The organism is Scytonema millei VB511283 (assembly GCF_000817735.3).
Taxonomy (GTDB): domain Bacteria; phylum Cyanobacteriota; class Cyanobacteriia; order Cyanobacteriales; family Chroococcidiopsidaceae; genus Chroococcidiopsis; species Chroococcidiopsis millei_B.
Genome location: NZ_JTJC03000007.1, coordinates 115,343 through 173,013 on the forward strand (window position 1 = coordinate 115,343; position 57,671 = coordinate 173,013).

Here is a 57,671-nt window from a genome sequence, read left to right on the forward strand (position 1 = left end):
AGTTTGGTTAATCTCTTCAAATGGGCTTTCTTGCTTTGGAGCTTGAGCCAGTAGTTGAGGATATTTTGCTTCTAAATCTTTAATTTTTGCCGCTGCTCCCCACCGTAGATAACCGTAGTAAGCCTCGACTAAGTAAACTTGCGCAATTTTATCTTTGCCTTGTAAAAAATAAAATTTGGCTGCTAATTCATTTGCTAATGCTTCTTCTTGAATGTATCCATGCTCTCTCGCCCCAGCGATCGCGCGATCGTAAAACTCCATTGCTTGCCAATATTGACCTAATATCCGCGCTTGCTCTGCCTCTACCAATTCGTACTTATGCTGAAAATTCATCGGGGCATAACCCGCCCATTTCCGCATCTTTTTCTGGTTATTGAGTACTCTGTCTAAAAGTTGTTCTTGTTGCGATCGCGATGCTGATGGATAAATTACTAGTTGTGCCAAAGAATCGTAGAAATGAAAGACCGGCACAACTAGAAATGCTTTGACTCCATCTAAATACTGTGCGGCTCGATCTGCATTTTCTAATGCTCGCTCGGACTCGCCAAATAAATAACAAAGAATCAGTTTGTTGATATAAAGGTAGTGCAATCCAGTGCGATCGTTGGCTTTCTCTAACAGCGGTAGCGATCGCTCTTCGTTGTATGCTTGACCTAACAAACAGCACCGATTTTGAGCTGGTTCGAGTAAGTTAGAGACTGACTGCTGAAAGATTTGATTCCAACTTAAGGCATTTTCTTGCTTTAACTGAAGCAGAGCATCGCTGAGGTTTGCCATGTCGCGCTCCAGATTTGCCAGTTCTTGACCAGTAAAATAGGAATATTGGCATCTTTGCATGGCAGCATAGCCACCATATTCAAAATGTCCGTTTTCCAATCCATTCCGATATCCATTCAGTAGCAGTGGTAAAGTTTCTCTAGCGTCTACTTTTCCATGCATGGTACACGATCCGGCGACAAAAAATACACTTGTCTTGAGTTCTACGGTGTTGAATCGCTCCACTAAGTTTAAAGCCAACTTGCCAAATTGATAAGCCGACTCAACATCCTCAACTATGCCGTTTAAAATCACGCCGTAACAAACATAACCGTAAGCTGAAAAAGGTGCGTTGCCAAATTCAAGCGATAAATTTACCTGTTCGCAGACAACCAGGGGAAAGAGCATCGGTGCAGCTTGATAGGTAGGAGAACCTAAACTAGTTAGCATTCGGATAGCTGCTAGTTTATCTACCTCTGTCATTAACGGTAAATTAATCAACTCTGCTATATTTTTCCCAGCCAAATTTGTTGCTGTGCGACTGAGTGCTTGTTGCAAATCTAAGGAACTAGGCGACTGGGGTAATTTTACACCTAGCAGTTCCAGTGCTTGTAATCCAATGGCGATCGCTTCAAGTTGTTTGACTTGCGCCATGCAAGTTTGAATTTTGACTTCATAAACTTTCATTTTGTCAATTGGCGTTTTTGCCTGTTTTAAGACAATCGTTGCCCATTGTTCCATTTGCTCGAAGTCGCCATTCAGGTAAGCTGTTTCTACTGCTGACTCGTAGAGTGCCTGTGTTAGCTCGTACTGATTTTGCCAGCTATTTGCTGTTAATAATCCCAAACCCAATTTAAAGTAGCGCATAGCAGACTCGTACGCCATTGCTGCTTTCGCTTTCTGACCAGCTAAGAGATTAAGTTCGGCTAGCTCGTATTTTTCCGCATCTAAAGTGAGTAAGTCAGAGCCATAATTTAGGTGATTAACTAAAGCAAAAATATTTTCTTTCTGTTCTTCGATCGCGGTATTTTTGAGTAGTAGCTGACCGATTTTTAGATGAGTTGCTTGTTTTTGTGGATCTGGAATCAGAGAATAAGCTGCTTGCTGGACGCGATCGTGCAAAAACTTATAGCTAACTTTTAATGGTTTAACTAATAATATTCTTGAGGTATCTGGCTCGATCGCTAGCGGAATTTTATATGCTTCAGAAAGGGGTAAAATTAGATTTGCTTGTAAGGCTTCCCATAAATCCTTTGCTGTTTCTAACAAAGATTTCTCATTGACAATAGCTAAAACATCCAATGTGAATTTATCTCCGATACAGGCAGCAAACTTAAGAACGTTCTGCGTCTTTGGTGATAATTTTTGAATTTGACCAACCATTAATTCAATAACATTGTCAGTAATCTCAATTTCCTGAAGCACCTGAATATCCCACTGCCAGCCAGCGCGATCGAAATCAAATGTCAACAGTTTTTCTTGATATAGAGATTTTAGTAGCTGAGTTAAGAAAAAAGGATTACCTTGAGTTTTCTTAAACACTAACTCAGCCAGCGACTTGGTTGTAGTAGTGTTCGTGCGGAGAGTATCGGCAACTAATTGGTTAGTGTGGGTAATTTGTAAAGGTTGAAGGACAATATCATTCGTTACGACATGAGTTTGTTGAATCTCAGCCAAAGTCACCATTAGAGGATGAGAGCCATTAACTTCATTATCGCGATAAGCTCCGATTAATAATAAATATTGACTATTCGAGTCACATACAAGCAACTGAATCAGTTTTAAAGAAGCTAGATCGACCCACTGTAAGTCATCTAAAAAAATAACTAGCGGATGTTCTGGTTGAGTAAATACGTGAATAAATTGTCGAAATACTCGATTAAATCGATTTTGAGACTCAGTTATTCCTAAACTAGGAACTACTGGCTGCACGCCAATAATGCGTTCGACTTCGGGAATAACGTCAATAATTATCTGACCGTTAGAACCTAAAGCCGCCAAAAGTTTGGCTTGCCAAATTGCAATGCGATCGCGACTTTCGGTCAGTAATTGCCGGATTAATTCTTGAAATGCTTGAATTAAAGAAGCATAAGGAATATTGCGCTTAAATTGGTCGAATTTACCCGAAATAAAATATCCCCGCGCTCCCACAATTGGTTTATGAACTTCATTGACTAAAGAAGATTTACCGACCCCAGAATAACCGCTAACTAACATCATCTCGGTCGCGCCTCGACTGACGCGATCGAAAGCATCTATAAGAGTTGTAACTTCTCGTTCGCGACCGTAAAGTTTTTGAGGAATTGAAAATTGACTGGATAAATCGAGCTGTCCTACACGGAAGGAAGAAATTTTTTGAGTCGTCTGTAACATGCTCAGACAAGTTTCTAAGTCAGCCTTCAAACCCAACGCACTTTGATAGCGGTCTTCTGCCGTTTTTGCTAGTAATTTCATCACAATTTCCGCGATCGCTGGCGGAATTTCTGGCTGATATTCTCTAGGCGATACAGCGGCTTTAGCAATATGCGAGTGAATGAGTTCTAGTGGATTGTTTGCCTGAAATGGTAGCTGTCCTGTCAGCATTTCATAGAAAGTCACGCCTAACGAATAAAAGTCAGTTCGATAATCGAGCGCCCGGTTCATCCTACCTGTTTGCTCAGGTGACATATAGGCAAGATTGCCTTCTAATAGATCGGGATGACGAACGATTTGATTCTCTATAGGCAAGCGTGAAGCAAGGCTGAGATCGATAAACAGCGCTTGACCTGTTTCGGGATTCGCTAGGATATTGCAGGGCTGAATATCTTTATGAATAATGTTGTGTTGATGCAGCTGAGCGATGGTTGAAACTAATTGAGTTGCAATTGATAAAAAGCTATTCAATTCAAATCGTTTTTGCGATTCGAGCAGTTTTTTTAAAGATATTCCTGAAAAGTCTGCATAGATCAGCGCTAACCCATTTCGATAACTTTCTAAAGTTAATGGTTGAAGGAACCCTGCTATTTTCAGATCGTGAAGAATGTTATACTCGTGTTTTAAGTAAGTCAGCTCTTCTATAGATGTACGCTCGGCTTTCGGAGTTTTAATAATAACTGAGGTTTTGTCTGTATCTCTATAAGCACGATAAACAGTCGTGCTAGTGCATTCAGTCATAACTTCTAGTAGCGTATAACCCGCGATCGCCATGCTCATTTTCTGATTGCACTGATGGAGTAAAAAATTTTAATAGCTGTCAGTTCTTCGACACGGTTTTAATCATAGCCAAATACTAATCTTAGCAAACGTCACAGCTTTCAAGCTTTTTGTCAGGAAAAACTTAAACCCTTATCCGAGCGAATTTACGCGATCGCACTCACCCGCTCATCCAGCCTAGAGAGATCGCTACAGCTCTTTCTATTTGATAAAACTTGCACTGTCTTTCTTAAGGAAGATGTCATTAATTAAACAGTAGTATAAATTTTCTGTGTAAAAAATACTCATTTAACTGTATCAAACGATCGCCTAATAAATCGCTCAGTATGGGTAGGGTGCGTTAGCCTTTAGCGTTACGCACCCTACGTAGATTTCTAAATTACTCTATAGAGATTTGCATGGTTCGTTCTCGCCGTTTTCGACTCGTATCTAACCTAATAAGCGCAATTTTTACTATAGTCCTAGCTGTGGGCTTGTGGCTGCCCGCGATCGCCCAGACACCTGCAAAAGTCCCTGTCGTGCTAGACGGACAGCCCATCTTTCAAGTCAGCAATTCAGGACAGTACGGCGCTCGGGAACGAGCGGAAGCGATCGCTAAACAACTACAAAATGCAGTTCGAGCCGATCGACCAATTCAGGTAGAAATCGAACAGCGCAACCAGTTACCGACAATTTTATTAAACGATCGCTACCTGCTGACAGTTACAGAACGAGATGCAATTCCAGGTAGCACGCCACAAGAACAAGCAAGTCAGTGGGTACAGCAAATTCAGGAGGCATTAGAGCGAGCAAAAACCGAGAGAACGACAGCCTATCTTTGGCAAACTAGTCTTTTAGCAGCAGGAATTGTCCTGATAGCTGCTGCTTTAACGTGGGGATTGGGATGGATTAAGCATCGTTTCTTTCAAGCGGCTCAAGAGCAATTAACTGCTAGTACGGAAGCTGATGCCGATCGCCAACCGCTACGCATATTAGAATTTTTGTTCAAACTCGTGTTAGCGATCGCGCGAATTGGACTTTGGGTAGGCGTTGTCCTTTACATCACGAACTTGTTTCCCTTTACGCGGCAGTGGAGTTACCAAATTGCTAGCGTGCTTGCGACTAGCCTTGCCTCACCCATCCTGACGTTGAGCAATAACTCTTATTCTGTCATCGACTTGGTAGTCTTAGCCGGATTGCTGTTTGGCTTAGTCATCTGTGCTGGAATTGTCACCAATCTGTTTCGCTCTCGCGTGCTGCGGTATGCTGGCATCAATCGCGGCGCTCAGGAAGCGATCGCTATTCTTGCCAAATACGGTTTGATCTTTGTTGGCTCGCTGGTATTGCTGCAAGTCTGGGGACTGGATATTAGCTCTTTGGCGATCGTTGCTAGTGCCTTAAGTGTAGGAATTGGTTTCGGCTTGCAAGATATTGCCAAAAATTTCGGTAGCGGGATCGTATTGGTGTTCGAGCGCCCGATTCAGGTAGGAGATTTTGTCGAAGTGGGAGACTATAAAGGAACTGTCGAGCGGATCGGAGCCAGAAGCACTGAAATTCGCACCCTCGATCGCGTTTCGATCATCGTGCCGAATTCTCGCTTTCTCGAAAATGAAGTGATTAACTGGAGCCACCATAACCCGATCTCGCGCCTCCATCTCCCCGTTGGCGTTGCCTATGGTTGCGATGCCAAAGCTGTAGAAGCCGCTTTACTAGAAGCCGCTCGCAACCATCCCAAGGTGTTAAAGTCTCCCCCGCCGCAAGTGCTGTTTAAAAGCTTTGGTGACAGCGCCCTAGATTTTGAATTATTGGTTTGGACTAAGGAACCGGAACGGCAATTTTTACTCACCAGCGATCTGTACTATCAAATCTACGACGTGCTGAACCAGAAAGAAATCGAGATTCCTTTTCCGCAGCACGATCTCCACCTGCGTTCTGGAACGGTGGGACTTTCACCACAAGTCGAGTCAGCTTTAACTCAAATGCTGGCACGTTGGCAGAATAACGGCGATCGCCATTCCCATACTTCAGGTGACGGCAAATCGTAATCGCGAGGTTATATATCTACTCCCAACTCCCGACTCCCTTGTCTCCCCCCTCTCCCTACTCCCTGCTCCCTGCTCCCTACTAAAGTGATGCTGGTAATCGAACGGTGAAGGTACTACCTTTGCCCACCTCGCTGTGTACCTCCAAGCTTCCCTTGTGTGCTTGAACGATCGCCATCGCGATCGCTAATCCCAAACCAGAACCGCCAGTCATTCTGGAGCGATCGCTATTCACGCGATAAAAGCGATCGAAAATCCGCTGCTGATGTTCTGGTGCAATCCCGATACCTGTATCTGCAACTCGAATGACGGCGCGATCGTCCTCTTTGTCTAAAATCGCTCTCACACAACCGCCGGAAGGAGTGTACTGAATGGCATTAACCATCAAGTTAGTCACCAGACGATACATCTGTTCTTCATCCCCAACGATCTGTAATGGCTTACAGACTTTAATTTCAGCTTTCAGCGCGACTGCTGCGGCAAGCGCTAAAGATTCCAGTTCTTCTACCAAATCGCTAATAATATCGTCAAGACAACAAAGTTGGTGTCGCACTGGTAAAGATTGACGTTCCATACGCGATAGGAGTAGCAAATCAGCAACTAATGCCGTGAGTCGTTGGTTCTGGCGGTTGACAGTTTGCAAAATCTCGCGTGCTTCTGGTTCGGGCAAGTGGGGCGATCGCAGTGCCGATTCAACGGTTGCTGCCAGCGCAGCTAGTGGAGTTCGCAGCTCGTGAGCGGCATCAGCTGTAAACTGTTGAATCTGTTGATAGGACTGGTATACTGGCTGCATGGCTCTACCTGCCAGCCACCAACTCGAAACCGCTACGAGCATGATGGCGATCGGCAACCCCAGCCACAAAACTAACTTGACATTAGCTAAATAAGCGTCAACATCGCTGAGGCTGCGTCCCACTTGGATGTATCCCCAAGGGCGATTGTCTTGAGTATGCAGCGACAGAGAAATTTGGTGGTAGCGATTTCCTTTGCTGTCAGTTAAAGTTTGCCACATCGGTTTTCCTGGCGTTAAAGGTAAACCATCTGGCAGGAAACCTAAAAAAGCAACATTTTCTCCCGAAAGACTTAAAAATCTAGCATAGTAGTCACCCTGGTGAATTGCCCCTAAAATGTGGTGTTTGTCCCTCTGTGGTATCTGTGGCAAAAGCTGTTGAATTGTTGGCTCTAAACGTCCTGGTTGTCGTAAATCTTTCTCAACATCATCGTGTAGCGTACCAGCGACAACTTCTATCTCTCGGTTAAGAGTTTGCCAATGAGCGTGGATAATTGCCCGATCGACTCCAAAGCCAAGCAAACCGAGAATAAAGCTCATGACAGACGCATACCAGATGACAAGTTGCCAGCGAGTTTGAGAAAAAAGCTTATTTTGCTGCATTGGCAATATTCAGGCGATAGCCTCTACCAGAGACCGTTTCGATCGCGCGATCGCTATCCACTACTGCTAATCGTCGTCTGAGCAGGCGAATTTGAGCTGCGACAACGTTACTTGTCGTATCCGCCGTGATTTCCCAAAGTTGATTGCGGATCTGCTCGCTAGTGACAATCCGGTTTGGATGCTTCATGAAATACTCTAGCAGCTGAAACTCTTTATTCGTTAATTCGACTAACTGCTTACCTCCCGATCGTTCCAGACGATAGACACTGCGGGTATCGTAGTCCAAAATTAAATTACCTGCTTGTAGTTGTTGGGGTTGAAGTTGAGGCGATCGCCGATGCAGTGCCTTAACTCTTGCTAGCAGTTCCGCCATACTAAATGGCTTGACTAAATAATCATCTGCCCCTGCACTCAAGCCAGCAACTCTATCTTCGACACTATCTTTAGCAGTTAGCATTAACACTGGTAGCGGGCTGTTTTGCCTCCTTAACCGCTTACAAAGGTCTATACCTGACATGCCAGGTAATAACCAGTCAAAGATAGCTAGCGTATACTGCATCTGCTGGTTTTCTAAGTAATCCCAAGCTTCCGTACCGTTGAAAACCAAGTCAACCACATATTTTTCTTGGTTTAAGGTGCGCTTGATGGCAGTTCCTAAGTCTGGTTCGTCTTCAACTAGTAGCACTCTCATACTGTTGCATACAAATTACTGCTTAAAACTAAAACGCCCGTTGACTTTTTCACCTTTAATATCAGCAGTCATTTTCAATTGATATTGACCAGTTTTGTTTCCCGCAAGCAAAGCCGTGTAGTGTTGACCCTTAGTGTCGTACTGAAACGGAAGTGTTTTCTGCATACCATCGGGCATTTGAATTTGAGCGGTCACTTTAGCATTGGGAATTGCTGCGTGACTATCTCCTCTTTGCAGATAGAAATCTAAATGCGTTCCCTTATCTTCTTTTAGAGTAACTAACTCTAAGTGATAGGCTCCTGATTCTACAACTTGACCACCTTTTTTACTTTTACTCTCTTTAGTTACACCTGCTATTTCACTAATGATTTCAGCTTGCGCTTTAATTTTTGAAGCTATAACGTTTGAGCTGCGATCGCTACTCCCTAAGACAATAAATCCTGCAACACCTAAAAATAATAAGTTTGAATGGAATGTTTTCATGATTCAAATCCAATTGATGTAATGTTTGTAAACAAGAATATTTTGAGCAATTACGCTTCTACATGACGGAACGTTGAGTTATATCTAAATCTGACACTAGCTCAGTCTTTTTGGGAAATAAAAACTCATAGGTTGCACAGCGGACGATCCCCCCAACCCCCGATAAATTGGGGGCTATGATTCTTCCTTTTCCAAGGGGAGCTAGGGCAATACAGCTCAGATAAGACTCGATCCTCCCAACCCCCGATGAATTGGGGGGCAATATTCCCTCCTTTTTAAGGGGGGCGAGGGGGGATCTTCGAGGATCTTATACTTTTAACTGAATCATATAGGGAGCTAGGGGGGATACTTGAGGCTCTATCGTTTGTCACTGAAGTGTATGAAACCAAAAATTTACCAAATTGAGCATATAAAGCTGGAAGAACTAGCAGGGTTAATGCAGTGGAAGTAAACAATCCACCTAACACCACGATCGCTAAAGGTTGCAAAATTTCCTTACCTGCTCCACTACCAATAACTAGCGGAACCATGCCGAGTGCTGAGGTAAGAGCTGTCATTAAAATGGCCGCCAATCGTTCCATAGAACCCTCAAATAGGACTGCCTTCAACGGCATTCCCTGCGCTAACTTGGCGTTGTAGTTTTCAACTAATAGTAAACCGTTGCGCGTGGCGACTCCAAATAAAGTGATAAATCCGATCGTTGAAGCCACAGAAATGACACCACCACCCAAAGCCACAGAAAAAATGCCTCCTACCAAAGCCAGGGGTAGGTTAATTAGAATCATCAACATGGCAGATATGGACTTGACAGCAAAGTACATCAAAACTGCAATGACGACAATAGCTAAACCACCGAATATTAGTAAGTTTTGAGTGGCTCGTTGCTCTGATTCAAACTGACCACCGTATTGAACAAAATAGCCGGAAGGCAGTTGCACTTGTTGTTTAATATTAGTGCGAATATCTTCAATAACAGAACCTAAATCTCGACCGGATACATTAGCAGAAACAACAATTAATCGCGATACATTTTCCCGATTAATGGTATTAGGACCAGTACCGTAGTCGATTTTAGCAACAGATGCCAGAGGAATTTTTTGTCCGTTGGGAGTATCGACTAATAAATTTCTGATAGTTTCTAAGTTATTGCGCTCGCTCTGTTTTAACCATACTAATAAGTCGAATAACTGTTGTTCTTGCAATACCTGAGAAACGACTCGTCCATTTAAGGCAGTTTCGATCGCTTCTGATAGTTGACCGACTGAAAGACCGTAACGAGCAGCAGCAGGGCGATCGAATTGAATTTGTACCTGTTTGATTGGAACTTGGGGTTCTAGCTGCAAATCTACGATCCCCTGGACGTTGCTCATTGTTGCCTGAACTTCAGCACCAATACTGCGTAATTCATCCAGTTCAGGACCAAAAATTTTTACCGCGATCGCACTTCTGACCCCAGATAATACCTCGTCCATGCGGTGAGAAATAAAACCACCAATACTAGGAGCAACACCTGGTAGTTTCGCAAATTCGGCTCTAATCTTTTCGATGGTCGCTGCTCGATCTTTCATTCCTTCATCGCTAATTTCTATATCTACGTGTCCCAAGTTGACACCACCCGCATCTGCATCTCCTGGCGCACGTCCAGAGCGTAACTGCACGGACTCAAACCGAGGATCGCCCTTAAGCGCCTCTTGAATTGCCATTCCCGACTTGTTTGTGACTTCCAAAGAAACGCCAGGGTATAGCAACATAGCATTGACAAGCGATCGCTCTTGAAATTCCGGTAAAAACACTCGTCCTAACGACGGTAAAACGACCGCGGAGGCGATAAATAAAGCCACTGCGATCGTCAAAATGATACTCGGAACGCGAATGGAAAATCTGAGTAGGGGACGATACAACCGTTGAGACCAACGCGAAACCCAAGTTTCTTCCTCTGGTAATCGGCGGTTGGCTAACAAGATGGCACACAAGGCTGGCGAGAGCGTCATTGCTACTAGAGTTGAAGCAAAAATAGAGACTAAGTAAGCTACGCCCATTGGGGCAAAAATTCGACCCTCAACTCCTGTCAGCGTAAAAATGGGGGCAAAAACAACAGCAATAATGACTGTGGAAAATAGCACGCTAACACGCACTTCTACTGATGTGTCATAGACCACTTGAAACGGATGAACCGGATTTCCCGCTAGCTGATTTTTTCGCAACCCTCGGTAGGCATTTTCCATATCCACAATTGAGTCATCCACCACCGAGCCAATTGCTACCGCTAGTCCTCCCAAAGTCATCGTGTTGATGCCTTGACCAAACCAATTCAAAATTAGCAGTCCAATCAGTATTGATAAAGGAATAGCGCTGAGAGTAATAACGGCAGTACGCCAATTCATCAAAAACAGCACTAGGATAACGGAAACAATAATGATGCCATCCCGCAGGGAATCTTCAACATTTCTTATCGCGTCATCGATGAAGTTTTGCTGGCGAAAAGAAACGGTAACTTTAACATCTTTGGGTAGGCTAGGCTGAATATCTGCGATCGCTGCTTCAATCGCTTTTGTCACGGTCGGAGTATCAGCTTGAGGTTGTTTGTTAACCATCACGACAACCGCTCGCTGACCGTTGAAACTGCCATCACCCCGTTGCAAGGCTGCACCGATTTGTACGTCGGCTACATCACTGAGTAATACAGGTTTGCCGTTACGAGCGGTAACGACCGATTGTTTTAACTCCTCGATTGATGAAATTCGCCCGATGCCCCGAATTAACAGTTCTCGATCTGGGTTGACAAGAAAGCCACCAGCAGCATTGGTATTCGCCGCTCGTGCTGCTTCGGTAACTTCTGCCAAAGACACGTTAAAGGCTTGTAACTTTGCCGGATCGGTCAACACTTGATATTGGCGAATATCTCCTCCATAGGCAATGACTTGAGAAACTCCTGGCACTGCCAGCAGGCGGTTAGTAATATCGCGATCGACCAGCCGCCTCACTTCCATCAGTGGTGTCGTCTCAGCAGTAAACGCATATTGCAACATCGTACCGATGGGAGAGCTAGTTGGAGAAATTTGTGGTGGCTCGATGTTTTGAGGTAGCTTGCTTTGGGCTTGCTGCAATCGTTCTGTCACCAACTGGCGAGCTTGAAATACATCAGTGTCCCAGCTAAAGATGACCTTGACAACGGAAATTCCAACCGCAGAAGACGAGCGTACTGTCGTCACTCCAGGCGTACCATTGATCGCACTTTCAATTGGTAATGTAATTAAAGATTCGACTTCTTCAGGAGCTAGTCCTGGTGCTTCTGTTTGAATTTCAACTTGGGGCGGTGCAAAATTCGGAAAAACATCTAAGGGCATCTGCCTTAAATTGTAAATTCCTAATATGGTGACAATAATTGCTCCCAGAACAACCAACCAGCGTTGAATAATTGACCACTTCAGGATGGAATTGAGCATTGACTTACCAAAAATATCTTTACTTCCAATCTCCGATCTCTGACTGCTGGCTTCTCAGATGATGGTTGTCGTTCATCGAATTTGATTCGTCACCAAAAACAGACTCTCCGCTCTCGCCTGGTTCGGATGCAGGATCGGTCGATCTGCTAGAACTTTTACCATTTCGATACTCATTCACTTCGTCAGCCAATTCTGTAGATGCTGGCACGACCTGAGACTTGGTACGACGACTAGACCAAACAGCACCTGCTGCGAAAGCAACCGTACCGATCGCCAATCCCCCTGTTGCTCCCATCAACCACCCAGGAAATTGCCATCCTGTTGTTGTAGAGGCAGAAGTTTTTTCTTCCCCTGCTCCTCTCCTCCCCTGCTCCCCGTCTCCACGTAAAGACTGTGCGTATAGTTGAGGCGCGCGTTGAGTGACGATCGCATCCCCCTCAAACAACCCGCTTTTCACCTCAATCGTATCCCCAATGGTCTGACCTAAAATCACTTCAACAGGTTGATAAGCATTCCCATTTTGGATGTAAACCATCTGTTTGCCGTTTGCTTCTACCACAGCCGAGCTAGGAATTGCCAGAGCTGTCGCTGTCCTGTCTGTGAGTACTTCTAGTTGGGCAAACATCCCTGATTTTAGAACTCCGCCAGAGTTATCGATCTCGGCTTTGACAGGGACTACCCGCGCTTCGCCTTCCACCACCGAACCGATAACCGCAACTCGTCCAGTAAAACTTCGGTTAGGCATAGAAGCAACTGTAACTCTGACTGGTTGACCGTTTTTGACTTTATTTAAATCTTTTTCATAAATGTTGGCTGTGGCATAAACCCGACTGTCGTTGATAATTGTCATCAACTTGCCACCTGCATCCTCGAAGGATTGACCGAGACTGACTTCGCGATCGGCTACTCTACCTGAAATAGGAGCTGTAACTGTTACCTGTCCTTGCGCATTAGCTTTTGCGCCAAGTTGTTGTAGTCGAGTTTGATATGCTGTGTCGCTGAGACTTAAATGCGACTGAGCCGCTTGCACGGATGATTGAGCGCGTTTGAGATCGGCTTCGGCTGCAATGACATCTCGGCGGCTGTCTGCTGCGGTTAGTTTAGCTTTGGCTTCGGCTAGCTGAGTTTGTGATTCTAAGGCTTGGCGACGGGGAATTGCACCTTGAATTAACAAAATCTGGTCTTTGTCAGATTTTTCTTGAGCAAAGTCCACTTGACTTTGTGCTTGGGCAATTTCTGCTGTGGCAATTTGTGAGAAACGCTGATAGTTTTGTTGCGCTAATCTCAAGTCTGCTTGCGCTTTTTGTAAATCTGCTCGTGCCTCCGCCTGCTTTTCTTGGGAAGTTACGCGCAATTCTACTAAGTCGGGAGCCGCTAAAATGGCGACAGGTTGACCTGCTTGCACGTAAGTCCCTGGCTGCACTAATAATTTGGCTACCTTAGCTCCTGAGATCGGTGTCGTAACTTCTACTTGTCGATTGGGCAAAGTTTCAATTTGTCCTGTAGCTTGTAGCCCTACAGCGAGTTGTTGTCGCTTTACTGGTTCTACTTTAATTTCCAAACGCTTGACAGTTTGGGCATCGACTTGAATCGAGTCAGTCGTTTGAGTTGCCTCACTTCCGCTGTGAAATTCATCTCCGTGTCCGCCGTGAGCTAACACAGTTACGGGAGCCATCACGATCGCTAGGCTAACAATCGCCCCCGAGACGCGACAAGGCATTGCAGGCGATCGCTTCAGGTGTAATTTGCGCATTATTTATATAGAAATGTCCTCGCGTACCATCAGAGCAAACGAGTGCTACAACTGCACTACTCAGTCTTTAGTTTCTCCTATACAAATGAAATCAAGATGAAATTGCGATCGCCGAGATACAGGATACTGTAGGGGCGCACATCTGTGCGCCCCTACGTTAGCAATACAATGTGTGCGAGCTACTGGTTATACCAAGCTTTGCGCCACTGCTTCATTTGAGCAATCTCTTTTTGTTGGTCGCGAATAATCGCTTTTGCCAATTGCTTCATTTCCGGTCGCTGCGATTTTTTCAGCACATCTTGAGCCATTGTCACCGCACCTTCATGATGCGGGATCATCGCATTGATAAAGCGCAGATCGAATTGAGAGTCAGCCGCACCTAAATCTTGACTCATCATCATACTTTTCATCTGGTCTGATGACATCGGCATCATGTGTCCCATTTGAGCGTGATAAGCCATCATCTGCTTGCCTGCTTTGGGATACCAGGCTTGTCGCCACTGATTCATTTGCGCAATCTCCCGACTTTGAGCAGTGATGATGTTGTCTGCTAGTTTTTTCATCTCAGGTCGCTTCGATCTCTGCTGCACTGCTTTTGCCATCTCGATCGCCCCTTGATGATGCATTCTCATCGCATCAATAAACCGCAGATCGTAGTTGGCATCGGCTGGACCCAAATCCATCGACATATTACCCATCATCCCATGTTGCATGTTCTGCTTCACATGAGCGTCAGTAGTGTTAGCAGTTTCACTGTCTTTTGCCGAAATCCCAAAACTAGCAGCTAGTAAACCACTGGTTATTGTGGCGATCGCGGTTAGAGCTATTACCAAAACTTTAGTTTTTCCAGAATTAGTTTGCATAAATGACTTTCTATCCATTCAATAGCTTAAAAATTACCATCTCAATTATGAGATCTCTAATTAACTAGAGAGTCAACTGTTGTCTTTGCTAGCAGGTCTGACTGCTAATGCAAGACAAAAGTTTCGCTCAATAAAGAGTTTGAATTGTCCCAAGATTCAAGTATTACAAAACTAGGATGAAATCAAGATGAAATCACTGTATCTCTACAGTCATAAATCTTCTCCATACCATTAGAAAGAGGCGACGCCTTCGGCGGTTCGCGAAGCGACCTTCGCATTTGCCACATCGTGAGATCGCAGAAGCAAAATGTCTGCTTCATTGTTCTATTTTTAAAGCTTTTGGAGGAGAGCTATTCATCATCTGACGATCGCCCACTATCCAGGCGATCGTCTCTATCTCTCTGAACAATCGGGCAAATTGTTCCAGGCTGCGGAACTGGAACGGACTCCCAACCCGAAAGCAATCCCTTCAATTCAGCCTGCAACGTCATCAACTGTTGAATTTGGCGATCGATTTGTCGCAATTTATCTTCCAGCTTTTCTTTCACCTCACCGCAAGGCAAATTGCCGCGATCGTAAACATCAAGAATTTCTTTAATTTCTTCCAGGCTCAGACCGAGTTTTTGAGCGCGCTTGATGAACGATAGTCGAGTCAAGACATCGGGGGAAAATTGCCGGAAGCCTCCTTCAGTCCGACTGGAAGATTGTAACAGACCCAGAGTTTCATAATAGCGGATCGTTCTAATGGGGACACCGCTCATAGCCGTTACCTGACCGATGAGTAGCGATCGCTCTTGAACCAACATAATACGTCTCCAAAGTCAATTTTTGATGTACGGCGACTGCTCTAACTGCATTTATCCCTACTTATCTATTATCAACCCTCTAGTTAGCTGGAGAGTCAATTAACCTTGAATCTAATTGTTGTTATACCTTCATAGCAATTCTCGGTTGTGTGGATAATATTTGTAGGGGCGCACAGCTGTGCGCCCCTACCAGACGTGCATTGCATCCAATTGAAAACCGCTATCAACCTAAAAGTCTCGCGATCGCCCCATTTGCCTGAGACTCGTAACTTCCACCAAATAAGTTGAAGTGGTTCAAAATGTGATAAAGATTGTAGAGAATTTTTCGCCGTTCGTACCCAGAATCTAGCGGTAAAACCTCGTTATATCCCTGATAAAAAGCGGCTGGGAAACCACCAAATAATTCAGTCATGGCAACATCAACTTCGCGATCGCCGTAATATGTTGCTGGATCGAAAATGACGGGTTCTCCAGCACTGGTAAAAGCAGCATTGCCACCCCATAAATCCCCGTGGACTAAGGAAGGTGACGGCTGATGTCCTGCTAAGATCTGCCCAATTGCCGCGAGTAACTTTTCCTGTTGGGGAAAGCGTCCGCCTCTACGTTTTGCTAGCTGAAATTGATAGCCTAAGCGGTATTGGACATAAAATTCTCCCCAATCTTTCGTCCAAGTATTGATCTGCGGCGTAGAACCAATCGTATTATTTATATCCCAGCCAAATGCTTGACTGCTACTGCGATCGTGCATTGCTGCTAGCTGTCGCCCCATTTCCGCCCAAGCTGGAGTTCCGCCACGTCCTAAGTCCAACCACTCCAACACAATGTATGCAGACTTATCGGTTGCTCCCCAACAAATCGGTTGCGGAACGCGAATAGTTGCCGTCGCCAACATTTGTTTTAATCCCAGCGCCTCTGCTTCAAACATGGCAGTCTGGGAGGGGGAATTGAGTTTGACAAAGTAGGTGCGATCGCCATCGGTAATGGTGTAGCCTTGGTTGATGCAACCGCCACTTACCGTCCGCTGGCTATTGACAAAAAACTCTTTTCCTGAAATCTTGGAAATATGATGGGCAACTTCCGTCCACATACTCTTATTCGGGTTTAGTGGTAACGATACCGTAAGCCGAGGGAGAAAGATATTGCACGGCAGCAGCTTGTAAGTCGGCAGCAGTCAGAGCTTGTATTTTATTTGGGTACTCCAACGCGGATGCTAGGTTTCCGGTTAAAGATTGATAGTAGCCATACAAACCAGCGCGTTCGCTAGGCGTTTCGTTAGCAAAAATAAAGCGATTGGCAACTTGAGTGCCGATCCGAGCAATTTCTGATTCCTGTACGGGAGTAGATTGTAACTTCTCGATTTGGGATGCGATCGCCGCCTCGACCATCTCCAGGTTTTCCACTGGCATCTGGGCAGAAACGTAAAATAGCCCTTGTAGGTGCTGCGTCAAGTTACTCACAGAAATATTGGAAACCCAGCCCTTTTCTTCTCGCAGTTCTCTCACTAATCTGGACGTACGCCCGTGACTCAAAATTGCTGCTAAGACATCGAGGGCGTAAGTTTGCTCTAGCTGTACTAACCCTGGAACTCGCCACAGCATGACGAGTCTTGCTTGTTGCAAGCTGGGATCGACGAATTCGTGGCGGACGATTTGGGTGAAGGGGGGTTCGGGGGTATTAGGTAGGGACGGGTTTAATTGAGAGGATGTTTGTTCACCTCTAGGAAGATCGGACAAACCCGCCCGTACAGACATTTGGTCTGCGCTAGCAAAACTATTGGCAACGATATCGATTAATTCTGCTTCGGGTAAGTTGCCGACAACCGATGCTGTGATGGACTGAGGTTGATACCAGGTGGCGTGAAAATCGCGCATTTGCTGCGGTTGTAATTGCGCGATCGCATCCACTGTACCCAAAACTGAGCGACGATAGGGTAAGCGGTCAAAAGCTATTTCCATCGCCCGTTGAAAAGTCCGGCGACGAGGATTGTCGTCAGAGCGACGAATTTCTTCTAACACGACTAAGCGTTCTAACTCAAATGCATCATCGGGAATTAAACTGTTGAGGACGATATCGATTTGCAGTGGTGCTAAAGCTGCAAAATCTGATGGAGCAGTCGTAATGTAAAACTGAGTATAATCTTGACTGGTTGCCGCATTTGCGATCGCACCCCGCGCCTCAACGCGACGCTCAAATTCACCCGTTGTCAGTTGTGGAGTGCCTTTAAACACCATATGCTCTAAGAAATGAGCTACACCATTGATGGCATCTGATTCAAATGCTGAACCGACATTAACCCATAAACTGAGATTAACTGCTTCTACAGGCATTTGCTGTGCCACAATCGTTAACCCGTTAGCAAGTCGGTGCAGTTTGGGTGTGGCTATTGGAGGAGTTTTGAGCAGAATTGAGGTCATGGAAGCGACAAAATAGACCGATCTTTCTTTATCTTACTCAGTTAGGGAGCAGGGAGTAGGGAGTAGGGAGCAGGGAGCAGGAAAGAAGAGAGCTGCTCTTGAGCTGGGGGAGTAGGTGAGAGGTTTTTCCTTGGTTTGGCTGGAAGCCATGTAGTGTATGATACTGGACTGACAAATTCATGGCGCAGTATCCGAAATGTTGAGGGCTAAATTTGTTGGAGTAGAAGTATTAGGTGCGATCGCATTCTACTAGGAATGTCGGCAATGGGCGATCGCGAGAGTCGTACTGACAGTTGATGACACTATTCTGACTGAGTACCTCATACAGCCAGTTACTAGCCTAGTTATGATATGAAGTGTTTCTGTTTATCTTTAACGTAAAGAACAACTTGTATTTTAAAATACAAATTGCCTATAGATTACTATAGATGATGCAGAGAATTGTCAGCATAATGGAGCCGCGCCTATTTTAGAGATTTCTCCCGTCACCAGGGTTCGGACAGCACTATTGCTAACTTTCTAATATGGAAGCATCTTTTGAAATTACCCTGCAAATGGTAATTGCTGTCATTGCAGGGATTAGCGCCCAAGTTATAGCAGAATACCTCAAACTCCCTAGCATTGTCTTTTTGTTACTCTTTGGGATTTTATTAGGTTCTGATGGGATGAACGTGCTGCATCCTCAAGTTCTAGGTGCTGGGTTGGAAGTCATCGTAGCACTTTCTACCGCAGTCATCCTATTTGAGGGAGGCTTGAACCTAGAACTGCGAGAACTGGGTAAAGTTTCTGGGAGTTTGAGAAATCTCGTCACTGTGGGAACTCTAATTACTCTGTTGGGTGGGAGTATGGCGGCGCATTGGCTGGGAGAGTTTCCTTGGGCGATCGCTTTCCTTTATGCTTCTTTGGTAGTAGTAACGGGTCCTACGGTAATTTCGCCACTATTACGCACGATTAAAGTAGACCGTCAGGTAGGAACTCTATTAGAAGGAGAAGCGGTATTAATCGACCCTGTAGGGGCAATTCTCGCCGTTGTGGTACTCGATACAGTTTTAAATGGCGAAACCGACCCTTGGATGGCAATTAGTGGCTTGACGCTGCGTCTAGGTATTGGTGGGAGCATTGGGGCTGCTGGTGGTTGGTGTCTTGCCCTCATGTTCAAACGCGCTCACTTTATTTCTGACGAACTAAAAAATCTCGTTGTTTTAGCAGGTTTATGGGGTTTATTTACCCTAGCCCAACTCAGTCGCAGCGAATCTGGACTGATGGCGACAGTGGTTGCAGGCGTGGTTTTGGGTTCTGCTTCCTTGCCAGAAGAACGATTATTACGACGATTTAAAGGTCAGCTAACGATTCTCGGCGTGTCAGTACTATTTATCTTGCTTGCCGCAGATTTATCCATTGCCAGTGTCTTTGCTTTAGGCTGGGGCAGTTTATTCACTGTTCTCGTGTTAATGTTTGTCATCCGTCCCCTGAATATCGCTATCTGCACCATCAATAGCGATTTAAATTGGCGACAAAAACTGTTTTTATCGTGGGTTGCGCCGAGAGGAATTGTTGCCGCTTCTGTCGCTTCGTTATTTTCGATTTTCCTGACCGAACGGGGGATTAATGGTGGAGACTCAATCAAGGCATTAGTCTTTTTAACAATTATCATGACTGTCGCCTGTCAGGGTTTAACTGCTGGCTGGGTAGCAAATTGGTTGCAAATCAACTCTACGCAAGCAACTGGGGTGGTGATTGTCGGCTGCAACCCTTTGAGTTTATTAATTGCCCGCCTCTTCCAAGAACGGGGAGAAGCCGTGTCGATGATCGATACCGACCCCGTAGCATGTCAGCAAGCCCAGGCACAGAGCTTGAAAGTTTTTCCTAGCAGCGCTTTAGATACAACAGTACTAGAAGAGGCAGGACTAGCCTCTATGGGAACGTTTTTGGCAATGACCAATAATGGAGAAGTTAACTACGTCTTGGCACAAAGGGCTGTAGAAGAATTTCAACCACCAAGAGTGCTAGCCGTTTTTCCCCGCAATCCACAGGCAAGTACCTCAACAAATCGCAATCGGATCGATCGAGCTTTTGGATCGGATATACCGATTAAAACTTGGAATGAATATATTAACAGCGATCGCGTGAAATTAGGCACGACAACTCTCAGCGAAGCAGGCTTTGCTTTGCAACAAGCCCATCTGCAAGCCTTGATTTGGGCAGGAGAATTAGTCCCGTTACTACTAGAACGCGAAGATCGGTTACTTGTCGTCCCTGCGACCGAACAATGGCAACCAGGCGATCGCTTAATCTACTTATTACACGATCCCAGACCAAATCTGTTGAAACGGCTATCGGGATCGACACCAGCAAAACGCCTTGCTTTAGAAAAACTGCCTGAAGTCGAAGAAATTCCTCTTCCTAGCCAAAATGTCTCTACAATATAAAGGCAAAAGACAAATTAGGGATTTTTGATTAATTCCCGTGGTGCGTCCGTTTTTGACTCTGCGGATGTCACAGATGCAGCAGGTGTTTGCTGTTTTTCCTGCCACAACACGCCGAGTAAGTGGACGATCGCCAATAGGACGGCGCTACCAGAAATAATGTAGCTGTGGATGGTGTAGAGGTGTTCGACCGTAGTTGTATTCACTGCACCACCGCCAGTGATAACATCTCGCAGGGTAGAACCAATCAAAGGAATGGCTTCGATGGTACTTAATTCGATCCGAAAGCGCCAGTAACCGACTTGACTCCAATCCAGAATCATCGCCGTCCAAGCTAGGGCGATCGCATTGAGGATCAGTAAAATATTGCTAATCCAGCCAGTCAACCAACTGCGGCGAAACTGCCTCCCTAAAAACATCACAACCATTTGAATCAGTGCTACACCAATTAGTAAGGTTCCAGCATAATCGTGTAAGCCGTGAATGATTTGACCGTTAGGAATCTCCGTATCGATCCATTGCAAAGCCTGATTCGCACCACCTGCCACTGGTTCGTAATAAAAAGATAACAAAATGCCAGTCACAGCCGCGATCGCGCACAATGTTAACAATGCTACAGACAGTATTGTCGCCGTCCGTCTCAGAACGAATTCATAGGAAAGATTCTTCATAACTCCCGCTTCCCAGTACTCTCAAAGTGTGTACTTTCTTTAAGATGCTAACCAAGCCACTCATTTGAAGAGTTCTTTCTAGGGGTGGAGATAGTGGTTCATGCTTGACGATTAACTGTCAACTGTCAACTGATAACTGCTACACCAAAAAAGACATCCAACTCGGTACAACTTGAGGCGAACCATACCAAATTCCAGGGGCTTTGGGAGAATGCTTGACCCCTTCTAAAACTAAATTTTCTGCTCCCTCTAAATGAGCTGCTGCAATTGGGGTAATGCCATCACCCCAACAATTCCCTTGTCCGCAGGTCAAGCGATAGCTACTATATGCTAGCCAACTTCCTCGCTGGCGCTGTCCGAAAATGCTCTTACCAGCAACACAAACGTAGCGTACTTGTGAGCTATAAAAAGCACCAGGATAGTTATTGTTGACAAAATCGAGATTCCAGCGCGTCCAGCGTTCTTGGCTAATGTGGGGAGTTCCTAGCGTGACTAACGTGGCAACAAAGCGGTAAGCTTCCCAAGGGGGAATGGCAGCGATCGCCGCATTACGAACCAGGTATGGTTTTTCACCTAAATAAATTCGCGAGATCCAGCCGCCAGCAGAATGACCGATCAAATTCACTTTAGCTGTGTTGTATTGCCGTAAAACTTGCTCGACTGTGCGATGCAGTCGCAGCAAAATTGGAGTCATCGGTCTACCCCCCAATGTGGGGAACCAGTCTTGCCGTTGTAAGGGAACCGTAACGGTAGGAAAGCCCAACTGTTGTAACAATTGTTCCAACGGGCGGTAGGCGATCGCGGCTTCTAAAAATCCAGGTAAAATGACGGTGGGAAGCATAGTACAGTTGTCAGTTATCAGTTATCAGCTATCAGTTATCAGTGACCACGCACCACGCACCACTCACTACACCCTACACCCTCAACACGGATCGCGCACCACTCAACTACCAATGACCAATGACCAATGACCAATGACCAATGACCAATGACGACAAATGACTCCTCAATGGCGAACGGTATTCTCTACGGTGTGAGTGTTGGTCCAGGCGATCCAGAACTGATAACGCTCAAAGGATTGCGATCGCTGCAACAAGCTTCTGTAGTTGCTTTTCCTAGAGGCATTCAAGACAAACCAGGCATTGCCCAACAAATAATTGCTCCGTGGCTGCGATCGGATCAACAGCAGCTACCCTTGCATTTTCCCTACGTGCAAGATCTTGAAGTTTTGACAAAAGCATGGCGACTAGCCGCCAAGCAAGTTTGGGAATATTTACAGAAAGGTCAAGATGTAGCTTTTGCCTGTGAAGGGGATATTAGTTTCTACAGTACGTTTACCTATTTGGCACAGACGTTGCAACAAATGCATCCCGCAGCCGTCATCAAGTACGTTCCTGGTGTTTGCTCGCCTATGGCAGCAGCATCGGCGTTAGGGTTGCCTTTAACTATCCGCCAAGAGCGTTTAGTCGTGTTACCAGCGATTTATAACGTCAACGAACTAGAATCTATTTTAGACTGGGCAGAAGTCGTAGTACTGATGAAAGTGAGTTCCGTATACGAACAAGTATGGCAAGTCTTGCAACGCAAATCCCTACTGCAAAACAGTTGGATAGTAGAACGAGCTACATTACCAAATATGACAATATATAAAGATTTAAGCGATCGCCCGCACCTACAATTACCCTACTTTTCTTTACTGGTCATTCAAGTCAGTCGTCAGTGAACAGTTATCAGTTGACAGTTATCAGTTATCAGTTATCAGTATTTAATTAATTGCATTGCCCCCTTGTCTCCCCTGCTCCCTACTCCCTACTCCCTACTCCCTACTCCCTAATTACCGATGTCTACTTCCTCTCTAGTTCAAGCTCTACCTGAAGCATGGCGATCGACAAATGGACTGGCAATTTTGGGTTCGCTCGGTATTCACACCCTACTGTTGGTAGGGCTGCCTTTTGTCTCGCTAGATTCGCAAGAGGTTAACTTACAGAGCAGTATCGGAGTCGTGGAGTTGTCGCCCGAAGAACGAAGCCGCGTACCTCAAGTAGCAGCAGATCCATCTGTTATCCCGCCGCCTGTCAATACTGCACAACAGCAAGCGCCTGCACCTGCTCAGGGTTTTCAGTCAGAAATCTTACCCCCTCTGCCCGCACCATCACCTTTTTTACCACCACCGCCTGGGACTACGCCAATGTACCAAATGCCCAGTAGCGATTCTTTACCTCCACCTGCGCCTATCCCCCTACCACCGCCACCTCAAAATTTACTCTCGCAAAATCCTTTTGGACAGCCCCCAGCACCACAGCCAAATCAAGCAAATCAAAATCTCCAAATGCGGCAAATAGCGCCGCCAGCGAATGCCTTACCACCCATTCCCGATCTGCCTCGGACGCAAGATTTACAGCCTAGCCCACCACTGGCGCAACCACCCAAAAACTCACCCGATCGCGCTCAACAGGAAAGGATGGCACGGCAAAATGCCCTAGAGCAACGGTTGGCAGCAAATCGCAGCAAAGCCGATACTTCCCCAACGAGCGATCGCGAACGGCTTTTGGACGCAGCAGCGCAACAGCAAGTTCAACGAGCCAAAGAACGTGAGGAACGCGCCTCTCGCTTAGCAGCCTCTTTACAACAGCGACAACAGCGTCAATCCAATCCTACACCGACTACCCCTCCAGCCCCGAATCCAAATAGCGATCGCGCCTCTCGCCTAGCAGCCATACTCCAACAGCGACAACAGCGTCAATCCAATCCCACACCGACTACCCCTCCAGCCACAAATCCAAATAGCGATCGCGCCTCTCGTCTCGCAATACTTCAGCAACGTCTTGCCCGACCGATCGGCGCTCGACCTGACTCTAAACCCGAATCAGGATCTACACAGACAATTGCTCAAATTGAAGCCTTGCAGCAACAGTATCAAAAAGTACAACAGGCTTATCCGCAATTTGTCACGGCTGCGCCCATCCGCAAACGAGTTCCTGTATGTAATAAAAAGCTCGATGGTGGCGAGGCGATTATTGCCGCACTAACCGATCCCACGGGCAAAATTGTTATTGGACCCGACGTGATTTCTAAAGATAGTCCCAGCGCCGTACAACAAGCCGCTATTCGCTATGTCAAACGCTATCCATTCACCAAGTCGGCTGCTCCCGTAAATCAAACTTTTCGTCTAGAATTTAGCCACAGTCCCAGATTGTGTTCTAGAAGGTAGTGCAAGGATTCTGCTTGACTCTGGTGCTGAAGGTAACTGCGATCGCTCAGTTATGCTAACTAATACAATAATTTTCGGTTAAGGCAAGATCCCCCCTAGCCCTCCTTAAAAAGGGGGGAAATAAAGCCCCCTTTTTAAGGGGGTTGGGGGATCTTCGGTTATTCAGAATTATTGTAGAGTCGTATGCTTTTATCATTTAGTAAGTTCATACACATCTATCTAAAGAAGTACTTTTTAACATTTGTAAATTCGCTATTCCTAGCTTCAGACATCAATAATAAGACATCAATAAAAATTCAATATTCTTATTTTTTATGTTAGTTCTCAGGTGGTATTGGGAATGATAACTATATCGATCTAGGTGGCAATTTTTATGCATCAAATCAATATAGTTGGAGTTTCACAAACTTTTTTGGTTCGTCAACATTATTGCTAATAATAACGATCGCGAAATCACATCCATTTCCATTATCTTTGGTTAGCAATTGGGCAAGGAATCATGAATCAAGAGCCAACCCCTGAATCCCTAAGCGCAACTATTAATCACCTCAAACAACTCAACGAACAATTACAGCTCCAAGTTGCAGCACACCAACGGGCAGAGGCAGAAGTTCGATTTTTGCATAGTATTACCCAGTCTATTAATGAATCTCACGATTTTCACTCTGCATTAACGATCGCTTTGGAAAAAATCTGTCAGTTTACTGGTTGGCAGTTTGGCGAAGCATGGGTTCCTAGCTCTGACGGACAAAGTTTAACATATAGCCCTGCTTGGTACAGTGCAGACCCAGACCTAGAACAATTTCGCCGCAGCAGTGAACGATATCAATTTGCTGCCAATGTCGGTTTACCTGGGCGTGTTTGGGTGTCAAAGCGTCCTGAGTGGTTGCACATTTCTCAGGAACCAGAAACTATATTTTTACGCAAATTCATTGCAGATCGAGTTGGATTCAAAACAGCGTTGGGTATGCCAATTGTTGATAGTGGCGATCGCGTCCTAGCAGTGTTGGTATTTTTCATGTTTGCATCTTGTGCAGAAAATACCCATTTAATCGAGTTAGTCACAACTAGTGCCGTCCAGCTAGGCACTTTATTACAACGCCAACAAGCAGAAGCAGCACTATATCAAAGTCAAGCATGGCTGCAAGCAATTTTAGATAATTCCACCGCACTAATTTATATCAAAGATTTAGATGGAAAATATTTACTCGTCAATGTCTGGTTTAGCCTTCTATTCTATCCCGATCGCGCTGGAATCAAAGAAAAAACTGACTACGACATTTTTCCTCTAGAAATTGCTGCTGTCTTACAACAAAACGATCGAAAAGTTATAGCTGCTAAATCTCCGATCGATTGGGAAGAACTGTTACCGCATGAAGATGACGGTTTACATACATATCTTTCCATTAAGTTTCCTCTCTATAACGAACACGGTGAACCTTACGCGATTTGTGGGATCTCTACCGATATTACCGAACGCAAACGTGCTGAAGATGCCCTACGTTCCAGTATGGCAACAAATCGAGCTTTACTCAATGCGATACCAGATTTGATGTTTCGCATCAATCGTTCGGGAATTTTTGTCAACTTCAAAGCCGCAAAAGGCGATCGCCTACACCTACCAGCAGATGAATTTTTAGGTAAACATTTATCTGAAGTGTTTCCTCACGAAATCGCTCAAGCAGTCGATAGTTGTATACAAAAAACTTTATTGACTACCGAAGTGCAAATTTTAGAATGTCAGCTGATTGTAAATCATGAATTCAGAGATTACGAATTACGCATTGCTGTTAGTGCTGAAAATGAAGTTATGACAATTGTTCGCGATATTACCGATCGCAAGCGAACGGAAGCAGAAATTCGTCTTGCCTTAGCCAAAGAAAAAGAACTAGGAGAACTAAAATCACGGTTTGTGACGATGGCTTCTCATGAATTTCGTACGCCTCTAGCCACAATCTTATCTTCTTCAGAATTGCTCGAACACTACAGTCATAAATGGAGTGAAGATCGCAAACTCAATCATTTACAAAGAATTCAAACATCTGTAAAACACATGACTCAATTGCTAAATGACGTACTTTTAATTGGTAAGGCGGAGGCAGGTAAGTTAGATTTTAAACCAATGCTCATCAATTTAAAACATTTTTGCCACGAAGTTGTAGAAGAAATTCAATTAACGGCTAGCGATCGCCAAATTATTTTTCAGTGCCGAACAGACGATCGGATTACTGGAATGATGGACGAGAAATTGCTACGTCATATTTTTATCAACCTCCTTTCCAATGCTGTTAAGTATTCTCCTGTCGATAGTCCAGTTAACTTTGAATTAATTAGCGAGGGCGAAACAGTTATTTTTCGCGTTCGAGATCGAGGAATTGGGATTCCATTAGCAGAGCAAGAAGAAATTTTTAGTAGTTTTCACCGCGCTAGCAACGTTGGAACTATCTCTGGTACGGGACTCGGCTTAGCGATCGTGAAAAAATCAATCGATTTACACGATGGCAAAATTGCAGTTGAAAGTTCAGTTGGCTTAGGCACGGTTTTCACTGTAGTACTTCCTTTAAACAAGCAGGTATAGGTACAAAAATATGGCTAAAATTCTTGTGATTGAAGACGAACCAGATGTGAGAAATAATCTCGTAGAACTGCTAGAGTCAGAAGACTTTGATGTTGCTAGTTCGGAAAATGGTTTGATGGGAGCGTTGTGGGCGCAGCAGTATCTACCAGATTTAATTATTTGCGATGTCATGATGCCAGAAATTGATGGCTATGAGGTACTCGCTGCTCTCCGTGAAGAAGCAACAACAGCTACAATTCCTTTTGTTTTTCTCACGGCAATGGCTGATAAAGCAAATGTCCGTCAAGGTATGGAGTTAGGAGCAGATGATTATTTAACTAAACCTTTTACTAGGGAAGAATTATTAGGAGCAGTTACCACTCGACTAGCAAAACAGCAAGCCATAGCACAACAATACCAAGCAGAATACAAAAGAGCAGAAGCACTGAAACAAAGAGTACAAGAGCTACAACAATACATTGAAACAAAAGATGAAGTCTTGCAGCAATTACAGCAAAATTTGTCTAGTACTGTACCGAAACTGAATATCGCAATTAATATTCTAAAAAATATCGCACCTGGAGCGCAGCGCGATCGCTGTTTAGCAATTATTCAAACAGCCTGCGCTGAGGAAATTTCTATGCTAAGTCAACTTCCCTACTCCAAGATTTTTACAGAGGAATTATCAGAGTTGTTACGCCAATGTCAAATTACCAATGAAGAAACTTAGAATGTAGTAAGGAGCGAGGAGTGAGGGAGAAGAGGGTTATGAGTAGTGAGTGAGAAGAAGTGGCAAGCGGTACTCCGGTTTTTGACTTACGACTTACAACTTACAACTTCTCCCTTGTCTCCCTACTATTTTTCTAATTCAAATGATCCAAATCTTAGTGGTAGACGATCAAAGCTTAATTCGCCAAGGATTAAAAGCATTATTGGAATTAGATCCTGAATTAACAGTCGTTGGTGAAGCAGAAAATGGACAAATTGCGCTTCAATTAGCTGAAGAATTGCATCCAGATGTCATATTAATGGATATTCGGATGCCATTGATGGATGGCGTTGCAGCAACGCGAGAAATTTTGCAAAAACTTCCGCAGATAAAAGTTTTAGTTTTAACGACTTTTGACGATGACGAATACGTACAAGCAGCGATCGCTCACGGAGCTATGGGGTATTTACTCAAAGATACACCTTCAGAGGAATTAGCTGTAGCTATCCATGCCGTACATAAAGGATATACGCAATTGGGACCGGGAATTGTAAAAAAACTCCTAGTATCTCCTCTGTCTGTACCAAAACCTCCCCCTCCACCAGTACTGCAAGAACTCACACCTAGAGAATTAGAAATTTTACAATTAATTGCAGCGGGGGCAAATAATCGCGAAATTGCTCAGAAACTATTTATTTCTGAAGGAACGGTCAAAAATCACGTTACGAATATTTTAAATCGATTGAATCTGCGCGATCGCACTCAAGCTGCAATTTTTGCAAATACTTTTCTATTTAAATAAATCCACACATTCCTGTCGCAATACGCCTTTTGTCACGCTAATCTTTCTAAAAGATTTAGCAATTATCTCATCACACGCTAGATCGATCTGCGATTGGTTCACCGAGATCAAATCTTCGATTGAAGCCCCAATTATAATTTCTGATACACCTGCCCATACGCAAACACTCGCACACATCGGACAAGGTTCACCTGTAGCGTATATCGTATATCCCTCTAAAGATGGAGTTTGAATTTTAGCTGTTAAACTACGAATGACATTCATTTCTGCATGAGCAGAAGGATCGCAATCTCGCTTAACTGTGTTATACCCTTTAGCTACGACTTCGTTATCTTTGACGATTACAGCACCGTAAGGAGAATCGCCCTGTTTTGCTTCTACCAAAGCTAATCGCATAAAATCTTCAGGTGTCATCTGTGTCATGTTACTCAAACAGCGTGTAGGATTTTATTTAGAAGATATTGAAACGCCCGCAGGTCGGACAACCACTTTAATTATTACAGGTTTAGTCCTACTATCTTCTGCTATTTTTGTTGCCGATACATATCAAATTCCTCCTGCAATTCGCAGCCTACTCGATTTTTTTGATACGCTGATTATTTTCATTTTTACTCTAGAATACTTATTGCGGCTTTGGTGCGCGGAAAATAGACTGCAATATGTTTTCAGTATTTATTCTATTATCGATCTGATGGCAATTCTGCCAATCTTTTCAGGAATTGTAGATGTTAACTTTAGTTATATTCGCTTGCTGCGATGGTTCCGTATTTTAAAATTAGTTCGTTTTCTGCAAGGGAGAACTTTATTTGGTCGCATTGGCACAGAAGACACCGTTATATTTGCTAGAATTTTATTTACTTTATTTGCGATCGTTTTTGTTTATTCCGGTTTGATTTATCAAGCCGAGCATTCTATCAATCCAAAAGTATTTCATACTTTTTTGGATGCGGTGTATTTCTCAGTGGTGACGATGACAACTGTAGGATTTGGTGACGTAACCCCTATATCCCAAACAGGTAGGTTTCTCACAGTTCTGATGATTTTAACTGGAATTGCCCTAATTCCTTGGCAACTAGGCGATTTAATTAAACAATTAGTCAAAACATCAGATCGGGTAGAGACAAATTGTCCTACTTGTGGGTTAGCATTGCACGATGCTGATGCTCGGTTTTGCAAAGCTTGTGGCACGAGATTAGAGAAGATTAAAAATTGATTTTCTAGAGAGCAAGTCGCAAGTCAGCAGCATCTAGCCACCAGCCACCAGCCACTCTCAACTCATAGAAGTACTACTTTTGGCATAGGAACATATGCTTGAACCAGAGTATAATAGCTCAAGTAAAAAATGTTTTTTAGTAAAAAATGTTATTTTTGTCAAGTTAAGATTTGTACTTCAGTTTCAATTTAGGGCAGTTCTATGGTTTTGTGGGCAGACTACGATAACTTTCCCATACCTTATAAGGGATGGAATGTGGCTGTGGGCGAAAAATATGTAGGTGACAGACGACAGATGGCAAGTGCCTTCACGAAGCTATTGGCATGGCTGCGAGAGTATATGTCTGTTGACACTGCTACACTCCTACTACCAGATGAAGATCGGGAAAATTTGCTCGTATACGCTACCGTTGGACTTGAAGAAGAGATTACACAAAAAATTCGTATTCCTATCGGTCAGGGTATTGCGGGTAGAATTGCTGCAAGTAGGAAATCGATGGTGACTGACAATCTATTGGAAGAGGAGATTGTCAGTCCGATTTTACGGCAGAAAGGACTGCACTCGCTCGTTGGCGTTCCCCTACTAATGCGAGAAGGTATGGTTGGGGTTCTACACGTCGGTTCGCTTCAAGAACGCCAATTTACCGAACGCGACATACAGCAATTGCAAGTCGTCGTTCATCGCCTCAAGTCCATCATGGTGACAGCACAATTTAACTACCTTTCTTGTTCTGCCAGCCAAACAGATCTTCATAAATATGTAGATCGAATTATATCGTTGAAGTATCGCTACCAAGTTCAAAATATATCATCTGCTCTACAGCAGCCTTTAAACAGCTACTGGTTTATTGCAGCGTGCAAATGTCTTGACATTTTCAGATGTCAGTATATATTGACATGCCATTGAGTCACAAAGAGTAGTGTCGTTTTTTAGCTCTGAAATAGTTACGAAAATTAATATCAAAGGCGATCGTACTTCCGTAAGAATCGATACAATAAGCTTCTTGTAGGAGTCGATTTTGCCTGTGAAGTCAAAAATTCAATTAGTAAATTAGCGATCGCACTCGATTGCTAAGGTTTTTCAGAGGTAAATCAGAACCAAAATTTATTGAGTTTCGTTTGGTTTTGCGATCGTGAAATTTAAAGAATTGAAATTTAAGGAATTGAAATCTTTCGTTAACAAGCGTTTCAAAAATTTGTAGGGGTGCATAGCTATGCGTCCCTACTACAACAGATAACTAATAATTTCCTTAAGAGCTGAACATTTACATCTCTACTCGTTAGAGAATGCAAATTAGAATGCACCTCGATCGTCAGGTGTAAACTTCCTACACCCCATATTCCTGTCAATAACTTCCAACTGCCGACTGCCAATTTCATCACGACCCTTCATTGCCACGGATAAATCGCCAATTATGAATAGCAATCAACTACCACCAAAACAGGGACTCTACGATCCACAGTTCGAGCATGATGCGTGCGGTGTAGGATTCATCGTTCATATGAAGGGCAAGCAATCGCACGAAATTGTAGAACAAGCACTGACGATTCTGTTAAATCTCAATCACCGTGGCGCGTGTGGTAGCGAGATTAATACAGGCGATGGTGCTGGAATTTTATTGCAAGTCCCGCATAAATTTCTCAAAAAAGTTGCAACGGCAGAAAATATTAACCTGCCAGAAGCAGGATATTATGGCGTTGGTATCATTTATTGTGCGCCAGATGCCGCAGTCAGGGAGCAGAGTCGGCAGATATTTGAGAAAATTGTGGCGGAGGAAGGTCAAAAAGTTCTCGGTTGGCGTGACGTACCGACAGATAACTCCTCATTAGGTAACACCGCTAAAGCTAGCGAACCTTTTGTACAGCAAGTTTTCATCCAACGTGCTGACAATTTAACCACTGAAACAGATTTCGATCGCAAACTATACGTCATTCGCAGACGTTCTCAAAACGAAATTCGCACCACCCAGATAGATCCGTATTGGTATCCATCGAGTCTTTCTTGCCGCACAATTGTTTATAAAGGAATGTTAATGCCCGTGCAGGTAGGGCAATATTACCCCGACTTGCAAGATCCCGATTTAGAAAGCGCCCTAGCACTGGTACACTCTCGTTTTAGTACGAATACATTTCCCAGTTGGGAGCGATCGCATCCCTATCGTTACATCGCTCATAATGGTGAAATTAATACCCTGCGCGGTAACATCAACTGGATGCACGCGCGGCAATCTTTGTTTGAGTCAGAATTATTTGGCGAAGATTTAGAGAAGCTAAAGCCAGTCATCAATATGGACGGCAGCGACTCGATGATCTTTGACAACGTGCTAGAGTTGCTTACACTCGCAGGGCGATCGCTTCCTCATGCGGTGATGATGATGATCCCCGAACCGTGGACGGCGCATGAGTCGATGAGCGAGGAGAAAAAGGCATTTTATAAATATCATTCCTGTTTAATGGAACCGTGGGACGGTCCCGCGTCAATTGCTTTTACCGATGGGACGACAATCGGCGCAGTACTCGATAGAAATGGCTTGCGTCCGTCACGATATTACGTCACCAAAGACGACTTGGTAATCATGGCATCCGAAGCGGGTGTATTGCCAATTGAACCAGAACGTGTAGCGTCGAAAGGACGCTTGGAACCAGGGCGGATGTTTCTGGTAGATATGGCACAAGGACGGATTATTGCCGACGCAGAAATCAAACACCAAATCGTCACCGCACATCCGTATCGGGAATGGTTGGATGAGCATATGGTGGCATTGGCGGGAGTCGGGAGTCGTAGGGGCGGGTTTAGCGAAAGATTAACAGATGAGGCGAACGACCTTCACTCAAAACCCGCCCGTACAGGAGTCGGGAGTCGGGAAGAAGGGGACAAGGGAGAAAATGCCTCTTACCCCTCACTCCTCACTCCTCACTCCTCACCCCTCATTCAGCGTCAAATGGCTTTTGGATACACCTTTGAAGAGTTGCGGCTGTTGTTGACTCCCATGGCAAAGGATGGAGTTGAGGCAGTAGGTGCGATGGGTGCAGATACGCCATTGGCTGTTTTATCCGACCGTCCCAAATTGCTTTATGATTACTTCCAACAGCTGTTTGCTCAGGTGACAAACCCGCCGATTGATTCAATTCGGGAAGAGATTATCACCTCGGCAGAAACGACAATTGGTTCGGAACGAAATTTACTCAAACCAGAACCAGAGAGTTGTCGTTTAATTGAATTGAAAACGCCAATCCTTAGCAATGAAGAGTTGGCAAAACTGAAATATATCAATGAAGATAATTTCAGCTCCGTGACGATTCCCATCCTGTTTAACCCAAAAGATGGGGTGAAGGGATTAGAAACAGCACTGGATGAAATTTGCAGCCAAGCAGACCAGGCGATAACATCTGGTGTCAATATTATTATCCTGAGCGATCGCGGTGTGGATCGCGATAATGCCCCGATCCCAGCATTACTCGCAGTATCCGGTTTGCATCACCACCTGATTCGCACGGGAACCCGCACGCGGGTAGGAATTGTCTTAGAATCGGGAGAACCACGGGAGGTACATCATTACGCCGTTCTGCTCGGTTACGGCTGTGGGGCAATTAATCCTTATCTGGCGTTTGAAACAATTGAAAGTTTAATTCAGCAGGGTTCGCTACTCGATGTTGATTTCAAAGCTGCGTGTAAGAACTACGTCAAAGCCGCAACTAAGGGTGTGATTAAAGTTGCCTCCAAAATTGGAATTTCTACCCTGCAAAGCTATCGTGGAGCGCAAATTTTTGAAGGTATCGGCTTAAATCAGTCAGTCATTGACAAATATTTTACCTGGACGGCATCGCGAATTGAAGGTATAGATCTAGAAGCGATCGCCCAAGAAGCAATTTTACGTCACAATCACGCCTTCCCAGACCGTCCCACCAACGGACATACGCTAGATGTTGGGGGTGAATATCAATGGCGCAAAGAAGGTGAGGCGCATCTATTTAGTCCGCAGACAATCCACACGTTGCAAAAAGCTGTCCGTGAAGGAAATTATGACAGTTACAAGCAATACGCCACCCTGGTAAACGAGCAAAATCAGCAGTTTTTTACCCTACGCGGACTATTGCAATTTAAAGCACGTCAGCCAGTTCCAATTGAAGAAGTCGAACCAATTGAAGCAATTATGAAACGCTTCAAAACGGGGGCGATGAGTTATGGCTCAATTTCCAAAGAGGCGCACGAAACCCTGGCGATCGCTATGAACCGGATTGGTGGTAAATCTAATACTGGGGAAGGTGGCGAAGATCCAGAAAGATATACTTGGACGAACGATCTCGGTGACTCAAAAAATAGTGCCATCAAACAAGTTGCTTCCGGTCGTTTTGGCGTAACCAGCTTGTATTTGTCCCAAGCAAAAGAACTGCAAATCAAGATGGCGCAGGGGGCAAAACCAGGGGAAGGCGGACAGTTACCAGGACGCAAGGTGTACCCCTCAATTGCCAAAGTCCGTCACTCCACGCCAGGGGTAGGACTGATTTCACCCCCACCACACCACGATATTTACTCGATTGAAGACCTTGCCGAGTTAATTCACGATTTGAAAAATGCCAACCGTCAAGCACGGATCAGTGTCAAGTTAGTCTCTGAGGTTGGTGTAGGCACAATTGCCGCAGGGGTTGCCAAAGCGCACGCTGATGTGGTACTAATTTCTGGTTTTGATGGTGGTACGGGTGCTTCGCCGCAGACTTCAATTAAACACGCGGGGCTACCTTGGGAACTGGGGTTAGCAGAGACGCATCAAACTTTGGTGCTGAATAATCTGCGATCGCGCATCGTTGTCGAAACAGACGGACAGATGAAGACGGGGCGCGATGTCGTTGTCGCTGCACTGTTGGGTGCAGAAGAATTCGGTTTTTCCACCGCCCCCCTCGTTTCCCTCGGCTGTATTATGATGCGCGTCTGCCACCTCAACACCTGTCCGGTGGGGGTAGCGACACAAGACCCACAACTGCGGCAGAACTTTACGGGCGATCCAGAACACGCCGTCAACTTTATGAAGTTCATCGCCCAGGAAGTGCGAGAAATTATGGCACAACTCGGTTTCCGCAGCTTGAATGAAATGGTCGGTCGCACGGACGTACTAGAGGCAAAACAAGCGATCGCCCATTGGAAAGCAAAAGGCATCGACTTGTCAAAAATCCTCTACCAGCCGCAAGTTGGGGCGGAAGTCGGGCGTTACTGTCAAATTCCCCAAGACCACGGGTTAGAACAGTCTCTAGATATGACAGTATTACTGGAATTATGTCAAGAGGCGATCGAACACGGTAAACCAGTCAAAGCCACTCTACCAATTAAAAATATCAATCGCGTCGTCGGCACGATCCTCGGAAACGAAATCAGCAAACGTCATTGGGATGGTTTACCCGAAGAGACCGTACACCTACATTTCCAAGGGAGTGCGGGACAGAGTTTCGGTGCATTCGTCCCCAAAGGCGTAACCTTAGAACTCGAAGGTGATGCTAACGATTACCTGGGTAAAGGACTCAGTGGTGGCAAGATTATGGTTTATCCGCCCGTAGAGTCTACATTTATCCCAGAAGAAAACATCATCGTCGGTAACGTTGCCTTTTACGGTGCAACCAGTGGCGAGGCGTATATTTCCGGTGTCGCTGGAGAACGCTTCTGCGTGCGTAACTCCGGTGTCAATACCGTTGTGGAAGGCGTAGGCGATCACGGTTGCGAATACATGACTGGTGGTAAAGTCGTCATCTTGGGTACTACCGGACGCAACTTTGCCGCAGGGATGAGTGGAGGTGTTGCCTACATCCTCGACGAGAAAGGCGATTTTGCTACCCGCTGTAATACGCAAATGGTAGGACTGGAAAGACTCGAAGATCCGGAAGAAATCGCGATCGTGCGGCAAATGATTCAGAAACACGCCGACTATACCCACAGCCAGAAAGCAAAGCAAGTTCTCGCCAACTGGGAAGATGCGATCGCCAAGTTCGTCAAGGTGATGCCGAGAGACTACAAGCGCGTACTGCAAGCCTTACAGCAAGCGATCGCCTCCGGCTTAAGCGGTGACGATGCCCTCACCGCCGCCTTTGAAGAAAACGCCCGCGATGTCTCCCGCATCGGTGGCAGCTAATCAGTGACCAGTTAATCCCGACTCCCGACTCCCACTCTTCCACTCCCGACTCTCCACCACGCACCACTTTCTTACTATGGGCAAACCAACAGGCTTTATCGAATATCTCCGCGAAGTAGCTTCAGAAATTGCGCCACGCGATCGCATCCACAACTGGGACGAGTTTCACATCCACATGCCAGAGGAGAAACTTCGCACCCAAGGCGCACGTTGTATGGATTGTGGCGTACCGTTTTGCCACACGGGTACGGTCATCAGTGGCATGGCAAGCGGTTGTCCGATTAATAACTTGATTCCTGAGTGGAACGACCTGATCTATCGCGGACTCTGGCGCGAAGCACTCGATCGCCTGCACAAAACCAACAATTTTCCTGAATTTACAGGGCGCGTCTGTCCTGCACCGTGCGAAGGTGCTTGCGTACTGGGAATTAACAATCCTCCCGTGACAATTAAGAATATTGAAAATGCGATCGCCGATAAAGGTTGGGAAGCAGGTTGGATCGAACCCCATCCCCCAGAAAAGCGCACGGGTAAGAAAGTTGCTGTTGTCGGTTCGGGTCCGGCAGGACTGTGTGCCGCAGCGCAACTCAATACAGCAGGACATTGGGTAACGGTATTTGAACGCGCCGATCGCCCTGGCGGATTGCTGATGTATGGTATTCCCAATATGAAACTCGACAAGCGGGAAGTCGTCCAGCGCCGCCTCAATATTTTGGAACAGGAAGGCGTGAAATTTGTTTGCAACACCGAAATTGGCAAAGATTTACCTGCGGCAGATCTTTTAAAAGAATTTGATGCTGTAGTCCTCTGCGTCGGTGCGACCAAACCCCGCGACTTACCGATCGAAGGACGAGAACTGAAGGGAATTCACTTCGCAATGGATTTCCTCACTGCCAACACCCAAGCAATTCTAGATAACCACAGAGGCGATAATTTCATCTCTGCTGCCGATAAAGATGTCGTGATTATTGGTGGTGGCGATACTGGAACTGATTGCGTCGGCACGTCGATCCGCCACAGTTGTAACAGCATCGTCCAATTGGAAATTATGCCCCAACCACCCCTCACCCGTGCCGCGAATAACCCGTGGCCCGAATATCCCAAAATCTACAAAATGGATTACGGGCAGGAAGAAGCTGCGGCTAAATTTGGCGCTGACCCCCGCACATACATCACCACTGCTACCAAATTTGAGGGCGACGAGAACGGCTGCGTCAAAGCGGTCCATACCGTACAAATAGAGTGGACGAAAAACGAAAAAGGACAGTTTGTTCCACAGCAAGTTCCTGGTACAGAAAAAGTTATCCCCGCCCAACTCGTTCTACTAGCAATGGGTTTCCTCGGACCCGAACAACCTCTAATTGATGCCTTGGGACTCGATCGCGACCCCCGCAGCAATATTAAAGCAGACTACGGTAAATATGCTACCAGCATCCCTGGAGTCTTTGCCGCTGGCGATTGTCGTCGCGGACAAAGCTTAGTCGTCTGGGCATTCAACGAGGGTCGCGGTGCAGCCCGCGAGTGCGACCTCTATCTCATGGGTAGCACGGATTTACCTTTTTAACAGTTATCAGTGATTAGTGACTAGTGACTAGAAAAGAGTCCAGCCACCAGCCACTAGCCACCAACCACTAGCCACCAGCCACTAGCCATATGACCAAGATCTCTCCCAGAACTATCTATCACAACCTCAGACTGTTGGAACAGGTTAATGCTGCCACTAGTGCTGTTTACAGACAACTGGCACAAGAAGTCCTAGCCGATCCAGAAGTGGAACTCGTCTGGCGACAGGCGATCGCTAATCGACTCAACCACGCCAACCACCTACTCGAAATGCAGATGGCTAACGATAACGATAGTTATTAAGGCTAAGAAAGGTTAACAGTTGACGGTTAACGGTTAACCGTTAACCTCAAAGTCGATTTCTCGACATTTTGCCTCAGCGTCTTTAAATGCTGCGGCATAATCAGCACCACCTAGCATGACATCGCCATAATACTCGTAAGGGGCTTCTCCATATACGGGTAAGGGGTCGTCTTCGGGGTAATCTTCTTTTGACTCTTCTATGGTTGCCTTGAGTTGTGGCACGGTGAGGCGCTGGGCGGGGAAGTAATAGAGTGTTTCAATGTGGCGATCGAGATGGGGAAACGTCGGATCGACAATGCGATCGCCTAGTTCGAGCCAGCCATACTCTACCATTTCACACGCTGCGCTGGCAAAGACTAAAAAGCCTTGCACGTAGACCGATCCCTCCATCAGCAGCGCGGCTTTGTAGGCATTATCAAAACATTTAGTTGCCTTACTCTTAATCCGTTTGGCAACTTCCATCGAAAGAGGCACATCTAAAACTTTACTCATAACCAGCTTTTGTTACATCTCAATTTCAATTCTTGAATGTTTTGACTTTTGTACGGGCGGGTTTACCAATTGTCTCTGACTACGACCAAATATTGCTGGCAAACCCGCCCCTACGAATGCATGTCTCAATCAAACCGGAACCGTCAACGGCATACCATTATCCTTTGCGCTCAATTTCAGTAGAAATGGTACGGCTTGCTTCACCCAATCTTTTATCGCAGTATAAGCCGCTGCTTCTTCTCCATAACAAATTTCCAGCATATCTGTATGAATAATGCCAGGGTTGAGGGGAATTGCTGCCATCCCAGCGGGTAATTCCTGCGCTAAAGACCTAGTGAGTCCCTCGATTGCCCATTTTGAAGCACAGTATGTGGCAACTTCTGGAGAAGTGGAACGACCCCAACCAGAACTTAAGTTGACAATGACACCCCGATTTTTCTCCTTCATGGCGGGGACAAAGTGACGGATAACGTTTACGACTCCCTTGATATTGACATCAATAAGGCGATCGCATTCTTCCACGGGAATTTGCCAAAGTGGGGCTAGAGGATTAATTATAGCTGCATTATTAATTAGTAAATCTGGCACACCGTGACGCGAAAGTACTTGTTCTGCCCAAGTTTTCACCTGCTGGTTATCGGCAACGTTTACTACCATAAAATCGTGCGGCGAATTATGCTGCTGAGATAGTTTTGCTACTGCTGCCTCAGAACGGGCGCAACCTACAACTGCATGTCCGGCTTGAATGAATCCTTCCGTCATGGCAAGCCCCAAACCGCGACTTACCCCCGTGATGACAATCAGTTTAGTCATGATGAAACTTAGCGTAACTTTACTTTACTAAAAAACTGGTTTGCAGTAGTAGAAAGCGTACTTCCCCCTCAAATTATCTTACGAAATGCTTGAAGCTAATAGTCTTGCTACCTGGTTTAGAGAAGAACAGCAAAAAACTGAAACTTGGTATCTTGCATCTACCAATCCTTACCAACAGTCAGGTTGGGGAAGCACGCCCGAACGCTGGCGCTGCGGACGAGTAGTTACAGTAACCGCAGCCGTCTGCAACAAACTTTTGACGTTACTCAATATCTCAAACAACTTGGTTATCCTGTAACAGGAAATGTTAGCAGTCAAGAAGAAGATGGTTGGATACTGACTCGTGTTGCATGGATAGAAAAGCATTAAACCAACTAGCGCCAATCATCTAAAACAAATATATCAGGACGATGATATCCTGACTGATTTGGTCTGTGCATTGCGACTCCAGTAATCTCCGTCCGAAAATCCCGCGCTATCATCCGGCGGTATGCTTCATGATGACTCGTATTCACCCCAGCGACTAAGCGCGACATACTCATCTGTACGGTCAAAGTTTCGCACAGATCTAATAATTGCTCGAATCTTTCCTCTACATTCTGTCCCAAACGGACAGCCCCAAATTTAACATAGCAAGTATCGCCGCCCGCCTCAGTTCCTGCACCGCAATGACAAACAGCCAACCCTGCTAAACCCTTCTCATCCCCAAAGAAAACTGTGTCACCCAGTTTTTGTGTGTGTACGGTAATAATTTCTGGCGACAGATCTAATCCTGGATAAATGTTATCCGTAAGAGTAAAACCCTCTTTTAAAATGCTCGATCGCTGCTCTCGATCCATTTGAGAATATCTTATAACTTGCGGCACTGACTGAGGCTGTTGTACGGTTTTAGCCATAATTACAGTTAAGAACCGCTGCCAAAATCCAAATTTTTGATACAGTGCGTGGTGCTTGGAACTGTTAGGAAAGGTAAATAAACCTGCCTGGTGGATATTCCATGTATCGAAGCATTCTACAACTGGTTCGATGAGACGCTGAGCAATCTTTTGGTTCCACCAATCGGGATGAACGCTGAGAGGACCAAAAGACGCGCAACTACCCCACCGAGTTGCTAAATTAGATCCTATAATGCCATCTGCGATCGCTGCAAAAGCAGATGATGGATTTGCGTGCCAACGACCTCGGATAAAGTTTGCATCGCCGCCAAACTCCATTGGATCGGGCAGTCCGATAAAAGTGCCGAAAGCCAATTTAAAAACGCGATCTGCTGCGGGGAGTTCGCTTTCTTGAAGTTCGCGGATTGAGACTTCCATAACTAGGGTATCTCTTGAAGGGCGATCGGGTTATATCTTCCTTCATTACCCTTCAATACCTCATAAAGTCACAGAAAGTTTAAATAATATAGGTTAGCAACATTCTTCTTCGCTGTAATCGCAATCGATGTAGTCAATTCGCTGGCAATCGTATTGACCTTTAATATTGCTGTTATAAAATCTTCCTAAAGAATCGGTTTCTTGTAAAGCTTCCCAAGTTTCCGGTTCTACATCTACATACTGATATACACTGCCACTACTAAACTCAACTTGTAAGATGCGATCGGTGCAGTCATAACCAATTGATGTTGCCATTGTAGATTGAACTGGTAGCAATTTTAGAGGTTCAGATGCAGCAGGTAATGCATTGGTATTAACCAAAGAATTGACGTGTTGCAAACCTTCATAAGCCTCGATCGGGGCGGGAACTTCCACTAACTCAAACTCATCTCCTCGGTCGATTAATAGTCCTAAATAACCATCTGAATGACCGACAGCTACAAGATTACCCAGATCGAGCTTAGAGAACTTCATCAGGATTCTAACCCTCTGTATTTTTAGTACAATTGTACTTAAAAGCATGTGTTTTGTATAGTATTAAGGCGACATACTGCTCTCTTGCTTGCCCCTTGCGAAGCAAGGCTTACTCAAAATACGTACGCTGTCTCAGGTGAAAAGCTACAGATTTAAGCCTGAGTTATATTTAAACTTTTATTTCTATTAACTAAGTTTCATTGCTATTTCGATCTAAATCTACAAAAATCTTTCAGTATTATAAAATACATAGTTTCGGAGTATACAAATAATATGGCAAATTTAAATAGACTGGTACAAGGTGTATCGCAGCAATTCAGCCAAAATTCTTTGAGTTGGGGTTCTCTATTGGTTTGGATAAGTGCGTTAGTCGTGATAATGATGTTAATGGTAAGATTTTCTCAGGTTTATTAAGTTTGTTGTGCTTATTTTAAAAAACAATATAGCAGGGAGCATCTTACAAGAGCATTTTGCACTTGTAGGACGCTCCCTAGCAACAAGATTTACTATCGACGCTCGATAATATTTCTACCCCAATTACCGCGATCGCCCGTACCAGTCCAGTAGTACCAAAAAAATTTTGGCGTGAGTCTTTTCACTGGATGAGGTTCTAATTGATATCTTTGTGCTACCATCGCTCCATTAATTCCCCTCAACGCCTCGCGATTAGTATAGCCCAAATGGTCTTTAGAAATCTCAATTTGTTGAGCGCGACGAAAGTTAATTAAAGCCGTATTGTAATCACCCCTAATTCCAGCTCGAATTCCAGTTTTCATTAAGCGCGTATAGTCTTTCCCATACCCAGGAATAATTGCTAATGGTGGTGGTAAGCAAGTACTATCTTTTGCTTTGCGGCTAGGAACTGCACCAACTGGAACGGGGTAAAAAATCTTACAGTCTGATGGGTTGTTTTTATAAAAACTACTGCGAAAATACTTCGGCTCTCTTGTTGTTTGAGCCTGAGTCGGTATCGCTGTTGCGATCGCAATTAAAGTTGCTAAGGTAGCAGAAATTCTTTTCATCAGTTATCACCTATCAACTATAGCAAGCCTAAACGATTCGTGAATTTCGCGTGTCGATTGCTGACAGTTGACAGTTAACCGTTAACCGTTAACCGTCAACCACCACAACGAGCTTGTTCACGATTCAAACAGGATCGCTATATCAGTTATCAGTGACAAATGACAAATGACGAATGACAAATGACCAATATCTAACTTCAAATTCCTTTGACAAATTTTGCTAAATTTGCTTGTCGCCATTGAGCATCAGCTTTTCTGTTCGTTCTCAACTCTAAAACTCGAATCCCACTTGCTGGTAAAAACTTTAGCCTTTGTTGCAAATCTTCCCAAGTGGTAATTAATTCATGTTCTACACCATAAGTCTGACAAAGGCAAGCAAAATTAATATCTTGTGGCGTAGCAAAAAACTCTTCAAAGGGTGGATCGAACTGAGAAATTGGCAGCATTTCAAAAATTCCGCCACCATTGTTATTAATCAGCACAATTGTTAAATGACCCTTAAGTTTTTTGCCAATGAGAAAGCCATTGGTATCGTGCAATAAAGCTAAGTCTCCAGTTAACATGACACTGCTTTGATTGTGATGAGCAATTCCTAAAGCAGTAGATAAAGTACCATCAATGCCATTTGCGCCTCGATTCACAAAAGGTCGCACGCCGGAATTACTAGGCATCCAAAAAAATTCTACATCGCGCACGGGCATACTATTGGCAATAAACAGTGACGTACCAGGGGGGAGTATTTGAGAGAGCATCCAAGCTACCTTACCTTCAAACGGCTGATTCAGATTTGCGATCGCCCCGTCTACAACACCTCTTACCTTAGTCTCTAAGTCGCACCATAACTGAAGATAGTCGCTAGGCAACTTTGGCTCCGTAGGATAGATTTGAGCTAACTGTTCCACACAAAGGCGCAAATGAGTCGTTTTGCCATGTAGAGGGTCTAGATTTTGGTCGCTAGGATCGACAATCCAACGCTGCGGTTGAGTGCGATCGAGCCAACTACGTAATTCTTTACTTGTCGGCAATTCCCCGATTTGGATCGCCACATCAGGCTTGAGTTTATCTGCTAGTTGCGGCTGGCGGAGAATTAAATCGTAGGTAGAAATGAGATAAGGATTGAGTTCGGCATAGTTTCTTGCTGGAGATAACCCTTCCGCTAGAACTGGGAACTTCAGTGTTTTAGCAAGTTGAGCGATCGCCCCACAATATTCTCGCGGGTTCTGTGGTTGGGCAATCCCAGCGATGATAATGCCGCGTTCGAGTTGTTGCCAGGAGACGGGTAGGGGTGGGTTTAACCCAGATGTCTCTTGGCTCGTAAACAATCTAGACAAACCCACCCGTACAGGAGTCGTAGGGGCGATCGGCTGTGCGTCCGCACGGAGATCGGCTTCGATCCCAGCAAAAAAGTCGTCTAATTCTAGTTGAGAGGATATAAATTCAGCATTATCGCCATCGGGTATGGGTGCGAGGGGGTCGCGAAAAGGTATATTGAGATGAACGACACCAGGGACGGGGTATAGCGCTCGTTCCCATGCATAAATCGCTGTTTGACGCAAATATCGGAGCGTCGAGATTTCTAAAGATGGTAGAGCTAATTCTGCTTGCCAGTTAGGATAAGAGCCAAATAACTTTAACTGATCGATCGTTTGTCCAGAATGGCAGTGTCTCAATTCAGGAGGTCGATCGGCTGTTAGAACTATTAAAGGCACTCGACTTTCCCTTGCTTCCACGATCGCGGGATAGCAGTTAACTCCAGCCGTACCGGAGGTGACGACGACAATTACAGGTTTACTCGTTTGTTTAGCAATTCCCAAGGCGAAAAAGGCAGCAGAACGCTCATCTAACACGGAAATTGCCTCAACTTCTGAGGCTTGCACAAAAGCAATTGTCAGTGGAGTAGAGCGCGAACCAGGACAAATGACAGCAGTAGTGAGTCCCAACCGTCGCCATGTTTCTACCAAAATAGAGGCACAAGCAGAATTTGTATTTCTTAAATCGATTGACATTGCGATCGCACAAACTATTAAGTAGTCATCAGTTATCAGTTACCAGTTATCAGTTACCAGTTATCAGTTATCAGTGACTAGTAATTTCTCCTCTACCCCTCTCCCCACACTCCCCACACCACACTCCACACCCTGTTTACTACTCACTTCCCACTTTCTCTCGACTAATGAAAAAATGCTTTGTAAAACTATCAACACAAAAATTCACGCTCAAACGCTAGAGTAAACGATCAGGTATCTAATAACACTTTATGGCGCAACGCTACATTCGAGTTCAATCTCTAGAGGGACGCATCCACTACGGCATACTCCAACTTAGCTTGGAAGTTTTGCTATTAGATGCTCCGCCTTGGCTACAAGGACAGCCTACGGAGGAAAGCTTAACACCAGATGAATATCAGATTCTCGCACCTTGCGCTCCCTCCAAAATCGTAGCAGTGGGTAAAAACTACGTGGAACATGCAGCAGAAATGGGTTCAAGCGTACCGAAGGAACCTTTGTTGTTTCTGAAGCCACCTTCAGCAGTGATTGCCACGGCGACTGAAATCAAATACCCGCAACAGTCGCGGCGGGTAGACTATGAAGGAGAATTAGCTTTAGTGATTGGCGATCGCACGTCAGATTGTACGCCAGAACAAGCACAGAAAAAAATTTGGGGCTACACGATCGCCAACGATATCACGGCGCGAGATTTACAAAGGCAAGACAGTCAGTGGACGCGAGCCAAGGGATTTGATACCTTTTGCCCCCTCGGTCCCTGGATCGTCAGAGAAATCAATCCATCTGCCCAGCTACAGACATTTTTAAACGATAACCCCCAACCCGTACAATCTGCCAGTATTGAAGAAATGGTTTATTCTCCAGCTGTCCTCGTGTCCTACATCAGTCAAGTCATGACGCTGTTACCTGGGGATGTCGTCTTGACTGGAACTCCTCCTGGAGTAGGAGCGCTGAATGCAGGCGATCGCATCCGCGTTGAGATTGAAGGGATTGGTCGCTTAGAAAATACTGTAATTTTAAGGTACGCCAACGAGAATTCTGAATCGACAATTCAAAACTTATAATTTTTTCCTGACTAAAGCGACAAGATTGTTAAGAGCAGTAAAATGTGCAATCGACTTTCAGAAAATAAATAAGTCTCTTGCACTCAGAGCGCCAATGACCGATGACAAATATCTATCTCACCTGCATGTGAACTGCATCAGAGAGAGCAGGAATTTCTGCATATTTTCCTCTTAGAGACTGAGTCACAGCAAACGCTACAGATGCCACTATTCCAAGGAAAATTGTACTAGCTATAGTCTGTGTGGCAAAACTAGCCCCAGGAATTGGAGCCAAAATTGGCAGTACCAAACCACACAAAAATATCACAATATCAATTAAGATTGCTTGCATGGTATTGAAACGAATAAAGTGGCTGATGCTTTCATTTCTAACTACCAACAGATATAAAGCAAAAAAGACAATTAGACTAGCAAAAGGTATACTACTGTATATTTGCAATAAAGGTATCAGCGGTAGAAATAGATATTGTAGAACTGGAAATTCTCGCAGTAAGAAAACGCCAAAAGCAAATCCATGCATCAAGGGCAGCAAATATGGCAAACAAGCAAAAATTCGCTCTTGCACCGTAGTAGTCCCGCGCCAAGCCATTATTTATTCTCCTAACAGACTCTATTTTAATTTAACTCTTCATATGCACAGGATAGCGCAGGTTTTATAGTTATCAGTTGTCAGCGACCAGCAACCGATGACCAGTGACTAGTGGCTACTAATTGCGACTGGCGACTTGCTACGCACTACCATCATTCAACATTGGCAATGCGGAAGCCCATCATGCATTCGTACTGATCTGGTTGTCCTGGGGAGAGTTTAGGTACAGCTTGACCACAGCGTAATTGTCCTTGTCTCCAACGTGGCTGTCCAGCACGATCGGCAAGCAAACAGCTTTGGCAAACTTGCTGAGGGGCAAGGATTCGATCTTCCATCAAAATCACTAACATCCAGATCCCTCCAGAATATCCCATAATCCCTTAAGTCAATTTTATGCTAGTCACTCAGAAAGAGTGTTATGAGGCATACAGAGCTTAATATCAATGAGTCGTGAGTGACTGGTGGCTAGTGACTCGTGGCTGGACTCAATATCTTGTCACCAGTTCCACTAGCCACTAGCCACTAACCACCGATAACTGATAACTGATAACTGACAACTGATAACTGTGATTGAGTTAAAGTATCTATGTTGAGTTATGCTGTCCGCAAATTTTGATTGATGGTGTGGTTTCGGAAAACGCGATCGCTCCTATTAATCTAGACAGGTACAGTCGTGCAAATTGCTTAAGGTTAACCACAGTGTCTTCAACTAACTTAGATTTACTTGCTTCCTCCGATCCGGTTGTGGCTGAATTAATTAGCGGCGAACTTCAGCGCCAGCGCGACCACTTAGAATTAATTGCGAGTGAAAACTTTACTTCGGCTGCTGTTTTAGCCGCCCAGGGTTCGGTATTGACTAATAAATATGCTGAAGGCTTACCTGGAAAGCGCTATTACGGCGGTTGTGAATATATCGATCGCGTCGAGCAATTAGCGATCGATCGCGTCAAACAACTGTTTGGTGCAGCCCATGCCAACGTTCAACCCCATTCTGGCGCTCAGGCTAATTTCGCCGTCTTCATGACTCTGCTAGAGCCAGGAGACGCAATTATGGGGATGGATTTATCCCACGGCGGACACTTAACCCACGGTTCGCCCGTAAATTTCTCTGGCAAGTGGTTTAAAGTCCACCATTACGGCGTGAATCCCCAGACCGAACAATTAGACTACGACCAAATTCGGGAATTGGCGCTGCAACATCGTCCCAAGCTACTCATTTGCGGTTATTCTGCTTATCCACGCATAATTGACTTTGAAAAGTTTAGAGCGATCGCCGATGAAGTTGGTGCTTACTTATTAGCCGATATCGCTCACATTGCTGGCTTGGTTGCTACTGGCTTGCATCCTAACCCCATTCCCTACTGCGATGTCGTCACGACAACCACACATAAAACTTTGCGCGGACCAAGAGGCGGATTGATTCTCACTCGCGATCCCGAACTGGGTAAAAAACTAGACAAATCCGTGTTCCCTGGTAGCCAAGGCGGACCTTTAGAACACGTCATCGCGGCGAAAGCAGTTGCCTTTGGCGAAGCATTACAGCCTCAATTCAAAACTTATGCAGCTCAAGTCATTGAAAATGCTAAAGCAATGGCGGCTCAATTACAAAACAGAGACTTCAAACTCGTATCCAACGGTACAGAAAATCATTTGATGCTGGTTGACTTGCGCTGTATTGGCATGACAGGTAAAGAAGGCGATCGCCTTTTAGGTGAAACAAATATCACCGCTAATAAGAATACAGTCCCCTTCGACACAGAATCGCCTTTTGTGACAAGTGGTATCCGTTTGGGTTCTCCAGCCATGACCACACGAGGCATGGGAACGGCAGAATTTACCGAAATTGCCAATATTATCGCCGATCGCCTGTTACATCCTCAAGATGATACTGTAGCGCAAGACTGTCGCCGCCGAGTCGCGGCATTGTGCGATCGCTTCCCCCTCTATCCGCATCTCAACGTTCCCGTACCTGCCCTTGCCTAACGGAGTGATTAGGAGCGAGGCGCGAGGAGTGAGGGAATAATTTAAGATGCAAAACAAACAATACAATATTTCTAATTTTTCCCTGCTACTCCTACAGTCCTTATCCTAACTGCCCTCGCTCCTCACTCCTCACCCCTAACTCCTCATTTATATGAGTGCCGAAATCATTTGCGTTGGAACTGAACTACTGCTGGGTGATATTCTCAATACCAACGCGCAATTTTTAGCTCAGCAATTAGCAAATCTGGGAATTTCCCATTACTATCAAACTGTAGTGGGGGATAATCCTGCGAGAATTAAACATGCGATTCAAGTCGCTTTAGAACGAAATTCATTAACTCAGGATAACTCGACTCAAGTTCTCATTTTTACAGGCGGTTTAGGTCCTACGCCCGACGATCTCACTCACGAAACTTTAGCCGATTTCTTTGGCGTACCGCTAACAGAACACCAAGAAATTGTTGAAGATATTACCCGCAAATACGCTTCACGCGGGCGAAAAATGTCTCCCAGCAACCGCAAGCAAGCCTTACTACCTCAAGGTGCGGCAATCTTACCCAATCCTGGGGGAACCGCCCCAGGTATTCTCTGGCAACCGCGATCTGGAGTGGTAATTCTCACCTTTCCTGGCGTACCGTCGGAAATGCAGCAGATGTGGCAAGAAACCGCCGTTCCCTATCTCAAAAGTCTTGGTTTTGGTCAAGAAATTATTTACAGCCAAACTTTGAAATTTTGGGGGATTGCCGAAGCAGCTTTAGCAGAAAAAGCAGCAGCCTTTCTCAATCTACCTAACCCTACCGTTGCTCCTTATGCCAGCCAAGGAGAGGTGAAGTTGCGCGTCTCGGCAAAAGCAACTTCACCAGAAACAGCCAAGCAAATTATTGCTCCAGTAACTCGACAATTGCAGGAAATTGGAGACTTAAATTATTTCGGTTCTGACGAAGAAACTTTAGCCTCGGCAGTCGGTAAATTATTAACTGCGGCAGGAGAAACTCTCAGCGTAGCGGAATCCTGCACGGGTGGCGGTTTAGGGCAGATGCTCACGGACATACCAGGGAGTTCTAGATATTTCTGGGGGGGAGTTATCTCCTACGACAATGCGGTAAAAATTTCTGTTTTGGGCGTTAATCCTGATGATTTGAGTCAATTTGGCGCTGTCAGCGCGATCGTCGCCGAACAAATGGCAGCAGGAGTGCGATCGCGTCTCGGTACGACTTGGGGTTTGAGCATCACGGGAATTGCCGGACCCGATGGTGGTACGGCAACCAAACCTGTTGGCTTAGTATACGTTGGTTTAGCGGGAGCCGATGGCAAAGTTCAAAGTTTTGAAAATCATTTCGGAGCTGGACGCGATCGCGCTCTGATTCGCCATGTCAGCGCCTGCACCGCCCTCGATCTCTTGCGTCGCCTACTAAAGGCTAGGGAGCAGGGAGCGCTTCGGTGCAGGGAGCAGGGGGAAGAGAGCTGAGGTGAGAGAGCTGAGGGAGCAAGACAAGTCACAAGTCACAAGTGTTTCACGCACCACGCAACTACCAACTACCAACTACCAGTTCCCCACACCCCATTCTTCACTGTTAACTGTCAACTGATAACTATTCCTTCAAGAGAGAGATGTGTCTGCTGTTGGAATTTGTGATATCTTTATATTAAATAAAAAGATTAAGCTGTCACCTTTGTTTTCCCAACAAAATGTTGGTAGAGCAGAGGGAACAAACAGTGAAAGCGATTGAGAAGAAGTAGCTACCCTACTACATTTTGGCTTGAAAAAGTCAAACTTCGCGTGCTAGCAACAACAAAAAGCTAAGCAAATATAAAGAATAAGTAGCGGAAAAATCAAGAGCGCACAAAGATAGATTCCAATCGATTATCATCAAGAAATCAAGGTAGTTTTGCAGGAGTAATCGGTTCGATGGATTACATAGATCGGGTACTGGAAAAGCTGAAAGAATGGGCGCGCAAGCTAATTGAAGCCTTGCTAGGACCGGAAGCTGAGCCGGAACCAGAGCCGATCCCAATTCCAGTTGACGATCGCCGGACTCGTCGTCATCGATAAATATTGAACGGGCTTGAATGGCGTGTCTTCTCATTCGTCACTAATCAAAATTCTCGTGCTGCATGGACCGAATTTGAACCTACTGGGAGCAAGAGAGCCAGGAATTTATGGTTCGGTGACTTTGGCAGAAATCGATAGTATGTTAGTGGCAGAGGGGAATCAGCTGAAAACCGAAGTTAAGGCGATGCAGTCCAACCATGAAGGCGTGTTAGTGGATGCGATCCAAGCAGCTAAGGCGGAATTTCAGGGAGTTTTGATTAATGCGGGTGCTTACACCCATACCAGCGTAGCGCTGCGAGATGCGATCGCTGCGGTAAAAATGCCTACAGTAGAAGTTCATTTAAGTAATATCTATCAACGAGAATCTTTTCGCCATCACTCCTATATTGCGGCTGTGGCAATCGGGCAAATTAGTGGCTTTGGCGTACAGAGCTATCGCTTAGGTTTACACGCCTTGATTCACCATATCAGGCACTCCAATTAATGAGTTACTCGATTCATAGTCGATTTCGCGGCACGATGCTGGGAATGGCAGTTGGTGAGGTTGCAAATCACCCTAAACTTAAGGCAAAACTATTATCTGAAAAGGCAATCGATAACTCATCCCAATCAGGCTTGCTTGACTCAGTATTGCAAGGAATAAAGACTTTAATCGCGCTCGGTAGATTCGATTACGAAGCGTGGCACAAATCAATGACAAAAGAGTTGACTGGTAATTCAAACGCTTCACCTTTAACAACTCTTCCCATATCAGTATTTTTTCATGAGAATGAGTTGAAGCTGCGGCAGAATTTGCAACTGGCGCTAGTCGCGATCGATCGGGATGAACCAGAAAGCCGAGATGGAACCTTAGCAATAGGACAAGCAATCGCCATTGCTTTACAAGCAAAATCGAATCCAATTGAGATAATTTCCCAAGCAATTGCCTTTGTAGGAGCATCCCCAACTGCAACAGCTGCACAACTCTCACAAGTCAAAAAGCTACTGGACGAACGAGCAGGATTGGAAAGAGCGATCGCTCAGTTAGGACAACCCCATGAATTGAGCAGTCAAATCGCTTTGGCGTTTTTTTGCTACCTGAGTACGCCAGCAGATTTTCGCTTGACCGTTCAAAGAGCAGCAATCAGCGATCGCTCTGGCGTGACGAGCGCGATCGCGGGTGCGCTTTCAGGAGCTTACAATGGCGTGGCAAGCATTCCAGTTACTCAAGCACTAGCAATAGGGGTGACAAATCAGGCTGAAGTGCTAAGATTGTGTGATGTACTAGTCGCAGTGTGGTCGGGAGTATATCAGCAGAGCGATCGAGCTACTACCAACAATCAAATAGTTGCAATTGCTGCCCCTAAAATCGTGCGGAGGCGCTGAGAATAATCGTTGTCTTTCCTAAATCGATCTGAAAAATTTGATTTCAGGAAAGTTTAGTTTCTAAATACTTGAGTTGTAGAACAGGCAATAAGCTTAATCGTCAGTTGCGAGATCTCATTGTGGAAAGATCCATAGACTGGATGTAATTATTGTCATTCAATCTAAGATTACAGATGAGGCTTTATGCCGTTGAACTTTTTGCTCCATGCTGATTGCATGCAATAAGGGTAATGAAAAAGCGCACGCTATTTGAATTGCTCGACCTGCAACTCAAGAAGTGGCAGCAATTGCAACCAAACCAGCAAAAATTAACTCGTAAAGTATGCCACGAACAGGGAGTTAAAGCTAAAAAACTTCCTAAAAAGCATAGAAAACGCACCTCTGCGCTCCTGATACTGGCAGTAGTATTGCTGAGTATAATGCTGGGACATCGCTTTGCCAACCAACCTCGGCTAGATGAAGGCACGATCGCACCAGAGACAATTCGCGCCCCTAGAGCAGCTCAAATTGTCGATACGAAAACTACAGCCCAAAACCGCCAAATTGCATGGAGAAAAGCAGAGCCAATCTTAGTCATTGACTCGACAGTAAACCAAAAAATTTGGCAAAAGTTGCAAACTAACTTGACACAGGGAGAACGACTGCGGCAGCTAGCAGGAAATTTTCCATTCACAAGCACAACTAATTTATCTACAGCAGCACAAATTTATCTACGCAGCTGCCCAGATTCCCAGTGGCAGCAAGTTTTAGCCTTTTTACGAGACGCGCAAAGTCGAGAACGCAAGCCAAATGCCGCGACAACAAACTTTGCTCCGGTTAAAATCGAAAGATTTGAAAATGAGGCAATGGCTCAAGCAGCAAAAGAACTGAATGCCTATCGCTTAAAAACAGCGACATCTCAACAGTTCTCGATGTTAATGGCAAAGATATCTCAAGTTCGCCAGCAATACGCTCAAGCTTTATCACAACTGGCACAATTACAAAAAGCAACTCCGCCGACTCTTTACGAATCTTCCTGGTTAGATTTATCCGATCCCATTTGGTCGAAGACAGTTGCGGGTATCCGCGCCACTACACAACGCATTCTTGCCCAAGGAGTTTATCGAGGCATATCATCCGACACTTTGCAAACAGCGGTGAACTTACAAGTGCGATCGCACGTACCACCGCAGCTGGAACCTCTGGCAACCCAAATGCTGTTAACCGTCCTCGAACCAAATCTCAAGGAAGACGAAGCACAAACAAAACTAGCAGCAGCTGAAGCGGTTGCAAAAATTGCTCCCCAAATGCTGAATCTAGAGCGAGGCGAGGTCATAGTTAGAAAAGGCGAAACGATCGACCATGCTGCATTTATTACTCTCGACTATTTCGGTCTGTCGCGACGCGGGATCGGTTGGTCGGGACTATCAAAATTTGGTGGGATCGTTAGTGTAGCCGTTGGTATTTTTGTCTGGATTGCCTGGAAACTCGAGCGGCAGAAACTGCGACAGCGTGACTGTGTTTTGATTTTGTTATTAGCTTTGAGTACTCCGCTACTCTTAAGGCTGAATTTACAGTATATTAACTTACCTGCTGTAGGACTGTTACTAGGTAGCTTCTACGGCTTCCCAATTGGTGGCACGGTTGTAGGGTTGCTGGGGCTGCTCATACCTATAGGAATGGATATTAGCGGCAAGTCTTTGTTGACAGGCTTAGCTGGCGGAATGCTAGCTAGTTGGATGGCTGGGTGGATGCGATCGCGAGAAGAGTTAGCCTTGATCGGAGTCGCGGTTAGTGTAACGCAAGGATTAGCGTACCTGTTAGGGAAAGTCGTCCTCAGTGCGATCGGTACTGATTCAGTATGGAATTGGTACGATGTCGCCCTTCAAGCTGGCTTATTTAGCCTTGCAGGGATTGTCTGGAGCGCGATCGCGATCGGTATCAGTCCCTATTTAGAGCATTTTTTCGATCTAGTTACCCCAATTCGGCTAGCAGAACTTGCCAACCCCAACCGACCGTTACTAAAGCGTTTGGCAACGGAAGCCCCCGGAACCTTTCAACACACGCTGTTTGTCTCCACTCTAGCGGAGGCAGCAGCCAGGGTATTGGGGTGTAATGTGGAATTGGTGCGGACGGGAACTTTGTATCACGATATTGGCAAACTCCACGATCCCCTCGCTTTTATTGAGAATCAGATGGGTGGAGCGAATAAACACGATGAAATTAACGATCCTTGGGAGAGTGCGGCAATTATTAGAAAGCACGTGACTGAAGGGTTAGTCATGGCACGAAAGTGTCGTTTACCAATGGCAATCCAAGCCTTTATTCCCGAACATCAAGGCACGATGGCGATCGCCTATTTTTACCACCAAGCGCAGCAGATCGCACGACAAGACCATAGCATTACAGTAGACGAAAGAGATTTTTGCTACGCGGGTCCAGCGCCCCAGTCGCGAGAAACAGCCTTGGTGATGCTAGCAGATTCCTGTGAAGCAGCTTTACGCACTCTACCAGCAGCCGGAAAATCAGGAGCAAAAGAACCGACGCGAGAGGAAGCCCTAGCAATGGTACAAAAAATTCTGCGATCGCGCTGGCAAGATAATCAATTAGTTGATTCTGGACTAACGCGGGCAGACATGGATATCATCGCCGAAACCTTTGTCAACATTTGGCAACAGTTTCATCACAAGCGGATTGCTTATCCAAAGAAGAGAGACTAGAAGTCAAAAGTCAAAATTCAAAAGTCAAAAGTCAAATTTTTTCTATCTAAAAACTTCAACTGCCGATATAAAGTGCGAATTTGAGGCAGATTTGTTCCAGCAGCCTCAGCTAGACGTAAAGGACTGCCAACGATCGCTTCAACTTCTAAAGGACGCTGCAAATCGTAGTCAATCTTCATGCTAGTTTTATAGGGCTTCATTTTGGCAGTGCGATCGAGCATATTTTGGACAAAACTACTAGGAATATGGCGATCGAACCTAGCCGCACCCGCTACCACTTCCGCCATCAACTCTTCTACTAAAGCCCGAGTGGATGCATCTGCCATCAACTCATCGGTTCGAGCATTGAGTATGACAGATAGCCCGTTATAGGGAATATTCCATACCAATTTTTGCCAACGCGCTAACAGCAAATCTTCTGATAAGTCAATGGGGATGCCAGCCGATTCAAAATCAGCGGCAATTTGCTGCATTTTTGCCGTAATTCCCGCCGGATGATAGTCAGCAGTATATTCCCCCAAAGAAATCGCCTTATAATCTAAATGGCGAATATGTCCTGGGGCGAGTTTATTAGCGCAGACAAAACACATACCGCCGATAACTCGATGAGAACCGACAATTTCAGCTACCGTGTCTTCTATTCCCAAACCATTCTGCAATACCAAAACTACGCCATCTTCTTTCAGAACTGGGAGTAATAGATCGGATAATAGATGATTTTGAATCGTTTTCAGCGCGATCGCCACTACATCGCAACGCGGCATCTGCTTCACGTCTTGGTAAGCATTGACTTGGGATAGGGTAAAGTCACCGTCAGTTGACTCTATAACTAAACCAGATTGAGAAACATGGTTGTAATCGCTGCGAAGCAAAAAATGGACGTCTAAACCAGCTTTTTGCAGACAAGCACCATAATAACCACCCAACGCCCCCGTTCCTAACATGGCGTAACTGCGTTTACCATTACGATTATGGCGATCGGGATACGACTCCATTTGTTTCTTCCCTCTGGCTAGAAACGGGCATGACCTCATGAAAGTGGTTGTAATCGATATAGCGTTGCCCGTCAGACTTCTGGAATAAAATATCAGCAAACCGATGATGCCACAACATCTCTGAAGCAATGTATGTGTGACGAGCATGAATCATCTGAGATACAGTCTCATCAATGCCCGTCAGCGTTACCACCAACATTGTCTCTGCTGCTTCTAGATCTTCTAAAGTAGCACCGTAAAAAGGGCTGTACTCGTCAATCGGATGCATCACCGTCCAAGAGAGAATAAAAATTGGGTTATTAGCACGTACCAAAGGCAGGTCGTACAATCGGCGCATAAACTGCCCCTCAGCATTCATTTCGTCTCGTACCATTACAACTCTAATCTGCGCTTCAATAATTTGGTTGCGACGCTTATTCGCCACGCGAAACATCAAAGTTGGGATACCATCATAAGCCGTGACAACAGCCACTCGACTGAAAACCACTCGCGCCGTAGGACGAGAGAAACGAGCAAAAGCGATTCCCGTTCCCATAGCTACGCCCAATAAACCCACCCAAGATTCGATCGCCACTAGGACGTTAGCGTAGTCAGTCTGCGGATTCATCACGCCATAGCCAATAGTTGCCATTGTTTGAATGCTGAAAAAGAAAGCATCCCAGAAATTGCCAGGTCGAGCGTTAGCTATGCTACCTGGTTGTAATAAATAGGCAAGAGCAAACAAAGAATTGAGTAATATGTATCCAGAAGCTACGATACCTAAGAACCAAGACCAAGGCATAGTAATCAACAAATGGTATGGATCGCGCCAGTAGTAATACCATTTATTAATTCCCTGAACGTTTAACCGTCCATTCTGCCTCACAATCGAAATAATTGGTTTACGGGGGAGACGACGCTTTGCTTTTGTCATTTGTCATGTGTCATTCGTCATTTGTCATCGGTTGGAGGTGATTCCAACTCATGAATCGCGACTTGTGAGTTAGGCGTTACCAACTACCTCTAGATAGATATTCTGACTTGATTTGGTACAAGAAGGGGAGCGATCGCCGATCGCTAACCTATAACTTACGACTTACAACTTACGACTTATAACTTCTATCTCGTCTTCCGGCGACGACGATCGCGATCTGTCCTCATTCCTTGCTCGTCGCGGTTTTTTTCCGTTAGCGGTACTGCATTTTTTGTTGGTACGATGCGAGAACCATATCTTCTGGCATAAACTTGGGTAAATTCTGCACCGAAAAAGAGGATTTGGGCAGCATAGTAAACCCAAACTAAAATAATGACGACTGAACCTGCCGCGCCGTAGGTAGAACCGAAACTGCTGTTTCCCAGATATAATCCCAGGGCAAACCTACCGATTGAGAATAGCAGCGAAGTGACAATCGCGCCGCTCCAAACATCACTCCAGGCAATTTTGACATCTGGCAAGACTTTGTAAATCAGTCCGAATAGTAGTGTCGTCACGGCAAAAGAGAGGACGAAGTTAGCTAGCTGTAACAATGCCCCGATTCCTGGTAGCAAGCTGCCCAAAAAATTAACCAATCCTGATAAACCCGCACTTAAAACTAGGGAAACGAGTAGCAAAAAGCCTACACCGAGTACCATCGTGAATGACAAAAAGCGATCGCGCAAGATGCCGATTACACCTCGTCCGGGTTTCGGCTGAACTTCCCAGATCGTATTTAAAGAGTCTTGCAATTGAGCGAATAAACCAGAAGCACCAAATAACAGAACTGCAATACTAATCAGGGAAGCAATGGTTCCTGCTCTAGGTTTACTAGCACCTTCAATTGCCGTTTCAATAAATTTTGCCCCGTCCCTACCTACCAAACCTTGAATCTGCGTAACAATTTCGCCTCTTGCTGCTTCTTCGCCAAAAACTGCTCCAGCAATCGCGATCGCAATAATCAACATCGGGGCAAGGGAAAATACCGTGTAATATGCCAGTGCTGCGGCTAGTCGCGACGCTTTATCTTCGTTCCATTCAGTAAATGTCTCTCGCAACAAACTAATAATTGTCTTAATTCTCACTGCTAAATCTCCTCTTTGCCAGATGCACGGTCATTTTGATGACTATGACAAAATCGGAAATTTTACACATCTCCAAGGAGATAGAAAAAATTTAAACTTGTCTGATTCGCGCCTCTAAAATAAAGTTTTAGTATCGTTAGTCACTATCTCAACTCAGCTAGGTGGATTTCGAGCAAAAGCAACGAAGCATCTGCCAGATTTTTTTATAAAAGTTATACAATACCGTTCTCCAAAGTTGAAATTGCTCGATTGTTTTCAAGCCAACAGCTTTCATCCTAATGGCAGAAGGAAGCAGAATTCACCATAGTTAACATATCGAAAAAATCACAAATTTTCCTAAATTTAAATTAGAACGAGGTACGCTAGCAATGGCTAAAGTTAATCCTGTCCAGCTCCAAAAACATCTCAAAAGTATGGACTATCCTACCTCTAAACAAGATATCGTGGACTATGCTAAACAACAAGGCGCAGATGATCGCGCGATCGCTGTTTTAGAAGAGTTAGCAGAAGAAGAATACGAAACTTCTACTGATGTCAATAAAGCAGTAGGAGAATTGCAATAGTTAGTAATGAGTTGTTAGTTGTGAATTAATAGTGTTGAATTCCAAATAGCTATAGCTATTCTCAATTGAATGGGGTACGAAGATCTGTAGGGGCGCACAGTTGTGCGCCCCTACGAATGTATTTCACCTGTATAGGAAACGCTATAGCAACTAACACCTGCGAAATATTATTATTTACTAATTATCAAATAAATTTTGATAAATTTCTAAATGCTTTTGAGTAATATTTTGCCAGGTAAAATTTTCGCTAAAAACTCGACTGGCTTTAGCCTGTTGTCTTCGTTTTTCGGGGCAAGCGATCGGTTCTATTAATGCAGTTGTCAGGGCAGTAACATCATGTGGTGGAACAAGTAATAATGGATGCGTATCTGGTAAATACGACGGTATATGAGTTGCGATCGCTGGTAAACCGTGGGATAACAGCGACATCAAAGAACTATGATTGAGACTTACATCGCGATCTAACACTCCGATATCCGATCCTGCAAGATAGCGAGACACAATTTCCTCGTCCAAATATCCTGTGAAATGAACGAACGAACGTAATTCGAGTTCGTCGATCGTCGTTTGCAGTTGTGTTAAGTACGTATTATCGTCTTGAACCGTTGATTTTAGGCTATCTTTCCTATCCATCACCAGCAATCTTGCTTGAGGTTGAGTTGTAAGAACCTGTTTAAAAGCTAGTAGTAGAGTCTTTAATTCCTTAACAGGGTGGAGAAAGCCTAAATAGGTAATGACGAGTGCATCTTGAT

47 protein-coding genes (2 of these 47 running past the window's edge) are annotated in these 57,671 nt (G+C 45.0%); 22 read left to right on the forward strand and 25 right to left on the reverse strand.

All coding sequences use genetic code 11. From position 1 onward, the window contains the following. Nucleotides 1-3,948, reverse strand: the 5' portion of a protein-coding gene (locus tag QH73_RS21715; protein ID WP_039716193.1) for a hybrid sensor histidine kinase/response regulator. Its footprint begins 2,136 nt before the window's first position; only the first 3,948 of its 6,084 coding nucleotides appear in the window; the start codon lies at nt 3,946-3,948; its stop codon lies beyond the left edge, outside the window. Between the two features lie 398 nt (nt 3,949-4,346). On the opposite strand from QH73_RS21715, the gene QH73_RS21720 reads away from it, so the two are divergent. Next, entirely contained in the window at nt 4,347-5,972 is a 1,626-nt protein-coding gene (locus QH73_RS21720) for a mechanosensitive ion channel family protein (protein ID WP_039716192.1), read from the forward strand. 79 nt (nt 5,973-6,051) lie between these two features. On the opposite strand, the gene rppB is transcribed toward QH73_RS21720, so the two are convergent. The 9 genes from rppB to QH73_RS21765 form a co-directional block, all read right to left on the reverse strand. Further along, nucleotides 6,052-7,362, reverse strand: coding sequence for a two-component system sensor histidine kinase RppB (gene rppB, locus QH73_RS21725; protein ID WP_039716191.1), 1,311 nt, complete (start codon nt 7,360-7,362; stop codon nt 6,052-6,054). Then, complete coding sequence (gene rppA, locus QH73_RS21730; protein WP_039716190.1) at nt 7,349-8,053, reverse strand: two-component system response regulator RppA; 705 nt, start codon at nt 8,051-8,053, stop codon at nt 7,349-7,351. Before rppA ends, rppB begins: the two co-directional genes overlap by 14 nt. Before the next feature lie 15 nt (nt 8,054-8,068). Further along, nucleotides 8,069-8,536: a hypothetical protein gene (locus tag QH73_RS21735; RefSeq protein WP_039716189.1), complete on the reverse strand. Its 468-nt coding sequence runs from the start codon at nt 8,534-8,536 to the stop codon at nt 8,069-8,071. 275 nt (nt 8,537-8,811) lie between these two features. Next, nucleotides 8,812-11,982, reverse strand: a complete 3,171-nt coding sequence (locus QH73_RS21740) for a CusA/CzcA family heavy metal efflux RND transporter (RefSeq protein WP_039716188.1) — start codon at nt 11,980-11,982, stop codon at nt 8,812-8,814. A gap of 19 nt (nt 11,983-12,001) precedes the next feature. Continuing rightward, nucleotides 12,002-13,735 (reverse strand): efflux RND transporter periplasmic adaptor subunit, encoded by a 1,734-nt coding sequence (locus tag QH73_RS21745; protein ID WP_039716187.1) that lies wholly within the window; start codon nt 13,733-13,735, stop codon nt 12,002-12,004. Between the two features lie 179 nt (nt 13,736-13,914). Further along, complete coding sequence (locus QH73_RS21750) at nt 13,915-14,598, reverse strand: DUF305 domain-containing protein (RefSeq protein WP_039716186.1); 684 nt, start codon at nt 14,596-14,598, stop codon at nt 13,915-13,917. A 350-nt stretch (nt 14,599-14,948) separates the two neighbouring features. Beyond that, entirely contained in the window at nt 14,949-15,404 is a 456-nt protein-coding gene (locus QH73_RS21755) for a heavy metal-responsive transcriptional regulator (RefSeq protein ID WP_039716185.1), read from the reverse strand. 223 nt (nt 15,405-15,627) lie between these two features. Further along, entirely contained in the window at nt 15,628-16,491 is an 864-nt protein-coding gene (locus QH73_RS21760) for a fructosamine kinase family protein (protein ID WP_039716184.1), read from the reverse strand. Between the two features lie 4 nt (nt 16,492-16,495). Then, nucleotides 16,496-17,818, reverse strand: coding sequence for a M16 family metallopeptidase (locus QH73_RS21765; protein WP_039716183.1), 1,323 nt, complete (start codon nt 17,816-17,818; stop codon nt 16,496-16,498). Between the two features lie 524 nt (nt 17,819-18,342). Between QH73_RS21765 and QH73_RS21770 the strand changes: the two genes are divergently transcribed. Then, nucleotides 18,343-20,247, forward strand: coding sequence for a cation:proton antiporter (locus QH73_RS21770; protein ID WP_039716182.1), 1,905 nt, complete (start codon nt 18,343-18,345; stop codon nt 20,245-20,247). A 14-nt stretch (nt 20,248-20,261) separates the two neighbouring features. Here the strand turns inward: QH73_RS21770 and QH73_RS21775 are convergent, their stop codons facing one another. Together QH73_RS21775 and QH73_RS21780 are read right to left on the reverse strand one after the other, a co-directional pair. Continuing rightward, nucleotides 20,262-20,915, reverse strand: a complete 654-nt coding sequence (locus tag QH73_RS21775; protein WP_039716181.1) for a cytochrome b N-terminal domain-containing protein — start codon at nt 20,913-20,915, stop codon at nt 20,262-20,264. A 139-nt stretch (nt 20,916-21,054) separates the two neighbouring features. Next, nucleotides 21,055-21,756 carry an esterase/lipase family protein gene (locus QH73_RS21780; protein ID WP_039716180.1) on the reverse strand — a complete coding sequence of 234 codons (702 nt, stop codon included), beginning with the start codon at nt 21,754-21,756 and terminating at the stop codon, nt 21,055-21,057. On the opposite strand from QH73_RS21780, the gene QH73_RS21785 reads away from it, so the two are divergent. From QH73_RS21785 to QH73_RS21810, 6 genes are all read left to right on the forward strand, one after another. Next, nucleotides 21,746-21,886 (forward strand): hypothetical protein, encoded by a 141-nt coding sequence (locus tag QH73_RS21785; protein WP_165587762.1) that lies wholly within the window; start codon nt 21,746-21,748, stop codon nt 21,884-21,886. The two genes, QH73_RS21780 and QH73_RS21785, sit on opposite strands and share 11 nt — an antisense overlap. A gap of 17 nt (nt 21,887-21,903) precedes the next feature. Continuing rightward, the gene (locus QH73_RS21790; RefSeq protein WP_236147120.1) at nt 21,904-22,638 is read left to right on the forward strand and encodes a precorrin-2 C(20)-methyltransferase; all 735 of its coding nucleotides are present in this window, start codon (nt 21,904-21,906) and stop codon (nt 22,636-22,638) included. A gap of 117 nt (nt 22,639-22,755) precedes the next feature. Beyond that, nucleotides 22,756-24,126: a hypothetical protein gene (locus QH73_RS21795; protein WP_132867460.1), complete on the forward strand. Its 1,371-nt coding sequence runs from the start codon at nt 22,756-22,758 to the stop codon at nt 24,124-24,126. 499 nt (nt 24,127-24,625) lie between these two features. After that, nucleotides 24,626-26,704, forward strand: coding sequence for a sensor histidine kinase (locus QH73_RS21800; protein WP_052290123.1), 2,079 nt, complete (start codon nt 24,626-24,628; stop codon nt 26,702-26,704). A 10-nt stretch (nt 26,705-26,714) separates the two neighbouring features. Next, entirely contained in the window at nt 26,715-27,413 is a 699-nt protein-coding gene (locus QH73_RS29345; RefSeq protein ID WP_039716177.1) for a response regulator, read from the forward strand. 142 nt (nt 27,414-27,555) lie between these two features. After that, complete coding sequence (locus QH73_RS21810) at nt 27,556-28,194, forward strand: response regulator (protein WP_039716176.1); 639 nt, start codon at nt 27,556-27,558, stop codon at nt 28,192-28,194. Here QH73_RS21810 and QH73_RS21815 read toward each other — a convergent pair. Next, nucleotides 28,183-28,608 carry a nucleoside deaminase gene (locus QH73_RS21815; protein ID WP_039717593.1) on the reverse strand — a complete coding sequence of 142 codons (426 nt, stop codon included), beginning with the start codon at nt 28,606-28,608 and terminating at the stop codon, nt 28,183-28,185. The genes QH73_RS21810 and QH73_RS21815 overlap by 12 nt on opposite strands. A 7-nt stretch (nt 28,609-28,615) precedes the next feature. On the opposite strand from QH73_RS21815, the gene QH73_RS21820 reads away from it, so the two are divergent. The 5 genes from QH73_RS21820 (at nt 28,616) to QH73_RS21840 (ending at nt 37,391) form a co-directional block, all read left to right on the forward strand. Continuing rightward, the gene (locus QH73_RS21820) at nt 28,616-29,407 is read left to right on the forward strand and encodes an ion transporter (protein WP_039716175.1); all 792 of its coding nucleotides are present in this window, start codon (nt 28,616-28,618) and stop codon (nt 29,405-29,407) included. A 201-nt stretch (nt 29,408-29,608) separates the two neighbouring features. Next, nucleotides 29,609-30,313 (forward strand): GAF domain-containing protein, encoded by a 705-nt coding sequence (locus QH73_RS21825; RefSeq protein WP_039716174.1) that lies wholly within the window; start codon nt 29,609-29,611, stop codon nt 30,311-30,313. A 508-nt stretch (nt 30,314-30,821) separates the two neighbouring features. Next, the gene (gltB, locus tag QH73_RS21830; protein ID WP_039716173.1) at nt 30,822-35,525 is read left to right on the forward strand and encodes a glutamate synthase large subunit; all 4,704 of its coding nucleotides are present in this window, start codon (nt 30,822-30,824) and stop codon (nt 35,523-35,525) included. 76 nt (nt 35,526-35,601) lie between these two features. Further along, complete coding sequence (gene gltD, locus QH73_RS21835; protein ID WP_039716172.1) at nt 35,602-37,089, forward strand: glutamate synthase small subunit; 1,488 nt, start codon at nt 35,602-35,604, stop codon at nt 37,087-37,089. Between the two features lie 89 nt (nt 37,090-37,178). Further along, entirely contained in the window at nt 37,179-37,391 is a 213-nt protein-coding gene (locus tag QH73_RS21840; RefSeq protein ID WP_015155072.1) for a hypothetical protein, read from the forward strand. Nucleotides 37,392-37,424: 33 nt separating this feature from the next. On the opposite strand, the gene QH73_RS21845 is transcribed toward QH73_RS21840, so the two are convergent. Together QH73_RS21845 and QH73_RS21850 are read right to left on the reverse strand one after the other, a co-directional pair. Beyond that, entirely contained in the window at nt 37,425-37,883 is a 459-nt protein-coding gene (locus QH73_RS21845) for a hypothetical protein (RefSeq protein ID WP_039716171.1), read from the reverse strand. 129 nt (nt 37,884-38,012) lie between these two features. Next, complete coding sequence (locus QH73_RS21850; RefSeq protein WP_039716170.1) at nt 38,013-38,696, reverse strand: SDR family oxidoreductase; 684 nt, start codon at nt 38,694-38,696, stop codon at nt 38,013-38,015. Between the two features lie 144 nt (nt 38,697-38,840). Here QH73_RS21850 and QH73_RS21855 point away from each other — a divergent pair, with 144 nt between their 5' ends. After that, nucleotides 38,841-39,065, forward strand: coding sequence for a hypothetical protein (locus QH73_RS21855; protein ID WP_132867461.1), 225 nt, complete (start codon nt 38,841-38,843; stop codon nt 39,063-39,065). 5 nt (nt 39,066-39,070) lie between these two features. Here the strand turns inward: QH73_RS21855 and QH73_RS21860 are convergent, their stop codons facing one another. The 4 genes from QH73_RS21860 to menD form a co-directional block, all read right to left on the reverse strand. Beyond that, complete coding sequence (locus QH73_RS21860) at nt 39,071-40,009, reverse strand: GNAT family N-acetyltransferase (protein WP_039716169.1); 939 nt, start codon at nt 40,007-40,009, stop codon at nt 39,071-39,073. A gap of 93 nt (nt 40,010-40,102) precedes the next feature. Beyond that, complete coding sequence (locus QH73_RS21865; protein WP_039716168.1) at nt 40,103-40,543, reverse strand: KTSC domain-containing protein; 441 nt, start codon at nt 40,541-40,543, stop codon at nt 40,103-40,105. Between the two features lie 506 nt (nt 40,544-41,049). After that, the gene (locus tag QH73_RS21870; RefSeq protein ID WP_039716167.1) at nt 41,050-41,565 is read right to left on the reverse strand and encodes a hypothetical protein; all 516 of its coding nucleotides are present in this window, start codon (nt 41,563-41,565) and stop codon (nt 41,050-41,052) included. 197 nt (nt 41,566-41,762) lie between these two features. Next, nucleotides 41,763-43,571, reverse strand: coding sequence for a 2-succinyl-5-enolpyruvyl-6-hydroxy-3-cyclohexene-1-carboxylic-acid synthase (gene menD / locus QH73_RS21875; protein ID WP_039716166.1), 1,809 nt, complete (start codon nt 43,569-43,571; stop codon nt 41,763-41,765). A gap of 251 nt (nt 43,572-43,822) precedes the next feature. Between menD and QH73_RS21880 the strand changes: the two genes are divergently transcribed. Beyond that, nucleotides 43,823-44,635 (forward strand): fumarylacetoacetate hydrolase family protein, encoded by an 813-nt coding sequence (locus tag QH73_RS21880; protein WP_039716165.1) that lies wholly within the window; start codon nt 43,823-43,825, stop codon nt 44,633-44,635. Nucleotides 44,636-44,747: 112 nt separating this feature from the next. Here the strand turns inward: QH73_RS21880 and QH73_RS21885 are convergent, their stop codons facing one another. After that, on the reverse strand, nt 44,748-45,224 hold the full coding sequence (locus QH73_RS21885; RefSeq protein ID WP_039716164.1) for a Tic20 family protein: 477 nt from the start codon (nt 45,222-45,224) through the stop codon (nt 44,748-44,750). Nucleotides 45,225-45,376: 152 nt separating this feature from the next. Further along, nucleotides 45,377-45,574, reverse strand: coding sequence for a hypothetical protein (locus tag QH73_RS21890; protein WP_015155083.1), 198 nt, complete (start codon nt 45,572-45,574; stop codon nt 45,377-45,379). A gap of 349 nt (nt 45,575-45,923) precedes the next feature. On the opposite strand from QH73_RS21890, the gene glyA reads away from it, so the two are divergent. The 6 genes from glyA (at nt 45,924) to QH73_RS21920 (ending at nt 53,324) form a co-directional block, all read left to right on the forward strand. Continuing rightward, on the forward strand, nt 45,924-47,207 hold the full coding sequence (gene glyA, locus QH73_RS21895; protein WP_039716163.1) for a serine hydroxymethyltransferase: 1,284 nt from the start codon (nt 45,924-45,926) through the stop codon (nt 47,205-47,207). Nucleotides 47,208-47,358: 151 nt separating this feature from the next. Further along, nucleotides 47,359-48,675, forward strand: coding sequence for a competence/damage-inducible protein A (locus tag QH73_RS21900; RefSeq protein WP_052290122.1), 1,317 nt, complete (start codon nt 47,359-47,361; stop codon nt 48,673-48,675). A 441-nt stretch (nt 48,676-49,116) separates the two neighbouring features. After that, nucleotides 49,117-49,260: a hypothetical protein gene (locus QH73_RS21905; RefSeq protein ID WP_015155086.1), complete on the forward strand. Its 144-nt coding sequence runs from the start codon at nt 49,117-49,119 to the stop codon at nt 49,258-49,260. A gap of 13 nt (nt 49,261-49,273) precedes the next feature. Continuing rightward, on the forward strand, nt 49,274-49,744 hold the full coding sequence (gene aroQ, locus QH73_RS21910) for a type II 3-dehydroquinate dehydratase (protein WP_201278283.1): 471 nt from the start codon (nt 49,274-49,276) through the stop codon (nt 49,742-49,744). Further along, a complete protein-coding gene (locus QH73_RS21915; protein WP_039716162.1) occupies nt 49,744-50,625 on the forward strand; it encodes an ADP-ribosylglycohydrolase family protein in 882 nt (293 codons plus the stop codon). The genes aroQ and QH73_RS21915 overlap by 1 nt, the downstream gene beginning before the upstream one ends. A 230-nt stretch (nt 50,626-50,855) precedes the next feature. After that, entirely contained in the window at nt 50,856-53,324 is a 2,469-nt protein-coding gene (locus QH73_RS21920) for an HD family phosphohydrolase (RefSeq protein ID WP_039716161.1), read from the forward strand. 17 nt (nt 53,325-53,341) lie between these two features. On the opposite strand, the gene QH73_RS21925 is transcribed toward QH73_RS21920, so the two are convergent. The 3 genes from QH73_RS21925 to QH73_RS21935 all read right to left on the reverse strand — a co-directional run bounded on the left by QH73_RS21925 (nt 53,342) and on the right by QH73_RS21935 (nt 56,356). After that, complete coding sequence (locus QH73_RS21925; RefSeq protein WP_052290121.1) at nt 53,342-54,319, reverse strand: putative 2-dehydropantoate 2-reductase; 978 nt, start codon at nt 54,317-54,319, stop codon at nt 53,342-53,344. Continuing rightward, on the reverse strand, nt 54,294-55,232 hold the full coding sequence (locus QH73_RS21930) for an ion channel (protein ID WP_039716159.1): 939 nt from the start codon (nt 55,230-55,232) through the stop codon (nt 54,294-54,296). The genes QH73_RS21925 and QH73_RS21930 overlap by 26 nt, the downstream gene beginning before the upstream one ends. A 185-nt stretch (nt 55,233-55,417) precedes the next feature. After that, on the reverse strand, nt 55,418-56,356 hold the full coding sequence (locus tag QH73_RS21935; protein ID WP_039716158.1) for a YihY/virulence factor BrkB family protein: 939 nt from the start codon (nt 56,354-56,356) through the stop codon (nt 55,418-55,420). Between the two features lie 368 nt (nt 56,357-56,724). On the opposite strand from QH73_RS21935, the gene QH73_RS21940 reads away from it, so the two are divergent. Then, a complete protein-coding gene (locus QH73_RS21940) occupies nt 56,725-56,919 on the forward strand; it encodes a DUF2795 domain-containing protein (protein ID WP_039716157.1) in 195 nt (64 codons plus the stop codon). 177 nt (nt 56,920-57,096) lie between these two features. Here QH73_RS21940 and QH73_RS21945 read toward each other — a convergent pair whose 3' ends face one another. Continuing rightward, nucleotides 57,097-57,671: the 3' portion of a glycosyltransferase family 4 protein gene (locus tag QH73_RS21945; RefSeq protein WP_132867462.1), read on the reverse strand. It continues 718 nt past the right edge of the window; 575 of the gene's 1,293 nt are visible here — the last part of the coding sequence; the start codon falls outside the window, past its right edge — the gene reads right to left on this strand; its stop codon occupies nt 57,097-57,099.

Coding starts and splice junctions, on each gene's coding strand:
- QH73_RS21745 (WP_039716187.1), bottom strand. CDS start 13,735: ATGCGCAAATTACACCTGAAGCGATCGCCTGCAATGCCTTGTCGCGTC.
- QH73_RS21810 (WP_039716176.1), top strand. CDS start 27,556: ATGATCCAAATCTTAGTGGTAGACGATCAAAGCTTAATTCGCCAAGGA.
- QH73_RS21800 (WP_052290123.1), top strand. CDS start 24,626: ATGAATCAAGAGCCAACCCCTGAATCCCTAAGCGCAACTATTAATCAC.
- QH73_RS29345 (WP_039716177.1), top strand. CDS start 26,715: ATGGCTAAAATTCTTGTGATTGAAGACGAACCAGATGTGAGAAATAAT.
- QH73_RS21840 (WP_015155072.1), top strand. CDS start 37,179: ATGACCAAGATCTCTCCCAGAACTATCTATCACAACCTCAGACTGTTG.
- QH73_RS21780 (WP_039716180.1), bottom strand. CDS start 21,756: ATGCTTCCCACCGTCATTTTACCTGGATTTTTAGAAGCCGCGATCGCC.
- QH73_RS21925 (WP_052290121.1), bottom strand. CDS start 54,319: ATGGAGTCGTATCCCGATCGCCATAATCGTAATGGTAAACGCAGTTAC.
- QH73_RS21930 (WP_039716159.1), bottom strand. CDS start 55,232: ATGACAAAAGCAAAGCGTCGTCTCCCCCGTAAACCAATTATTTCGATT.
- rppA (WP_039716190.1), bottom strand. CDS start 8,053: ATGAGAGTGCTACTAGTTGAAGACGAACCAGACTTAGGAACTGCCATC.
- QH73_RS21850 (WP_039716170.1), bottom strand. CDS start 38,696: ATGACTAAACTGATTGTCATCACGGGGGTAAGTCGCGGTTTGGGGCTT.
- QH73_RS21900 (WP_052290122.1), top strand. CDS start 47,359: ATGAGTGCCGAAATCATTTGCGTTGGAACTGAACTACTGCTGGGTGAT.
- QH73_RS21870 (WP_039716167.1), bottom strand. CDS start 41,565: ATGAAAAGAATTTCTGCTACCTTAGCAACTTTAATTGCGATCGCAACA.
- QH73_RS21720 (WP_039716192.1), top strand. CDS start 4,347: ATGGTTCGTTCTCGCCGTTTTCGACTCGTATCTAACCTAATAAGCGCA.
- QH73_RS21865 (WP_039716168.1), bottom strand. CDS start 40,543: ATGAAGTTCTCTAAGCTCGATCTGGGTAATCTTGTAGCTGTCGGTCAT.
- gltD (WP_039716172.1), top strand. CDS start 35,602: ATGGGCAAACCAACAGGCTTTATCGAATATCTCCGCGAAGTAGCTTCA.
- QH73_RS21740 (WP_039716188.1), bottom strand. CDS start 11,982: ATGCTCAATTCCATCCTGAAGTGGTCAATTATTCAACGCTGGTTGGTT.
- QH73_RS21795 (WP_132867460.1), top strand. CDS start 22,756: ATGTCTACTTCCTCTCTAGTTCAAGCTCTACCTGAAGCATGGCGATCG.
- QH73_RS21775 (WP_039716181.1), bottom strand. CDS start 20,915: ATGAAGAATCTTTCCTATGAATTCGTTCTGAGACGGACGGCGACAATA.
- QH73_RS21755 (WP_039716185.1), bottom strand. CDS start 15,404: ATGTTGGTTCAAGAGCGATCGCTACTCATCGGTCAGGTAACGGCTATG.
- QH73_RS21790 (WP_236147120.1), top strand. CDS start 21,904: ATGACGACAAATGACTCCTCAATGGCGAACGGTATTCTCTACGGTGTG.
- QH73_RS21770 (WP_039716182.1), top strand. CDS start 18,343: ATGGAAGCATCTTTTGAAATTACCCTGCAAATGGTAATTGCTGTCATT.
- QH73_RS21765 (WP_039716183.1), bottom strand. CDS start 17,818: ATGACCTCAATTCTGCTCAAAACTCCTCCAATAGCCACACCCAAACTG.
- QH73_RS21940 (WP_039716157.1), top strand. CDS start 56,725: ATGGCTAAAGTTAATCCTGTCCAGCTCCAAAAACATCTCAAAAGTATG.
- QH73_RS21905 (WP_015155086.1), top strand. CDS start 49,117: ATGGATTACATAGATCGGGTACTGGAAAAGCTGAAAGAATGGGCGCGC.
- QH73_RS21825 (WP_039716174.1), top strand. CDS start 29,609: ATGGTTTTGTGGGCAGACTACGATAACTTTCCCATACCTTATAAGGGA.
- QH73_RS21815 (WP_039717593.1), bottom strand. CDS start 28,608: ATGACACCTGAAGATTTTATGCGATTAGCTTTGGTAGAAGCAAAACAG.
- QH73_RS21880 (WP_039716165.1), top strand. CDS start 43,823: ATGGCGCAACGCTACATTCGAGTTCAATCTCTAGAGGGACGCATCCAC.
- QH73_RS21915 (WP_039716162.1), top strand. CDS start 49,744: ATGAGTTACTCGATTCATAGTCGATTTCGCGGCACGATGCTGGGAATG.
- QH73_RS21920 (WP_039716161.1), top strand. CDS start 50,856: ATGAAAAAGCGCACGCTATTTGAATTGCTCGACCTGCAACTCAAGAAG.
- QH73_RS21890 (WP_015155083.1), bottom strand. CDS start 45,574: ATGTTAGTGATTTTGATGGAAGATCGAATCCTTGCCCCTCAGCAAGTT.
- QH73_RS21750 (WP_039716186.1), bottom strand. CDS start 14,598: ATGCAAACTAATTCTGGAAAAACTAAAGTTTTGGTAATAGCTCTAACC.
- menD (WP_039716166.1), bottom strand. CDS start 43,571: ATGTCAATCGATTTAAGAAATACAAATTCTGCTTGTGCCTCTATTTTG.
- QH73_RS21845 (WP_039716171.1), bottom strand. CDS start 37,883: ATGAGTAAAGTTTTAGATGTGCCTCTTTCGATGGAAGTTGCCAAACGG.
- QH73_RS21885 (WP_039716164.1), bottom strand. CDS start 45,224: ATGGCTTGGCGCGGGACTACTACGGTGCAAGAGCGAATTTTTGCTTGT.
- gltB (WP_039716173.1), top strand. CDS start 30,822: ATGAATAGCAATCAACTACCACCAAAACAGGGACTCTACGATCCACAG.
- QH73_RS21735 (WP_039716189.1), bottom strand. CDS start 8,536: ATGAAAACATTCCATTCAAACTTATTATTTTTAGGTGTTGCAGGATTT.
- QH73_RS21860 (WP_039716169.1), bottom strand. CDS start 40,009: ATGGAAGTCTCAATCCGCGAACTTCAAGAAAGCGAACTCCCCGCAGCA.
- QH73_RS21820 (WP_039716175.1), top strand. CDS start 28,616: ATGTTACTCAAACAGCGTGTAGGATTTTATTTAGAAGATATTGAAACG.
- rppB (WP_039716191.1), bottom strand. CDS start 7,362: ATGCAGCAAAATAAGCTTTTTTCTCAAACTCGCTGGCAACTTGTCATC.
- QH73_RS21760 (WP_039716184.1), bottom strand. CDS start 16,491: ATGTGGACGGAAGTTGCCCATCATATTTCCAAGATTTCAGGAAAAGAG.